This window comes from Nonomuraea roseola, from assembly GCF_039535395.1.
In the GTDB taxonomy this organism is placed as follows: Bacteria; Actinomycetota; Actinomycetes; order Streptosporangiales; family Streptosporangiaceae; genus Nonomuraea; species Nonomuraea roseola.
In genome coordinates this window covers 4,472,506-4,527,964 of record NZ_BAAAXC010000015.1, presented here as the reverse complement: position 1 = coordinate 4,527,964, position 55,459 = coordinate 4,472,506, and the positions used below count along the sequence as shown (strand labels likewise).

Annotated in this window: 53 protein-coding genes and 1 tRNA gene (1 of these 54 cut by a window edge); 27 read left to right on the top strand and 27 right to left on the bottom strand. The window is 70.3% G+C overall.

The window, feature by feature from the left end; all coding sequences use genetic code 11:
- Positions 1–78 precede the first annotated feature (78 nt).
- The 3 genes from ABFX55_RS44930 (at position 79) to ABFX55_RS44920 (ending at position 3,701) form a co-directional block, all read left to right on the top strand.
- Complete coding sequence (locus tag ABFX55_RS44930) at positions 79–942, top strand: DMT family transporter (protein WP_183656685.1); 864 nt, start codon at positions 79–81, stop codon at positions 940–942.
- Positions 943–1,022: 80 nt separating this feature from the next.
- Positions 1,023–3,212, top strand: a complete 2,190-nt coding sequence (gene secA2, locus ABFX55_RS44925) for an accessory Sec system translocase SecA2 (protein WP_346129852.1) — start codon at positions 1,023–1,025, stop codon at positions 3,210–3,212.
- Between the two features lie 138 nt (positions 3,213–3,350).
- Positions 3,351–3,701 (top strand): PRC-barrel domain containing protein, encoded by a 351-nt coding sequence (locus ABFX55_RS44920; RefSeq protein ID WP_183656679.1) that lies wholly within the window; start codon positions 3,351–3,353, stop codon positions 3,699–3,701.
- A gap of 118 nt (positions 3,702–3,819) precedes the next feature.
- On the opposite strand, the gene ABFX55_RS44915 is transcribed toward ABFX55_RS44920, so the two are convergent.
- Positions 3,820–4,371, bottom strand: a complete 552-nt coding sequence (locus ABFX55_RS44915; RefSeq protein ID WP_346129850.1) for a nucleotidyltransferase — start codon at positions 4,369–4,371, stop codon at positions 3,820–3,822.
- Positions 4,372–4,478: 107 nt separating this feature from the next.
- Between ABFX55_RS44915 and ABFX55_RS44910 the strand changes: the two genes are divergently transcribed.
- On the top strand, positions 4,479–4,940 hold the full coding sequence (locus ABFX55_RS44910; RefSeq protein WP_346129848.1) for a DUF1360 domain-containing protein: 462 nt from the start codon (positions 4,479–4,481) through the stop codon (positions 4,938–4,940).
- Positions 4,937–5,428, top strand: a complete 492-nt coding sequence (locus ABFX55_RS44905; protein ID WP_346129846.1) for a DUF6328 family protein — start codon at positions 4,937–4,939, stop codon at positions 5,426–5,428. Before ABFX55_RS44910 ends, ABFX55_RS44905 begins: the two co-directional genes overlap by 4 nt.
- On the opposite strand, the gene ABFX55_RS44900 is transcribed toward ABFX55_RS44905, so the two are convergent.
- On the bottom strand, positions 5,395–6,348 hold the full coding sequence (locus ABFX55_RS44900; RefSeq protein ID WP_346129844.1) for a TIGR03557 family F420-dependent LLM class oxidoreductase: 954 nt from the start codon (positions 6,346–6,348) through the stop codon (positions 5,395–5,397). The genes ABFX55_RS44905 and ABFX55_RS44900 overlap by 34 nt on opposite strands.
- A gap of 63 nt (positions 6,349–6,411) precedes the next feature.
- On the opposite strand from ABFX55_RS44900, the gene ABFX55_RS44895 reads away from it, so the two are divergent.
- From ABFX55_RS44895 to ABFX55_RS44885, 3 genes are all read left to right on the top strand, one after another.
- Entirely contained in the window at positions 6,412–6,561 is a 150-nt protein-coding gene (locus ABFX55_RS44895) for a GPGG-motif small membrane protein (protein WP_164903902.1), read from the top strand.
- Positions 6,562–6,663: 102 nt separating this feature from the next.
- A complete protein-coding gene (locus tag ABFX55_RS44890; RefSeq protein WP_346129842.1) occupies positions 6,664–7,167 on the top strand; it encodes an ANTAR domain-containing protein in 504 nt (167 codons plus the stop codon).
- Entirely contained in the window at positions 7,167–7,580 is a 414-nt protein-coding gene (locus tag ABFX55_RS44885) for a PP2C family protein-serine/threonine phosphatase (protein ID WP_346129840.1), read from the top strand. The genes ABFX55_RS44890 and ABFX55_RS44885 overlap by 1 nt, the downstream gene beginning before the upstream one ends.
- On the opposite strand, the gene ABFX55_RS44880 is transcribed toward ABFX55_RS44885, so the two are convergent.
- Genes ABFX55_RS44880 through ABFX55_RS44865 form a run of 4 tightly spaced genes read right to left on the bottom strand, consistent with a single transcriptional unit; the run spans position 7,558 to position 11,080 of the window.
- On the bottom strand, positions 7,558–9,111 hold the full coding sequence (locus ABFX55_RS44880; RefSeq protein ID WP_346129838.1) for a membrane dipeptidase: 1,554 nt from the start codon (positions 9,109–9,111) through the stop codon (positions 7,558–7,560). The two genes, ABFX55_RS44885 and ABFX55_RS44880, sit on opposite strands and share 23 nt — an antisense overlap.
- A 38-nt stretch (positions 9,112–9,149) precedes the next feature.
- Positions 9,150–9,890, bottom strand: a complete 741-nt coding sequence (locus tag ABFX55_RS44875; RefSeq protein ID WP_346129836.1) for a metallophosphoesterase family protein — start codon at positions 9,888–9,890, stop codon at positions 9,150–9,152.
- Positions 9,874–10,122 (bottom strand): BON domain-containing protein, encoded by a 249-nt coding sequence (locus tag ABFX55_RS44870; RefSeq protein ID WP_183656660.1) that lies wholly within the window; start codon positions 10,120–10,122, stop codon positions 9,874–9,876. The genes ABFX55_RS44875 and ABFX55_RS44870 overlap by 17 nt, the downstream gene beginning before the upstream one ends.
- A gap of 46 nt (positions 10,123–10,168) precedes the next feature.
- Entirely contained in the window at positions 10,169–11,080 is a 912-nt protein-coding gene (locus tag ABFX55_RS44865; RefSeq protein ID WP_346129834.1) for a DNA topoisomerase IB, read from the bottom strand.
- A gap of 54 nt (positions 11,081–11,134) precedes the next feature.
- On the opposite strand from ABFX55_RS44865, the gene ABFX55_RS44860 reads away from it, so the two are divergent.
- The 3 genes from ABFX55_RS44860 to ABFX55_RS44850 all read left to right on the top strand — a co-directional run bounded on the left by ABFX55_RS44860 (position 11,135) and on the right by ABFX55_RS44850 (position 14,286).
- Complete coding sequence (locus tag ABFX55_RS44860; RefSeq protein WP_183656655.1) at positions 11,135–11,392, top strand: hypothetical protein; 258 nt, start codon at positions 11,135–11,137, stop codon at positions 11,390–11,392.
- The gene (locus ABFX55_RS44855; RefSeq protein WP_346129832.1) at positions 11,392–12,390 is read left to right on the top strand and encodes an SDR family oxidoreductase; all 999 of its coding nucleotides are present in this window, start codon (positions 11,392–11,394) and stop codon (positions 12,388–12,390) included. The genes ABFX55_RS44860 and ABFX55_RS44855 overlap by 1 nt, the downstream gene beginning before the upstream one ends.
- 66 nt (positions 12,391–12,456) lie before the next feature.
- On the top strand, positions 12,457–14,286 hold the full coding sequence (locus ABFX55_RS44850) for a transketolase (protein ID WP_379479043.1): 1,830 nt from the start codon (positions 12,457–12,459) through the stop codon (positions 14,284–14,286).
- 38 nt (positions 14,287–14,324) lie between these two features.
- On the opposite strand, the gene ABFX55_RS44845 is transcribed toward ABFX55_RS44850, so the two are convergent.
- Positions 14,325–14,708: a ChaB family protein gene (locus tag ABFX55_RS44845; protein WP_346129828.1), complete on the bottom strand. Its 384-nt coding sequence runs from the start codon at positions 14,706–14,708 to the stop codon at positions 14,325–14,327.
- A 22-nt stretch (positions 14,709–14,730) separates the two neighbouring features.
- On the bottom strand, positions 14,731–14,979 hold the full coding sequence (locus ABFX55_RS44840) for a DUF6458 family protein (RefSeq protein WP_183656643.1): 249 nt from the start codon (positions 14,977–14,979) through the stop codon (positions 14,731–14,733).
- A 37-nt stretch (positions 14,980–15,016) separates the two neighbouring features.
- On the opposite strand from ABFX55_RS44840, the gene ABFX55_RS44835 reads away from it, so the two are divergent.
- From ABFX55_RS44835 to ABFX55_RS44815, 5 genes are all read left to right on the top strand, one after another.
- Positions 15,017–15,499: a shikimate kinase gene (locus ABFX55_RS44835; RefSeq protein WP_183656641.1), complete on the top strand. Its 483-nt coding sequence runs from the start codon at positions 15,017–15,019 to the stop codon at positions 15,497–15,499.
- A gap of 12 nt (positions 15,500–15,511) precedes the next feature.
- Complete coding sequence (locus ABFX55_RS44830; protein ID WP_346129826.1) at positions 15,512–16,075, top strand: GNAT family N-acetyltransferase; 564 nt, start codon at positions 15,512–15,514, stop codon at positions 16,073–16,075.
- Complete coding sequence (locus ABFX55_RS44825; protein ID WP_346129824.1) at positions 16,072–19,323, top strand: protein kinase domain-containing protein; 3,252 nt, start codon at positions 16,072–16,074, stop codon at positions 19,321–19,323. The genes ABFX55_RS44830 and ABFX55_RS44825 overlap by 4 nt, the downstream gene beginning before the upstream one ends.
- Before the next feature lie 20 nt (positions 19,324–19,343).
- Positions 19,344–20,435 carry a winged helix DNA-binding domain-containing protein gene (locus ABFX55_RS44820; protein WP_346129822.1) on the top strand — a complete coding sequence of 364 codons (1,092 nt, stop codon included), beginning with the start codon at positions 19,344–19,346 and terminating at the stop codon, positions 20,433–20,435.
- 61 nt (positions 20,436–20,496) lie between these two features.
- Positions 20,497–21,420 (top strand): LysR family transcriptional regulator, encoded by a 924-nt coding sequence (locus tag ABFX55_RS44815; RefSeq protein ID WP_346129821.1) that lies wholly within the window; start codon positions 20,497–20,499, stop codon positions 21,418–21,420.
- Here the strand turns inward: ABFX55_RS44815 and ABFX55_RS44810 are convergent.
- Genes ABFX55_RS44810 through ABFX55_RS44790 form a run of 5 tightly spaced genes read right to left on the bottom strand, consistent with a single transcriptional unit; the run spans position 21,397 to position 26,164 of the window.
- Positions 21,397–22,134: a serine hydrolase gene (locus ABFX55_RS44810; protein ID WP_346129819.1), complete on the bottom strand. Its 738-nt coding sequence runs from the start codon at positions 22,132–22,134 to the stop codon at positions 21,397–21,399. The two genes, ABFX55_RS44815 and ABFX55_RS44810, sit on opposite strands and share 24 nt — an antisense overlap.
- Positions 22,131–23,720, bottom strand: coding sequence for an N-acyl-D-amino-acid deacylase family protein (locus ABFX55_RS44805; protein WP_346129817.1), 1,590 nt, complete (start codon positions 23,718–23,720; stop codon positions 22,131–22,133). The genes ABFX55_RS44810 and ABFX55_RS44805 overlap by 4 nt, the downstream gene beginning before the upstream one ends.
- A complete protein-coding gene (locus ABFX55_RS44800) occupies positions 23,717–24,469 on the bottom strand; it encodes an amino acid ABC transporter ATP-binding protein (RefSeq protein WP_346131439.1) in 753 nt (250 codons plus the stop codon). Before ABFX55_RS44800 ends, ABFX55_RS44805 begins: the two co-directional genes overlap by 4 nt.
- Position 24,470: 1 nt before the next feature.
- Complete coding sequence (locus ABFX55_RS44795; RefSeq protein ID WP_346129816.1) at positions 24,471–25,301, bottom strand: amino acid ABC transporter permease; 831 nt, start codon at positions 25,299–25,301, stop codon at positions 24,471–24,473.
- The gene (locus ABFX55_RS44790; protein WP_346129815.1) at positions 25,298–26,164 is read right to left on the bottom strand and encodes an ABC transporter substrate-binding protein; all 867 of its coding nucleotides are present in this window, start codon (positions 26,162–26,164) and stop codon (positions 25,298–25,300) included. Before ABFX55_RS44790 ends, ABFX55_RS44795 begins: the two co-directional genes overlap by 4 nt.
- A gap of 120 nt (positions 26,165–26,284) precedes the next feature.
- Here ABFX55_RS44790 and lysA point away from each other — a divergent pair, with 120 nt between their 5' ends.
- Positions 26,285–27,520 (top strand): diaminopimelate decarboxylase, encoded by a 1,236-nt coding sequence (gene lysA / locus ABFX55_RS44785; protein ID WP_346129814.1) that lies wholly within the window; start codon positions 26,285–26,287, stop codon positions 27,518–27,520.
- Between the two features lie 94 nt (positions 27,521–27,614).
- Complete coding sequence (locus ABFX55_RS44780) at positions 27,615–28,148, top strand: ferritin-like domain-containing protein (protein WP_346129812.1); 534 nt, start codon at positions 27,615–27,617, stop codon at positions 28,146–28,148.
- Positions 28,149–28,200: 52 nt separating this feature from the next.
- Here ABFX55_RS44780 and mreB read toward each other — a convergent pair whose 3' ends face one another.
- The 7 genes from mreB to ABFX55_RS44745 form a co-directional block, all read right to left on the bottom strand.
- Entirely contained in the window at positions 28,201–29,184 is a 984-nt protein-coding gene (gene mreB, locus ABFX55_RS44775; protein ID WP_346129811.1) for a rod shape-determining protein, read from the bottom strand.
- A 237-nt stretch (positions 29,185–29,421) separates the two neighbouring features.
- Positions 29,422–32,679, bottom strand: a complete 3,258-nt coding sequence (locus tag ABFX55_RS44770) for a beta-N-acetylglucosaminidase domain-containing protein (protein WP_346129810.1) — start codon at positions 32,677–32,679, stop codon at positions 29,422–29,424.
- A 119-nt stretch (positions 32,680–32,798) separates the two neighbouring features.
- Positions 32,799–33,404: a hypothetical protein gene (locus ABFX55_RS44765; protein ID WP_346129809.1), complete on the bottom strand. Its 606-nt coding sequence runs from the start codon at positions 33,402–33,404 to the stop codon at positions 32,799–32,801.
- 51 nt (positions 33,405–33,455) lie between these two features.
- Positions 33,456–34,016: an ABC transporter permease gene (locus ABFX55_RS44760; protein ID WP_346129808.1), complete on the bottom strand. Its 561-nt coding sequence runs from the start codon at positions 34,014–34,016 to the stop codon at positions 33,456–33,458.
- 222 nt (positions 34,017–34,238) lie between these two features.
- Positions 34,239–34,991: an ABC transporter permease gene (locus tag ABFX55_RS44755; protein ID WP_346129806.1), complete on the bottom strand. Its 753-nt coding sequence runs from the start codon at positions 34,989–34,991 to the stop codon at positions 34,239–34,241.
- On the bottom strand, positions 34,988–35,740 hold the full coding sequence (locus tag ABFX55_RS44750) for an ABC transporter ATP-binding protein (RefSeq protein ID WP_346129805.1): 753 nt from the start codon (positions 35,738–35,740) through the stop codon (positions 34,988–34,990). The genes ABFX55_RS44755 and ABFX55_RS44750 overlap by 4 nt, the downstream gene beginning before the upstream one ends.
- Positions 35,737–36,789 carry an ABC transporter substrate-binding protein gene (locus tag ABFX55_RS44745; RefSeq protein WP_346129803.1) on the bottom strand — a complete coding sequence of 351 codons (1,053 nt, stop codon included), beginning with the start codon at positions 36,787–36,789 and terminating at the stop codon, positions 35,737–35,739. Before ABFX55_RS44745 ends, ABFX55_RS44750 begins: the two co-directional genes overlap by 4 nt.
- 206 nt (positions 36,790–36,995) lie before the next feature.
- Between ABFX55_RS44745 and ABFX55_RS44740 the strand changes: the two genes are divergently transcribed.
- Positions 36,996–38,189, top strand: coding sequence for a metal-dependent hydrolase family protein (locus ABFX55_RS44740; RefSeq protein ID WP_346129802.1), 1,194 nt, complete (start codon positions 36,996–36,998; stop codon positions 38,187–38,189).
- Here the strand turns inward: ABFX55_RS44740 and ABFX55_RS44735 are convergent.
- Positions 38,142–39,263 carry a helix-turn-helix domain-containing protein gene (locus ABFX55_RS44735; protein WP_346129800.1) on the bottom strand — a complete coding sequence of 374 codons (1,122 nt, stop codon included), beginning with the start codon at positions 39,261–39,263 and terminating at the stop codon, positions 38,142–38,144. The two genes, ABFX55_RS44740 and ABFX55_RS44735, sit on opposite strands and share 48 nt — an antisense overlap.
- 82 nt (positions 39,264–39,345) lie before the next feature.
- Here ABFX55_RS44735 and ABFX55_RS44730 point away from each other — a divergent pair, with 82 nt between their 5' ends.
- On the top strand, positions 39,346–40,257 hold the full coding sequence (locus tag ABFX55_RS44730) for an adenosine deaminase (RefSeq protein ID WP_346129799.1): 912 nt from the start codon (positions 39,346–39,348) through the stop codon (positions 40,255–40,257).
- Here the strand turns inward: ABFX55_RS44730 and ABFX55_RS44725 are convergent.
- Positions 40,254–41,072 carry a TetR/AcrR family transcriptional regulator gene (locus ABFX55_RS44725; RefSeq protein ID WP_346129797.1) on the bottom strand — a complete coding sequence of 273 codons (819 nt, stop codon included), beginning with the start codon at positions 41,070–41,072 and terminating at the stop codon, positions 40,254–40,256. The two genes, ABFX55_RS44730 and ABFX55_RS44725, sit on opposite strands and share 4 nt — an antisense overlap.
- Before the next feature lie 66 nt (positions 41,073–41,138).
- On the opposite strand from ABFX55_RS44725, the gene ABFX55_RS44720 reads away from it, so the two are divergent.
- Entirely contained in the window at positions 41,139–42,842 is a 1,704-nt protein-coding gene (locus tag ABFX55_RS44720; protein ID WP_346129796.1) for a right-handed parallel beta-helix repeat-containing protein, read from the top strand.
- Here the strand turns inward: ABFX55_RS44720 and ABFX55_RS44715 are convergent.
- Genes ABFX55_RS44715 through ABFX55_RS44700 form a run of 4 tightly spaced genes read right to left on the bottom strand, consistent with a single transcriptional unit; the run spans position 42,814 to position 48,287 of the window.
- A complete protein-coding gene (locus tag ABFX55_RS44715; protein WP_346129795.1) occupies positions 42,814–43,506 on the bottom strand; it encodes a hypothetical protein in 693 nt (230 codons plus the stop codon). The two genes, ABFX55_RS44720 and ABFX55_RS44715, sit on opposite strands and share 29 nt — an antisense overlap.
- Before the next feature lie 10 nt (positions 43,507–43,516).
- Positions 43,517–44,845 (bottom strand): hypothetical protein, encoded by a 1,329-nt coding sequence (locus ABFX55_RS44710; protein ID WP_346129794.1) that lies wholly within the window; start codon positions 44,843–44,845, stop codon positions 43,517–43,519.
- Positions 44,842–46,215 (bottom strand): GT4 family glycosyltransferase PelF, encoded by a 1,374-nt coding sequence (pelF, locus tag ABFX55_RS44705; RefSeq protein ID WP_346129792.1) that lies wholly within the window; start codon positions 46,213–46,215, stop codon positions 44,842–44,844. The genes ABFX55_RS44710 and pelF overlap by 4 nt, the downstream gene beginning before the upstream one ends.
- Complete coding sequence (locus ABFX55_RS44700) at positions 46,212–48,287, bottom strand: Agd3-related carbohydrate deacetylase (protein WP_346129790.1); 2,076 nt, start codon at positions 48,285–48,287, stop codon at positions 46,212–46,214. The genes pelF and ABFX55_RS44700 overlap by 4 nt, the downstream gene beginning before the upstream one ends.
- Positions 48,288–48,432: 145 nt before the next feature.
- Between ABFX55_RS44700 and ABFX55_RS44695 the strand changes: the two genes are divergently transcribed.
- Positions 48,433–49,239 carry an AfsR/SARP family transcriptional regulator gene (locus ABFX55_RS44695; RefSeq protein WP_346129788.1) on the top strand — a complete coding sequence of 269 codons (807 nt, stop codon included), beginning with the start codon at positions 48,433–48,435 and terminating at the stop codon, positions 49,237–49,239.
- A gap of 14 nt (positions 49,240–49,253) precedes the next feature.
- Here the strand turns inward: ABFX55_RS44695 and ABFX55_RS44690 are convergent.
- Positions 49,254–49,326, bottom strand: a tRNA-Met gene (locus ABFX55_RS44690).
- A 211-nt stretch (positions 49,327–49,537) separates the two neighbouring features.
- On the opposite strand from ABFX55_RS44690, the gene ABFX55_RS44685 reads away from it, so the two are divergent.
- The 5 genes in view from ABFX55_RS44685 to ABFX55_RS44665 are tightly spaced (at most 9 nt apart) and all read left to right on the top strand, a layout consistent with a single transcriptional unit that may run on beyond the window.
- Positions 49,538–50,752 carry an ROK family protein gene (locus ABFX55_RS44685; protein ID WP_346129786.1) on the top strand — a complete coding sequence of 405 codons (1,215 nt, stop codon included), beginning with the start codon at positions 49,538–49,540 and terminating at the stop codon, positions 50,750–50,752.
- A 9-nt stretch (positions 50,753–50,761) separates the two neighbouring features.
- Positions 50,762–52,048 (top strand): ABC transporter substrate-binding protein, encoded by a 1,287-nt coding sequence (locus ABFX55_RS44680; protein WP_346129784.1) that lies wholly within the window; start codon positions 50,762–50,764, stop codon positions 52,046–52,048.
- Positions 52,048–53,007, top strand: coding sequence for a carbohydrate ABC transporter permease (locus ABFX55_RS44675; protein WP_346129783.1), 960 nt, complete (start codon positions 52,048–52,050; stop codon positions 53,005–53,007). Before ABFX55_RS44680 ends, ABFX55_RS44675 begins: the two co-directional genes overlap by 1 nt.
- Entirely contained in the window at positions 53,004–53,831 is an 828-nt protein-coding gene (locus tag ABFX55_RS44670) for a carbohydrate ABC transporter permease (RefSeq protein WP_346129781.1), read from the top strand. Before ABFX55_RS44675 ends, ABFX55_RS44670 begins: the two co-directional genes overlap by 4 nt.
- A protein-coding gene (locus ABFX55_RS44665; protein WP_346129780.1) for a beta-galactosidase crosses the window boundary here: on the top strand, positions 53,828–55,459 show its 5' portion. Its footprint extends 951 nt past the window's final position; 1,632 of the gene's 2,583 nt are visible here — the first part of the coding sequence; the start codon lies at positions 53,828–53,830; its stop codon lies off the right edge, out of view. Before ABFX55_RS44670 ends, ABFX55_RS44665 begins: the two co-directional genes overlap by 4 nt.

The following is a 55,459-nucleotide window of genomic DNA, read 5'->3' as shown; positions in this document are numbered from 1 at the left end:
CGGATCCTGGGTGATCCGGGGGTGGTTGCCGCCCGCCTACGGGCCGAACGTCGACAACCACTCCTTCCGGAGAGATCAATGACGCAAGTTTCCGTACGGCGCGGCGTGCTGTACGTCTCGGTGGCCGCGGCCGCCTGGGGCACCGGTGGCGCGGCCGGGTCCCTGCTCTTCCAGTCCACGAGCCTCGGTCCGTTCGGGGTGTCGCTCTGGCGCTACCTGCTCGGCGCGCTCTTCCTGATCACCATCGTGCGCCGCAGGCCCGGCACCCACCGCAGGCTGCTGCTGGTGGGGGTGGGCATGGCGATCTACCAGACCGCCTATTTCGGCGCGATCGCCACCTCGGGGGTGGCCATCGCGACGGTGGTCACGATGGGCGCCACGCCCCTGTTCACGGCGGTGGGCGGCAGGCTCTTCCTCGGCGAGCGGCTCGACAGGGTCGGCACGGCCTGCGTCGGCGCCGCGCTGCTGGGGCTGGTCGTGCTCACGGCGGGCTCGAGCGGCGCCGGGCCCGAGGCCACCGCCACGCTCGCGGGGGTGGGCCTCGCGCTGCTGTCCGCGGCCGGGTACGCCGCCGTCACCCTGCACTCCAGGCGGCACCACGACGACCCCTACGGCACCGCCGTCGGCGGTTTTGCGATCGGCGCGCTGTGCCTGGCGCCCTTCGCCATGACCGAGGGCATCGTTCCGCAGGTGACGCTGCCGACCGTGGCCCTGCTGCTCTATCTGGGCGCGGTGCCTACCGCCCTGGCGTACGGGCTGTACTTCAGGAGCCTGTCCGCGCTCAAGGCAACCACCGTCTCGGTGATCTCCCTGGGAGAGGCGGTCGGCGCGGCGGCCCTGGGCGTGCTGCTGTTCGGTGAGCGTCTGACGGCTCTCACCGCGGCGGGCTGCCTCGTTCTGCTCGGCGCTGTTGTCGTGCTCACCGTGCACGAGCGCGGATGAGCTAGTGTCCGGTACGGCGGGCGCCGCCGTACCGGACACGTACGGGAACCGGTGCCGACAGAGCGCTCGTTGGAGGAGTCGTGGCGTCGTTTTCCGGGTTTTTCAGGAATCTTCTGGACCGGCCAGGAGGCCTGAACCTGACCCCTTACAAGAAGATCGTCGAGGCGGCCGGCAAGCTGTCCTTCCCCGACGAGCTGCCCGAGCCGAAGATGGACGACCTGGCGCACTTCTGCGCCGTCGTGCGCGAGGCCGCCGACAGGACACTGGGGCTCAGGCCGTACGACGTGCAGTTGCTCGGCACGCTGGCGCTCCTGCACGGGCACGTGGCCGAGATGGCCACCGGTGAGGGCAAGACGCTGTCGGGCGCGATGGCCGCGGCGGGCTACGCGCTGCAGGGCAAGCGCGTGCACGTGATCTCCGTCAACGACTACCTGGCGCAGCGCGACGCGGAGTGGATGGCGCCCTTCTACGAGGCGCTCGACGTCAGCGTCGGCTGGATCGGCCAGAACTCCACGCACGAGGAGCGGCGCGAGGCCTACGGCAAGGACGTCTGCTACGGGCCCGTCAGTGAGATCGGCTTCGACGTGCTGCGCGACAGGATGCGCACCGACGCGGGCGAGATCATCATGCCCCCGCCCGAGGTGGCGCTGGTCGACGAGGCCGACTCGGTGCTCGTGGACGAGGCGCGCGTGCCGCTGGTGCTGGCGGGCGCGGCCGACCCCGGCGACGCCGTGCCCGAGATGGCGGCGCTGGTGCGCACCCTCGTCAGGGGCTATCACTACGAGATCGACGAGCAGTCGCGCAACGTCTTCCTGACGCCGAAGGGCGCCGACAGCGTGGAGTCCATTCTCGACGTCGACCTCTACGACGAGAACGAGCCGGGCACGCTGATCGAGCTCAACCTGGCGCTGCACGCGCACGCGCTGCTCACGCGCGACGTCGACTACATCGTGCGCGACGGCAAGGTGCAGCTCATCAACCCCTCGCGCGGGCGGGTCGCGCTGCTGCAGCGCTGGCCCGACGGACTGCAGGCGGCGGTGGAGGCCAAGGAGACGCTCTCCCCCACGGAGAAGGGCGAGATCCTCGACCAGATCACCGTGCAGGGGCTGATCAAGCGCTACCCGCAGGTGTGCGGCATGACGGGCACCGCCGTCGCGGTCAGCGAGCAGCTCGGCGAGTTCTACGGGCTGAAGGTGGCGGTCATCCCGCCGAACAAGCCGTGCGTGCGGCTGGACGAGCCCGACCGCCTCTACCCGTCCGGGCCCGACAGGGACGCGGCGCTGGTCGAGGAGATCCAGGAGATGCACGCCACGGGGCGGCCGATCCTCATCGGCACCCTCGACGTGGCCGAGTCGGAGAACCTGGCCAAGCTGCTGCAGCGCCGCGGCATGGAGCCGGTCGTGCTCAACGCCAAGAACGACGCGGAGGAGGCCTCGATCATCGCCAGGGCGGGCTCGCTCGGCGCGATCACCGTCTCCACCCAGATGGCGGGCAGGGGCACCGACATCCGCCTCGGCGAGGGCGTGGCCGAGCTCGGCGGCCTCTACGTGATCGGCTCGGGCCGGCACGTCAGCAGCCGCCTGGACGACCAGCTGCGCGGGCGCGCGGGCCGCCAGGGCGACCCCGGAGGCTCGGTCTTCTTCGCGAGCATGCGCGACGACCTGATCACCCAGTACGTGCCCGACGAGCGCCCGCCCGCCGCCGACCCCGACGGCGTCGTACGGCACCGCCGCGGCGCCTACCTCATCGCCCACGCGCAGCGCGTCGCCGAGGGCGTCAACCTGGAGATCCACCGCAACACCTGGCGCTACACCCGCCTGCTCGAGCACCAGCGCGAGCTCATCCTGGAGTGGCGCGACAAGGTCCTGCACGGCGACTCGGCCGCGCAGGCGCTGGCCAAGGCCGACCCCGAGCGCTGGGAGTCCCTCGACGAGGACACCCGCGATGATCGCGCCAGGCAGATCGTCCTGCACGCCATCGACACGTGCTGGACCGAGCACCTGGCGTTCCTGAGCGACCTGCGCGAGGGCATCCACCTGCGCGCGCTCGGGCGCATGAGCCCGGTGGACGAGTTCCAGCGCGAGGCGGTGGCGGAGTACAAGACGCTGCTGGCCGAGGTGGAGCGGCGCTCGCTCGAGTCGTTCGAGGACCCCGCCCGCGACCTGAAGCGCCCTTCGGCGACATGGACGTACATGGTGCAGGAAAACCCGTTCGGCACCGAATGGGACCGCATCCTCAAGAGAGTCACCTCGGCGGTCCGGCACGGTTAAATGCCGGTTTACCTGGCCATTTCCCGAGACCGATAAGACGGCGGCGCTATTTCTCGCGTGCAAGCCGATTGATGGGGATTTGCCGGGGTAGTGGGGGCGGGCCCGAACAAGACGAAAGAAGAGAGGGAGAGAGCACCTATGGAGCTCTGGAACTATCGTCCTGACGTCTACGACCGCAACCAGAGTCTGGACCTCGTGGGTTACCACGTCCAGGCGACGGACGGCAAGATCGGGTCAATCGACGAGGCGACCTACGAGGTCGGCGAGAGCTACGTCATCATCGACACCGGACCGTGGATCTTCGGTAAGAAGGTCATGCTGCCCGGCTCGGTGATTACCCGCATCGACCCGCAGGAGCGCAACGTCTACGTCTCCAGGACGAAGGAAGAGATCAAGAACGCCCCTGAGTTCGACGAGGGCTCGTTCAAGGAGCCGGACTACCGGCAGCGGCTGGGCGACTACTACGGCCGCTTCCCCCAGACCTTCTGACACAGGAGGCAGAAGGGCCGCGCCCCGCAGGGGGCGCGGCCCTTTCTCATGGCTGGTCTCTTATGGCTGGTCTCTCACGGCCGGGTGTCTCATGGCTGGTGTCTCATGGCCGGGGCCGTCACGGCCACCTGTCGTCCATCACCGCCTCGACCGGCTTGTCGATGACCTCCAGGCGTTCCAGCAGCGTCAGGAACGTGAAGGCATAGGGAGAGTGCTCGGTGACCGCCGCCACCCTGTTCCAGTCGACCTGCTCACGCAGCGCGCGCACCTGCGGAAGCAGCGATCCGTAGTCGCAGGCGTGCTCCGACATCGGCAGCAGCCAGGAGATCACCAGGTCGGTGGCCTCCAGTACCGGCACGATCACCGCCGAGGCCTTCAGCGGCTCGGCCCTGGCCAGCAACTCTTCGGTGACCGGCCGGTCGGAGATCCTGAAGATGAGGTCCACCAGGCGGCCCTCGTCGAACGCCTTCACCAGCCAGTCCTCGGGCGGTTTCGCGGTGGTGAAACCGACCCTGATCAGCGCCTCCAGCGCGGCGGGCACGTCCTTCTCCATGATCACGAAATCCACGTCATGCAGGGAAGGGGCGGCTCCTCTCGCGTAGGCGGCGCAACCTCCCGCGAGCGCGAACCGCACGCCCGCGTCCTTGAGCCCGGAGCTGGCTCGCTTCAACGTCTCCAAGATGGAATCGGTGACCTCGTGGCTGTGGCTGCCCATGTGGCGACAGCTACCCGCACGATCGGCGACTAGACCTGCCCGGCAGGGGTAGCGAGCCCTGCATGACAGAGATCACCGAGGAGTACGGCCGCCCTGTGGGCGGCTACCTGCGGATCATGGCGGCGTACGGCGGAGCCGTCACGGCCGCGGTCGCGCTGGCTGCCCTCCTGGGCAAGAAGCCTCCCGAGCGAGTGGGCGTTCTCGATCTCTTCCTCATGGGCGTGAGCACCCACCGGCTGTCGCGCACGCTGGCCAAGGACAGCGTGACGAGCCCGCTGCGCGCCCCGTTCACCAGGTTCAAAGGGGTCAGCGGCCCCGCCGAGCTGAAGGAGGAGCCGCGCGGCGCGGTGGGCGAGCTGGTCGCCTGCCCCTTCTGCCTGGCCCAGTGGATCGCCACCGCCTACGCCGCAGGCCTGGTCTTCGCCCCGCGGATGACACGCCTGGCGGGCTCGACGATGACGGCCGTGGCCGTCTCAGACTGGTTGCAGTTCGGCTATGCCAAGCTCATGAAGGAGGCGGAGTGAGAGAGTCCGAAGGCGAGCCCGGCGAGAGCCACAAGGAACGGGTGGATCGCGAGCTGGCCGAGTTGCTGCAGGGACTGCGGGTGGCGGTCACCGGGGTGCAGGTGCTGTTCGCCTTCCTGCTCACGCTCCCCTTTCAGGCAGGCTTCCCCAGGGTCGACACGCTGGGCCGATGGCTGTTCTTCGTGTCGCTGATGGCCGCGGCGTTCGCCTCGGTCTGCTTCATCACACCCGCCGCCCAGCATCGCCTCTTCTTCCGCACGGGACTGAAGGAGAAGATGCTGCACAGGGCCAACGAGCTGGGCGTGGCGGGCGCGGTGTTCCTCCTGATCGCGATGACCAGCGCGGTCGCGCTGGTCACCGAGACCGTGATCAACAACTGGCCCGCCGCGCTGTTCGCCGGCGCCGTGGCGGTGAGCGGCGCGTGGTTCTGGATCGTCCAGCCGCTCGTGGACCTCTACCGCAACCGCGGCAACACCTCCTCGGAGTAGAACGAGAAGAACGCGTCCTGGTCGGGTCCGATCTGGCTGATGTAGACCTCGTCGAACCCGGCGTCGACGTACTTCCTGATGGCCTCGGCGTGGACCTCGGGGTCGGGCCCGCAGGGGCTCGACCCCGCCGCCTCCTCCTCGGTGACCATCTCGGCCAGCTGCTCGAAGTGCCTGGGCAGCGGCAGGAGCTGAGCGGCCTCCCCCTTGACGCCCTGCGTGGGCCACAGCCGGTGGACCGTCGCCCTGGCCTGCGCCTCGTCGGGGGCGTAGCAGACCTTCAGGCCGCCCGCCGCGGGCTTGCCCTCGCCGCCCGACTTGTGGAACAGCTCCACCATCTCGGCGGCGGGGCCGGTGGAGATGTAGCCGTCGGCGATGCGGCCTGCCAGCTCGACGGACTTGGCGCCGAACCCTGACATGTAGATCGGCGGCGGCTGGTCGGGCAGGGTGTAGAGCCTGGCCGTGTCGACGCGGTAGTGGGCGCCCCTGTGCGTGACGAGGTCGCCCTGCCACAGCTTGCGCATGACCTCGACGGCCTCTTCGAGCATCTCCAGGCGTTCCTCGGCCGGCGGCCACGCCGAACCGGTGATGTGTTCGTTGAGCGCCTCGCCTGTGCCGACGCCCAGGCGGAAGCGGCCCTCGGTCATGGCGGCGCTGGTGGCGGCGGCCTGGGCGATGACGGCCGGGTGGATGCGGACCAGCGGGCACGTGACGGCGGTGGTGACGGGCAGCCGGGTGGTGGCGGCGACGCCGCCGATGACCGACCACACGAACGGGCTGTGGCCCTGCTCGTCGAGCCACGGGTGGTAGTGGTCGGAAATCCACAGCGCCTCGAAGCCTGAGCGCTCGGCCAGCTGGGCCTGCCGTACGAGCTCGTTGGGGCTGTGTTCCTCCGATGCCAGGAAATAGCCGAATGTTGTCATGAATCGGCCCATTCCCGCGGGGTTGAATGTTAGACGGCTTTCCTCTGGGGCAGCTCAGTTCCCATGGCTACTTTGCTCTGGATCATCGCAGTAATCCTCGTCATCGCTGGGATCTACGTGATCCTGGCCCGTCGCGACATTCTCTGGGGAATCGTCCTCATCGTACTCGGATTCCTCGTCGGCCCCGGAGGCGTCAGTATTTTCAATGTATGACCACCTCGGGTGGACAGGGACGAGCGCCCTGTCCGCCTGAGGCTTTGCCCAAAATAAGGCATGGCCCTGCCTTTCTCCCCTCCAGTGGGGCACAAGGCACACGTGAGCCAGGACAGTGCGGCCACCAAGGCCATGATCAGGGACCAGCTCGCCGTCCTCCGCAGGCGGATGCGGCGTGAGGCCGCCATCGACGAGGCGGTCTGCAGGCTCGCGGCGCGGATGAACGTCCGCCCCGACGAGGCGGCCGACCACCTCAGGCGGCTCTCGCGCGACAGCGGCATCGGCCTGCTGGAGGTCGCCAGGGACGTCACCCTGCCGCCCCTGGCGCAGGCGGAGACGTGCGAGCCCGTCGTCCCCGCGTGGATGACGGGGGTGCTGGAGGCGTTGCACGCCTCCGCCGCCTACCTGGTGCCCATCGAGGACGCGGGAGGGCGGGTGGTGGACTTCCTGGTCGCCGCCACCAGCCGGCACACGAAAGACGTCACAGGCCGCGGAGCAGACCAGCTCCGCGGCCGTCGTCTCGTCGAGACCAGTCCTGGCGTGGTGAAGTCGGGCGTCCTCGACGACTACCTGTCCGCCAGCTGGCCACCTGGCTCAACGACCTGATGTACCACAACAACGAGGGCGTCACCGCGACGGGCACCGCGATCATCGGGCACTTCGACCCCGCCGGCAGGACCCTCACGTGGACGAGCGCGGGCCATCCCTCCCCCGTGCTCGTGCGCCAGGGCAAGGCGACGCTGCTCGACCACTCGCCCTGCGTGATGATGGGCGCCTTCGAGTCCATGAGCTACGAGCTGACGACCACCGTCCTCGAGTCCGGCGACGTGCTGGTGCTCTACACCGACGGCATCGTCGAGCGGCGCGGCCTCGACGTCCAGGCGGGGCTCGACGCCCTGGTCGGCGCGGCGGCCGACTGCCACACCGACGACCCTGAGGAGAGCATCGCGTGCGTGCTCGCCCGCCTGGACGGCGACATCTCCGACGACGTGTGCGTCATCGCGCTGCGGGTGCTGTAGCCCCCTCCCAGGTCCTGAGGTAGGCCTCCGCGCCCGAGGCGAGGTCGTCCACGATCGGCTGGCCCGCCAGCTGTCTCAGATCCTCGATCCAGTCGGGCACCAGGCCGTAGTGCGCCACCCCGTCGACGTTGTAGTCCCAGACCCGCTCGCCCATGCGCGGTCTGTCCAGCGAGACGGCGCCGTCGAAGGAGACGAAGGGGTAGGTCACGGCGCTTCCCGCCCGTGGCGCGGGCAGCGGGCCGAGCCCGTTGGCGTCCAGGCCGTAGCCGTAGCCGGGACGTCCGCTCTCCTGTCGCAGCGGCTGGGTGCGCCGCCACTCCTCGGCGAACTCCTCGGCCGCGTGGCCGTACTGGGTGACCATGCCGCCCAGGCGGTAGATGCGCGGCAGGAAGGCGGGGTCGGCCCAGCTGTGGGAGGAGATGACGCCCGGGTAGCCGGCGGCCTCGAGCAGGTCGAGCGTCTGGTCGGCGGCCTTGACGCTCATATGGTCGATCTCGATCATCATGCCGCGCCGCATCATGCCCTCGACCATGTGGCGGCCGAGCGAGGTCAGCCCCTTGGGGTTGCAGTGCGGGGCGGGCGGGTAGACCGGCAGGCCGACGCCCGGCGGCAGCCATCGGGCCAGCTCGGGCGGGAGAACCGCGGGCGAGATCGGGTTGTCGTGCTCGGGCCCCCTGCACCTCTCGACCCGCCAGAAGCCACCCGAGGACAGCAGGTTGCCCAGGTTGACGATCGCGCCCTGGGTGCCCGAGTCGAAGCGCACGCCGCACAGCGCGTTGTCGTACTTGTGGCAGACGAACATGCTGCGCACGCCGAGCGCGTGCATCTCGTCGAGCCCTCGGTCGATCTGCGCCCTGGTGCAGTGCGGGACGCCGAGCGTGGTGCGGCAGCCGAACGGCTCGGAGGTCTCGACGCCGAGCACGACGGCGAGCTTGCCCGCCGCGATGACCTCGCGCGCCTCCGCGGGGCTCTTAACCACCCGGAACCAGCCGAGCCCAGGGCCGCCTGACAGCGTGTCGATGTGGTTCTGGAGCTCGACCGTGCGCTGGGCCTCGCGCCTGATCGCCCACATCTCGTCGCAGGGGTTGCTCTTCAGCGGGTAGATCTCGCACAGCTGCCTGTTGGCCACCAGGTCGTTGACCATGACGCGCAGGCCGCCACGCCACGCGCGCTCGATCCACTCGTAGTAGGCCTGCTGGTGGGTGAGGGAGTCGTGGGCCGGCCAGTCCTTGAAGGTCGGCCAGCCGACGGGGTCGTGGGTGCCGACCGGCGAGCCCGTCCTGGTGAAGTTCTCGAACCAGGCGGCCTCGCCGTTCGGGTGGTGGTCGAGGCAGTCGAGCAGCGCGCGGGCGGCGCCTGCCGGGTCGAACGGCTTGCCGCACAGCAGCTTGCCGCCGAACGCCTCATACGACATCAGATGGCTGTGAGCGTCCACGAACCCGCGCACGGGTGCGGACGGTGCGGGCGCGGGCGCGGCCATCGCGACCGCGCCCAGCAGGGCGATGAGAGCCAGGACACGGCGGAGGGCCATGCACTGACATCAACACCGAGCCACCGCTCGGTCAAGACCTAACATGAGTCGGACTCACTCAGGCAGTAGATGCCGTAGGCCCTGCCCAGGACCGGCAGCGCCACGTTGCGCACCCTGATGCCACCCGGTGTCATGCCCTTCTCCGCGCCCTTGTGGGCGTGACCGTGGAGGATGAGATCGGCCCCGACCGTGTCGACGGCCTCGGCCAGCAGGTAGCTGCCGAGGAAGGGGTAGATCTCCAGCGGCTCGCCCTCCAGGGTCTCCTTGACCGGCGAGTAGTGCGAGAGCACGACCTTGTAGTCGGTGTCGAGCTCCTTCAGCGCGCGCTGCCAGCTGTCGGCGATGCCCCTGGTGTGGTGGACGAAGTTCTTGATCTCACGCTCGCCGAACTCGCTGGCGCACTTGCCCGCGAAGCCGCCGCCGAAGCCCTTGCCGCCCACCACGCCCAGCCGCGCGCCGCGGCAGGTGATGACGGCCGACTCGTCGTCGAGCACGATGATGCCGTTGTCGCGCAGTTCGCTCATGATCTCGTACTGCAGGTCGGAGTGGTAGTCATGGTTGCCGAGAACGGCCACGACGGGGATCGGCAGGTCGCGGAACTCCTGGCCGACCAGCCTGCCCTCCGCTATCGTCCCGTGCCTGGTGAGGTCGCCCGCCAGCAGCAGGACGTCGGCCCTGTCCTCGATTCCGGTCAGCCGGGCACGGTACTTGCCCTGCACGTCGTCGCCCAGGTGCACGTCACCCACGGCCGCGATACGGAGCTCAGTCAAGATGCTCATCCTCTCCGGGCTCTCGGACCTGCACGACCTGGAGCTCGTTGTGGACGTGCAGCTCGGGCGCGGCCTCCTGAGCGACCCTTTCCATCTGCCGCCTGTGTTCCTCGCCGGTGACCTGGCCGCGCAGGAACAGCTGATCCCCCCGCACGTCGACGCGGATGCCCAGCTCATGGGTCCTGTCGTCCTCGGCGAGCGCCCGCTGGACGCGCGCCGCGACGTACTGCGGAGCCTCCATCGCTTCCTCCTTCGTCAAATCGCTCGCATGCCCGCTGCCGAACCGGTCAAACGGCTCTGATCAGCTCGATGACCGCCTTCTCCGGGTCTCCCTGCCCGATCGTCCTGCCCTGCTCGAAGGCCTCGATCACCCGGGGATCCACGTAGGAGGCGCGGGCGACGGCGGGGGTGTTTCCCAGATACTCGGCCACCTCCCGCATCACCTCGCTGACGTTTGCCGTGCGGGCCAGGCCGACGGCGGCGAGCACGGTGCCGTGCCAGGTGCGGAAGTCCTTGGCCGTCGCCTCGCAGCCGAGCGTCTCGCGCACGTAGTCGTTGATGTCGGCGCTGCGCACGTCCACCCACCCGTTCTCGTCGCGGTAGCGCAGCAGCTCGCCGTCGTGCCTGAGCGCCTTCAGCGACCTGATCACCTTGCAGGCCGAGGCGTCGGAGACCCGCACCTCGCGGGGGATGTCGCCCTTGGCGGGATAGCAGAAGACGACACTGCCGTTCGCGCAGCTGACGTGGTCCATCCTGAGCGTGGCCAGGCCGTACGACTCGTACTCCTCGCCGCCCACCCTGAAGAACCCGACGTCCAGCAGGCGGGCGGCCGCCGCGAGCACCCGCTCTCTGGCCAGCCCCTTGCTCTCCAGCTGCTCCTGGACGACCTTCCTGAAGGCCGGCAGCCGCTCGGCCATCTCCAGCACCCTGTCGAACTTGATCCGGTCCTGCTGGGCGCGCCACTCGTCGTGATAGCGGTACTGCCGCCGCCCCGCGGAGTCGGTGCCCGCGGCCTGCAGGTGCCCGTCGGGCGAACGGCAGATCCATACGTCCTTCCAGGCCGGAGGGATCACCAGCTCCCTGATCCTGCGCAGCGTGGCCTGATCGCGCACGGGACGCCCGTCGGGATAGGAGTAGCTGAACCCCCGCCCCCTGCGCCTGCGTCTGATTCCAGGCTCGTTCTGGTCACTGGGGTGCACGTGGCCCGGCTACCCGGCACGTTATGCGGCAAACAGCACGGGCAGGGGACGAACATGCATGACGATGACTACCGTCCCGAAGAGCACTCCTCTTCCGGCAAGCCCATGGTTCCTTCGACTCCCCGTGATGTCGTCCACATCAGGGCGGGCTCCTTCATCCTGGTCTTCCTCTTCGCGATCGGCGCGATCAGCATCATCGCGGGGATCGGCTGGCTGGCCATCGTTGCGGGCGTGCTGGTCGTGGCCACCATCGTGGACATCGTGCTGGCCGTAAGGCGGCAGAAAGAGCGTGGCGCGGGAGAGGCGGGTTGATGCGCTCGTCTCGCGTGGTGGTGGTCACGGGGGCGAGCGGTGGTGTGGGCAGAGCGGTGGCGCGTGAGCTGGGCGCGCGCGGCGACTCCGTCGCGCTGATCGCCAGGGGCACGACCGGACTGGCCGCCGCCGCGGTCGACGTGGGCACCGCGGGCGGCGCTGGGGTGGTCTATCCCGCCGACGTCTCCTCCTACGAGGAGGTACGGCAGGCCGCCGAAGGCGTCGAGCGCGACCTCGGGCCGATCGACGTGTGGATGAACGTCGCCTTCTCCTCGGTGTTCGCGCCCTTCTCCGAGGTGACCCCCGAGGAGTTCGAGCGGACCACGGCGGTGACGTACCTCGGCTACGTGTGGGGCACCAAGGTGGCGCTCGACCTGATGCGCCCGCGCGGCAAGGGCGTCGTGATCCAGGCCGGGTCCGCCCTGGCCTACAGGGGGATCCCGCTGCAGTCGGCCTACTGCGGCGCAAAGCACGCGATCAAGGGGTTCACCGAGTCGGTGCGCACCGAGCTGATGGCCGAGGGCAGCGGGGTGCGGGTGTGCATGGTCCAGCTGCCTGCGCTGAACACGCCGCAGTTCGACTGGGTGCTGTCGCGGCTGCGGCGGCACCCGCAGCCGGTGGCGCCGATCTTCCAGCCGGAGGTCGCGGCGCGGGCCCTGGTCCACGCCGCTGACCATCCCGAGCGCAGGGAGTACTGGGTCGGCTCCTCCACGGCGCTCACCCTGCTCGGTCAGCGCTTCGCGCCGGGGCTCGTCGACCGCTACCTGGCGAGAACGGGCAAGTCCTCGCAGATCGCGACCGACAAGCCGCCGACGGGCGTGGCCAACCTCTGGGAACCGGCCGACGAGGAGCACGACTACGGGGCGCACGGGAGCTTCGACGACAGGTCGCACGCTCACAGCGCGCAGCTCTGGCTCTCCACGCACCGCGGGCCCGTCCTCCTCACACTCGGCGCCGCGGCGGCGGGCGCCCTGGCCGCTCGCGCGCTTCGTAGGTGACACTGGCGCGCCGCTGACATAGCGAGAGCCGGGCGGGGTAGGCGGCGGGAAACCTTAGGAGGACCGATGCCCGAGCGGGATGTTCAGTACTTGTGTGAGTTGGCCATGCAACTACGGGTGGACTCGGTGCGGAGCTCCGACGCCGCAGGCTCAGGCCATCCGACCTCGTCGATGTCGGCGGCCGACCTCATGGCCGTCCTGTTCGCCCACCACCTCAGATACGACTTCGACCACCCCGACAATCCCGCCAACGACCATCTGATCTTCTCCAAGGGGCACGCCTCTCCCCTGCTCTACGCGCTCTACAAGGCGGCCGGCGCCATCACCGACGAGGAGATGCTGACCTTCAGGAAGAGGGGCAGCCGGCTGGAGGGGCACCCGACGCCGCGCCTTCCCTGGGTGGACGTGGCCACGGGCTCCCTTGGCCAGGGGCTGCCCGTGGGCGTGGGCGTGGCCCTGGCGGGCCGGCGCCTCGACCGCCTGCCGTACCACGTGTGGGTGCTGTGCGGGGACAGCGAGCTGGCGGAGGGCTCGATGTGGGAGGCCGCCGAGCACGCGGGTCACGAGGGGCTCGCCAACATCACCGCGATCGTGGACGTCAACCGCCTCGGTCAGCGGGGACCCACCAGGCACGGGTGGGACACCGGCGCGTACGCGCGCAGGTTCGGCGCCTTCGGCTGGCACACGATCGAGGTGGACGGGCACGATCCCGGCCAGATCGACTTCGCTCTCGGCGACGCCAGGAACACCCGCAGGCGGCCGACCGTCATCCTGGCCCGCACCCGCAAGGGCGAGGGCGTCAACGACGTGGACAACCGCGAGGGCGCGCACGGCAAGCCGCTGAAGGACGCCGAGCACGCGATCGTGGAGCTGGGCGGCGAGAGAGGCGTCACCGTCAAGGTCAGCCCGCCCGAGGTCTCCCGCCCTCCGCACACCTTCACCAGCGGGCCGCTGGAGCTGCCCTCCTATCCCCTCGGGGAGAAGGCGGCCACACGCAGCGCGTACGGCGCGGCGCTGAAGGCGCTCGGCGCGGCCCGTGGCGACGTGGTGGCGCTCGACGGCGAGGTGGCCGACTCCACCAAGACGGAGGAGTTCGCCCACGCCTTCCCCGATCGCTTCTTCGAGTGCTACATCGCCGAGCAGGAGATGATCGCCACGGCCGTCGGCCTGCAGGTGCGCGGCTGGGTGCCGTACGCGGCGACGTTCGCCGCCTTCCTCACCAGGGCCTACGACTTCATCAGGATGGCCGCGATCAGCGGCGCCGACCTGCGGCTGGTCGGCTCGCACGCGGGGGTGTCGATCGGCGAGGACGGCCCCTCCCAGATGGGGCTCGAGGACATGGCGATGCTACGCGCGCTCCACGGCACCACCGTGCTGTATCCATGCGACGCCAACCAGACCGCCGCGCTGGTCGCCGAGATGGCCGACGTCTCAGGCATCTCCTACCTGCGGACCACGCGAGGCGAGACCCCTGTCATCTACGAGCCGGGCGAGAGGTTCACCGTCGGCGGGTCGAGGGTGCTGCGGCACGCCTCCGACGACAGGGCCACCATCGTCGCGGCGGGGATCACCGTGCACGAGGCGCTGGCCGCGGCCGACCTGCTGAAGCAGGAGGGCATCTCCGTCGGGGTGGTGGACATGTACTCCGTCAAGCCCGTCGACAGGGCGGTGCTGAACGAGGCGGCCACCACGACGGGCACCCTCATCACGGTGGAGGACCACCGGCCCGAGGGCGGGCTGGGGGACGCCGTGCTGGAGGCGGTTTCGGAGCTGGGCCCCCGCGTGGTCAAGCTCGCGGTGCGCGGGATGCCCGGCTCCGCCGCCCCTGGCGAGCAGCTGGCCGACGCCGGGATCGGAAGGGACGCGATCGTGGCCGCGGTCAGGCGGCTGCTCTGAAAGCCAGGGGGATCCCGATGGGGTGCGGGATCCCCCTTTCAGCGCGATTTGGCGCTCTCGCGCCTGTTGGCCTTCTTGATGGCTTCGACCAGCTCGGACTTGGTCATCCTGGAGCGCCCTCTGACGCCGAGCCTGGCGGCCACGCCGTACAGGTGTTCCTTGCTGGCGTTGGCGTCCACGCCTTCGTCGGTCCGTCCTGAGCGGTCGGTCGCGCCCTTGTCGGAGGGACCCTTGCGCGCCTTCGGCTCCCAGTGGTCGCCGACCTTCTCGAAGGAGTGCTTCAAGGCCGAGAAGGCGGTCCGGTGGGCCCGCTCACCTTCGCCGTAGGTCTCGACGGCCGAGTCGTGGGCCTTGATCCACGTCTCCTGCGCCTTCCTGGGGGACCTGGCGATGGTCGACGGCATCTCCTGGCGTGCTGGCATGACAGCCCCCTTCCCGCTGTTTCTAGATCGTCGGAGGATCGGTGTAGCGTCGCTCCTCGTAGACCGTTGTCCTGTCCCTCTCCGTCTCCACCGGAGCCACGATCTCCCGCGTCACCCTGACCCTGTAGAGACCGAACAGCATCAGAGCGATGCCGCCCAGCATGAGGATGACGCCCACGACGTTGATGTCCAGGCCGGCGACGTCCCAGTCGACAGCCCACGTGAGCACGGCGCCGAGCATGATGAGGAAAATGCTTCCGGCGATGGTCATGGAATACCTCCCTAAAGCCAAGGAAACTTCTATCCCCATGTCGAGAAACAAACCCGTCGTCGTCGTCGGGCTGATGGGCTCGGGCAAGACCACCGTGGCGCTGCTGCTCGCGCAGGCCCTCGGCGTGCCGATGAGCGACAGCGACCCCTATCTCAGGGAGCGGTACGGCAGGAGCGCCGCCGAGATCGCGAAGGAGGAGGGCGCCGGCGTCCTGCACGAGCGGGAGGCCGAGCACGTCCTGAGCGCCCTGGGCGAGAACCAGGTGATCACCGCGGCCGCCAGCACCGTCGAACGCCCGGAGGTGCGCGAGGCGCTCAAGCGGGCGTTCGTGATCTGGCTGGACGCGACGCCCGAGGTGCTGGCCCAGCGGATGAAGTCGAGCGACCACCGCCCCGACTTCGACCCCGCCCTGATGAAGGCGCGCCGCGACCCGTACTTCAGGCAGATAGCCGACCTGCGCGTGGACGTGACCTCGACGCTTCCCCAGGAAGCGGCCGACAAAGCGCTTGACGCCATGTGATACCCAAGACGCATGTTCGCCACCAAACCCACCCTCGTCGGAGAGCTGGTCACGCTCCGCCCCGTCGGCCCTGAGCATGTCGCAGGTCTGCTCGAAGGCGTGCGTGACCCCGAGCTCCAGCGGCTGACCGGCTCGCACGCCGGCGCGGACGAGCCGGCTGCCCTGGCCCAGTGGTACGCCACCCGCAAGGACCACGCCGACCGTCTCGACCTGGCCGTCTGCCACGGCGAGGACTACGTGGGCGAGGTCGTGCTGAACGAGCTCGACGCCGACAACCTCTCCTGCAACCTGCGGATCATGCTGACCAGGCCGGGCAGGGGCTTCGGCACCGAGGCGATCAGATTGGTGCTCGACCACGCCTTCGCCACCACCCCGCTGCACCGCGTCAGCCTGGGCGTCTACGCCTTCAACGAGCGGGCCCTCCACGTGTACAAGAAGGTGGGCTTCGTCCAGGAAGGCGTGCTGCGCGACGCCCTGCTGTGGGAGGGCGAGTGGCACGACGAAATCGTGATGTCGGTGCTGCGCGAGGAATGGGTCACAACCAAACCTGGGATTGGCGCATCTAAGCTGCCGTGACAACGCGTTTGCTCCCGGGGGATCCGGACCGGCTGGGTGGCTACTGGCTGGCCGGGCGGCTCGGCTCGTGCTTCGACGCCTACGACAGCGGCGGCAGACGTTATGTGATCAAGATGGCGCGCGGCAGGGCGCCGTCGGTCGCGCCGCACTGCGTGGCCAGGGTGGTCGAGTCGGGGCCCGGCTACGTGGTCAGCGAGTTCGTGCAGGGCCCGAGCCTGCGTGAGGCCGTGGCGCACGCCGGCCCCTACGCCGGCGACCGGCTGCACCGGCTGGCCGTGGCACTGGCCACGGCGCTGGTCGCCATCCACGACGCGGGGGCAGCCCATCGCCACCTGGGGCCCGACTCCCTGCTGCTCGGCCCTGAGGGCCCCAAGGTCACAGGGGTGGGCACGGCGCGGACGCAGGGCCCCGCTCCCGAGGTCTTCACCGACAGCGCGGCCGGCGCGCCCGCCGACGTCTTCTCCTGGGGCGCGACCGTCCTGTTCGCGGCGACGGGGCGCGACCCCTTCGCCGCGGAGAGCCTGGGCGAGCTCATGCACGCGGTGCTGACCGTCGACCCCGACGTCGGCGACCTGCCCGAACCGCTCAGGTCGATGGCCGCCAGAGCGCTGGCCAAGCGGCCCGAAGACCGGCCCACGGCGCGCGAGCTGCTGATCGGGCTGACCGGCAGCGCCGAGCCCGCGGTGGGCGCGCACCTGGCCGCCGAGATCAGGCCGCCCGAGGACCTGTCGGGCTCCCGCCCGCTCGGCGAGGTGGCCGAGCAGGTCTACCAGGAGCTGCCGCCCGAGCAGCAGAGCGCGCTGCCCGAGCTGCTGCTGCGCATGCGCGAGCCGGGCAGGCTCCCCCTGGCCGAGGTCGAGGACGAGCCCGTGGTCGCCGCGCTGACCGAGGCGGGCCTGCTCGTACGGCGGAGCATCGCCGTCCCTCCCTCCGACCGCCCCGAGGGCCGCCTGGTGGCGGTCGCCGACGACTCGATAGGCCCGGTCAGCCCCGCGCTGTTCCACGCGTGGCCGAGGCTGCGCTCCTGGTCGGAGGATGTCACTCCGTTCAGGAGGCGAAGGCTGGTGCGCAGGGCCATGGTCGCGGGCCTGGCCGCCTGCGTGGCCATGGTGCTGGCCGTCACGGCCGTGACGGTACGGCAGGGCGCCGAGCGCCGGCACGAGACGGCGGAAACGGTCGCGCGGACGGTGGCGGCGCGGGCCGAGAGCCTGCGCAGCGCCGACCCCAGGACCGCGATGAAGCTCAGCGTGGCGGCGTGGAGGCTCGCCCCCGTGCCCGAGGCGCGCAACGCCCTGCAGCGCTCACTCGGCCAGACCGACCTGGGCGCCTTCACCGACCCAGGGCAGAGCGGCGGGGCCGCCTACCGGCTGGCCGACGACGGGAAGAGCCTGCTCAAGCAGCGCTCCGACCAGGTGGAGGTATGGGACCTGTCCACTGAGCGGCGGACGGCCGAGCACCGGCTCCCCGTGCCCGCCGACGCCTGGACCTCCCTCACCGGCGACGGCAGGGTCTACGCCGCGGGTGACGAGGCCGCGGTGCGGGTGTGGAACCTGGAGTCGGGCGCCGAGATCGAGGGCGAGTGGCCTGGCGGCAAGCCCGCGCTCCACGCGAGGGGCGAGCTTCTGTCGGTCTCGAACGGCTTCCGCACCAGACTCTACCGAGCGGGCGGCGACGCGGGCGGTGGCGGCGGCCCCTTGCTCGACGTGACGGACAGGGCGATCGCCACCTCCCCCGACGGCCGCTGGGCGGCGGTGTCCTCGGTGACGGGCGAGGTCGTGGTGTGGGATCTCGACCGGCGCAGGCGCCTCTACGCCCGTACGACGCAGCCGTCCGTCAGCACGATGCGGATCGAGTACCCGCCCACCACGGCGTTCAGCCCCGACGGCAGCCTGCTGGTGATCGGTGGCGGCGAGGGAGGGCTGGTCCTCCACACCGCCACAGGCGAGCCCGCGGCCACCCTCAGCCTGGCCGAACGCAGGACCGGCGTCTGGGGCCCGCTGGTCTTCTCACCTGACGGCCGCTACCTGCTCGAGCCGCTCGAACCCGAGGAGGTCGACCCCGCGAGGCGCGCACGGAGCGGTCCTGTGACGGACGCGCCCTCCCAGCGGCCGCCCGAACAGCGGCAGCCGGACGAGCCCGAGCTCGGCCAGGACGTCCGCCTGTGGGAGGTCCGTGAGGGCCGGCTGCTCGGCACCTTTCCGGCCAGGAAGGCGACGGGAGACTTCGCCTTCTCCGCCGACGGAAGGGCCCTCCGCTACACCGCCGAGGGCGGCAGGGTGCTGTCGCTCGACGTCTCCGACGTGCTCACCGATGCTCCCCGGCAGGAGACCGTGGCGCTGAGCGCCACCACGCAGGCCGCGTACGCCCCCGCCCAGCGCCTGCTCTCGCCCGACGGCAGGATCGCCGCGATCGGGGCGGAGTCCTCGACCAGGCTCTACGACGTCGAGGCGCGCAGACCTCTCGGCGACCTGCCCGCTGCGGGCGAGCTGTCCTTCGACGCGCGCGGCAGACTGCTGGCCGTGGCAGGGAAGCCGGCCACCACCGTCTGGAACGTCGACACGCGCGAGAGAGTCGCCGAGGTGCCGACAGGCGAGGTTTTCGCCGTGGCGCTGTCGCCCGACGGCGAGTTGCTGGCGACCTCCGGCGACGGTGGGCTGAGGCTGTGGAGTGTCCCCGAGGGCAGGCAGGTCAAGGGCCCCCTCGACACGATCAGGACGCCGCTGGCCTTCACGCCCGACGGCAGGCGGCTGTTCGCCGGTGATGACGTGGTCGAGCCGGCGACCGGCACCGTCAAGGAGACGGGAGGCGGCAGCACCATCGCCACCGCCTTCAGCCCCGACAGCCGATGGGGCGCCTTCATCACCGACGCCGACTTCTTCTTCGTGTGGGAGCTGTCCACCTGGCCGAAGCGGCAGGTCATGAAGGCGTCCGGGTACGGCACCGGCATCAGGTTCTCCCCCGACGGCAAGCTGATCGCGATGACCGGCGAGTACACCTCGCTGTGGGACGCGGCCACGCTGCACGAGATCAGCAGGGTGCCGCTGGGGCAGGACGTCGCCGACGTCGCCTTCAGCGCCGACGGGACCCGCCTGATCGGGCTCCTGAAGGACGGCACCGTGCGCGAGAGCCCCGTCGACCCCTCCATGGCCGCGGAGGCGGTGTGCGCCAAGGCGGGAGGCGCGCTGGACGAAGAGGGCTGGAAGCGGCTTTTCCCTGAAACGCCCTATCCCGGCGGGATGTGTTCCTGAGCGGCTCTAGGGTTGCGCTCATGGATCCCGTCCTCAGCCGCCGCGCTCTCAACAGGGCCACCCTCGACAGGCAGCTCCTGATCACCAGGACCACCAGGCCGGTCATCGAGGTCGTCGAGCACGTGGCGGGGCTGCAGGCGCAGACCCCGCACTCCTGGTACACGGGCCTGTGGAACCGCATCGAGGACTTCCGCCCCGAGGACGCCGCCGAGCTGCTCGAGAGCAGGCAGATCGTCCGCATCGCGCTCCAGCGTTCGACCATCCACCTGGTGAGCGCCCGCGACTGCCTGGCCATGCGGCCGCTGGTGCAGGTCGTGACCGAGCGCATGACACGCTCCGCCTTCGGCAGGAAGCTGGAGGGCGTCGACCTCGACGAGCTGGCCGCGCTCGGGCGCTCGCTGCTGGAGCAGGGGCCGATGACGTTCGCCGCGCTGGGCAGGGCGCTGGGCGAGCGCTGGCCCGGCCACGACCAGCACGCGCTCGGGCAGGGCATGCGCTGGCTGGTGCCGCTGGTGCAGGTGCCGCCGCGAGGGGTGTGGGGCAGGAGCGGGCCGATCGCCCACACCAGCGCCGCGTCGTGGCTGGGGTTCGAGGCACCCGCGATGACGCCCGGCGAGCTGGTGCTGCGCTACCTGAGGGCCTTCGGCCCGGCCGGGGTGAAGGACGTGCAGACGTGGTCGGGGCTGACGCGCCTGTCGGAGGTGGTCTCGTCGCTCGACCTGGTGACCTACCGCGACCCCTCGGGGCGGGTGCTGTACGACCTTCCCGACGCCGAGCTGCCGCCGGAGGATCTGCCGGTGCCCGTGCGGTTCATGTACGACTTCGACAACCTCTTCCTCTCGCACGAGGACCGCTCCAGGGTGGTCGAGCACGTGGCCGTGCTCAGGCGGTTCGTCCCCTACAACGTGCAGCCGAGGACGATCCTGGTGGACGGGTTCCCCGCGGGCGACTGGACGACGGCTCGGGCGAAGGGGACGACGACGCTGACCATCCACCGGTGGGAGCCGTTCGACCCTGCCGAGGCGGTCGAGGAGGCCGGGCGGCTCCTGGCCTTCCTGGCGCCGGGGGACCATCACGACGTCGTGGTCTCGGAAGGCCCCTCCAAGACGTGAAGCCCGCTCACCGGCCGAGGTTCCCCATGGAAGGGCTGCTCAGGGTCACTACCCTGGTGGCGTGCTGAGTAGTAATCGCCTGCGGGTGCTCCTCGAAGTGTTCAGGACGGGGAGCATCGCGGGCGCGGCCAGGGTGCTGAGGCTCTCGCCTTCGGCGGTCTCCCACCAGCTGTCCCGTCTGGAACAGGAGGCGGGCGTCGGGCTGGTGGAGCGCAACGCCCAGAGCCTGCGCCTGACCGAGGCGGGTCGCCGCCTGGCGCTCAGGGCGCAGGAGGTCGTGGACATCATCGAGGCGGCGGAGAAGGACCTGCTCGCCCAGGCCAGGGTGGACGCGGGCGAGCTGCGCATCGGCTTCTTCGCCTCCGCGGGCTACCGGCTGCTGCCCCTGGCGCTGTCGCGCTTCGCCTCCAGGTATCCACAGGTGGCGCTCGACCTGGTGGAGGGCCAGCCGTACGAGCTGCTGCCCGATCTGGAGCGCGGCGCGCTCGACGTGCTGGTGGTCTTCGAGCACGCCCTCGACCCGTGGAAGTGCCCCGAGGGGGTGGAGGTGGTGCACCTGTTCGACGAGCCGCAGCTGCTGGTCGTGCCCGCAGGCCACCCCGCGGGCCTGCGGCCCAAGGTACGGCTGGCGGAGCTGGCCGACGAGCCGTGGATCACGACGTTCGGCGCCGACCACCCCGTGTCGATCCTGGAGCGGGCCAGCACGCTGGAGGGCTTCTCCCCGCAGATCCGCTGCCGCAGCGACCACTACGAGGTGACCATCGGGCTCGTGCGGGCCGGGCTCGGTGTGGCGCTGGTGCCGAGCCTCGGCCTGCACGGCGCCTCGGGGCTGCAGATCTGCCGCCTGGCGACGCCGAACCTGTTCCGCAGGATCGGCGTCGCGCGAAGGCCGACCAACCCCAATCCCGCCGCGATCTCGTTCCTGGCCTATCTGCGCACGGCCTCGGCCCAGCTCAGGAACTCACTGGAGCCCGCGCTCAGGTGAGGCGAGGGCCAGCCCCGCCTGCCGTACGGCGGTGGCCAGCTCGTGGTCGCTGCCGGGCGGCCCGCAGGCGAGCACCGCGTAGGCCACCCGTCCTGACATGATCCCGACGTCGGTCCTGACGCCGTCGTCCGTGCCGGTCTTGTTGGCCAGCCAGCCGCCCTCCGGGTCGTGCCTGACCAGAGCGGGCACGAGGCTGTGGTCGGTGTTCTGCCGCATCCAGCCGCGCATGAGCACCTGCCAGCCCTCCTCGCCGCTGACCAGGACGGCCAGCGAGACCAGCTCGGCCGCGGTGCCGATGGCGAAGGTCGGCGGGTGCTCGGGGCCCCTGGGCTCCCTGACGCGGTCGAGCAGCCTGGTCCTCGACAGGCCGAGCGCGGCGGCCGCGGCGTTGACGCGCTCCACGCCGACCCTGCGCAGCAGCGCGTTGGTCGCGGTGTTGTCGCTGATCGCGGCGGTGAGCAGGGCGAGGTCGCCGACGGTCCACGCCCTGTTCGAGAGCGAGGTCAGCAGCCCGGACCCTGCGCAGTAGTCGTCGTCGAGCAGCTCGACGGGCTCGTCCGCTCCCAGGATGCCGCCCTCGATGCTCATCGCCACCTCGGCCAGCAGCAGCAGCTTGCCGACGCTGGCCAGAGGGAGCTCGAGGTCCTCGTTGACGCCGTGGGCCTCCCCCGTGCGCAGGTCGCGTGTCGCCATGGCGAGCGTGATGGCGTTCACAGGGCGAGGATCCTTCCAGGTCGCCTGGCGGTGAGCGTGCCGTCCTCGACGGCCACCTCGCCCGCGACGACGACCGCGGCCAGGCCGGTGGGCGGCAGCAGCGGGTCGGTGTAGGTGGCGCCGTCGGCCACGGTGCGGGGGTCGAGGATCACCAGGTCGGCGTGGGCGCCGTCGCGCACCACTCCCCTGCCGTCGAGGCCGAAGCGCTCGGCCGCCATGCCGGTCATCTTGTGCACGGCCGTCTCCAGGGGGAACAGGGCCTGGTCGCGGGAGTAGCGTCCGAGGACCCTCGGGAAGGTGCCGGCCAGGCGGGGGTGAGGACGGCCGGGCTTGGGCACGCCGTCCGAGCCGATCATGGCGAACTCGCTGGCGAGGACGCGCAGGACGTCGTCCTCGCGCATCGAGTGACTGATGATCGTCACCTCGCCCTGCTCGGCGAGCAGCAGCTCGGCGGCGGCGTCGAAGGGGTCGCCGCCCAGCTCGGCGATCGTGCGGCCCTCCACCTCGGGGTGGCCGGTGGCGCCCGCCACCGAGATGCGGTCCCATCCGCCGTTGCCGACGGTGTTCTCCCAGCCGGGCACGCCCTCGGCGATGGCCCTGCGCATCCGCTCGCGCTCGGCCCTGTCGCGCAGCCTCTCGAGCAGCGCCTCGGTGCCGCCGTCGTTGGCCCACGGGGGGAACATCGCCGACAGGGAGGTGCTGCCCTCGGTGTAGGGGTAGACGTCGCAGGTGATGTCGAGGCCCTGCTCGCGCAGCGCGGCGATGCGCGGCAGGGTGCGCTCGGTCCTGCCCCAGCCGTGCCTGCCGGCGGTCTTGTGGTGGCTGACGTGGAGCGCGGCGCCGCTCGCCCTGGCGATCTCGACCGCCTCCTCCAGCGCCTCCTCGACGCGCGACATCTCGTCTCGCAGGTGCGTGACGTACGGCCTGCCGTACCGTGCGGCCACCCTGGCCAGCGCGACGACCTCGGCGGTGTCGCCGTAGGTGCCGGGGGTGTAGATGAGGCCGGTGGACAGGCCCGCCGCGCCCGCCGCCAGCGCCTCGTCGAGCAGGGCGCACATGGTCTCGAGCTCGCGGGCGGTGGCCGGGCGGTCCTCGTAGCCCATCACGCCCGCTCTGAGGGTGCCGTGCCCGACGAGCGAGGTGAGATGGTTCGATCGCGGGGCCTGCCGGTGCGCCTCCACGAACGCCCCGTAGTCCTGGAAGATCGGGATGTCGCCGCCGAAGCCCGCCCTGCTGGACCTGCGCAGGGCGGGAACGCGCTCGGGCAGGGCGGGAAAGAGGCTGGACCCGCAGTTGCCGCAGATCTCTGTGGTGACGCCCATCCGCACGGGGGCGGCGGCCAGTTGCCTGCCCCGCTTGCCGAGCAGGGTCACGGCGTCGGAGTGGGTGTGCACGTCGATGAAGCCGGGGGTCACCACGAGCCCTTCGGCGTCGATCACCCTGGCCGCGCCGCGCTCCTCGGCGACCGCGGGGTCGCGGGGGAACAGGACGACGCGACCGGCCGCGACGCCGACGTCGGCAAGGCGCAGGGGGGCGCCGGTCCCGTCGGCGACCAGTGCCCCGCGGATCAGCAACTCGAGGTTCACAGGACCTGCCCGAGGAAGGCGCGGGTGCGGTCGTGCTGAGGGTTGGACAGGACCTCGCGCGGCGGCCCCTCCTCCACGATCACACCGTCGTCGATGAACACCAGATGGTCACCCGCCTCCCTCGCGAAGCCCATCTCGTGGGTCACCACGATCATCGTCATCCCGCTGGCCGCCAGGTCGCGCATGACCTGCAGCACCTCCTGCACGAGTTCGGGGTCGAGCGCGCTGGTCGGCTCGTCGAACAGCATCACCTTGGGACTCATGGCCAGGCTGCGCGCGATCGCCACGCGCTGCTGCTGCCCGCCCGACAGCTGGCTGGGATAGTGCCCTGCCCTGTCGGCGAGCCCCACCCTGTCGAGCAGCGCGAGCGCCTGCCGTCTCGACTCCGGCCGGGCGACGCCCTTCACCGTGCGGGGGCCCTCCATGACGTTCTCAAGCGCGGTCATGTGCGGGAACAGGTGGAAGCGCTGGAAGACCATCCCGATCTCCTGGCGCTGCCCGCACAGCTCCTCAGGACGCAGGTGGTGCAGCTTTCCCGCCTTCTCGCTGAAGCCGATGAGCTCACCGTCCACCCAGACGCGTCCCGAGTCGATCGTCTCCAGGCGGTTCACGCAGCGCAGCAGCGTGGACTTGCCCGAACCCGAGGGGCCGACCACGCAGACGACGCCGCCCGACGGCACGTCGAGGCTGACGCCCCTCAGCACCTCGAGACGCCCGAAGCGCTTCCGCACTGATTCGATCTTCACCATGCTAGTGGCCACGGCTGAACCGCCTCTCCAGGAAGCGCTGGCCGACCGTGGCCACGCTGGTGAGCAGCAGGTACCAGGTGGAGGCGACCACCAGCAGCGCGATGACCTCGAAGTTGTCCAGGTAGATGCGCTGCGAGACGGTCAGCAGCTCGGCGCCCGAGATGACCGAGACCATCGAGGTGGTCTTCAGCATCGAGATGAACTGGTTGCCGGTGGGCGGGATGATCACACGCATCGCCTGCGGCAGCACGATCCTGCGCAGGATCTGCCGGTGCCTCATGCCCAGCGACTCGGCCGCCTCCCGCTGTCCCGGATCGACGGACCTGATGCCCGCCCGCACGATCTCGGCCATGTAGGCGCCCTCGTTGATGGTCAGACCGAGCAGCGCCGCGGTGAACGGCGTGATCAGCTCGTTGGCGGGCCACTGCAGGAACATCGGGCCGCCGAACGGGATGCCGATCCCGATCTCGGGGAAGACCAGGCCGATGTTGAACCAGAAGATGAGCTGGACCAGCAGCGGCGTGCCGCGGAAGAACCAGGTGTAGAGCCCGGCGGCGCCGCGCAGCACCGGGCTGTCCGACAGCTGCATGACCGCGGCCGTCACGCCGAGCGCGACCCCGATCACCATGGACAGCGCGGTGAGCGCGATCGTGATCCACAGGCCGCCGAGGATGCGGCCGTCGAGCAGGAAGCCGACGATCACGTCCCAGTGCAGGTTGGGGTTGACGATGATCGTGTAGGCCAGCCAGACCATGACGAGCGCCGCCACCGCCGCCGCGACCACCCGCCCCGGCCTGGACGGTTGCACCGCCTCGATCGGGAGCTCCATCATGCGCCGGTGTTGATCGTGACCTTGGCGACGGCGTTCGGCGTCGTGCCGTACTTCGCCAGGATCTTCCCGTACTCGCCGTTGTCGATGAGCTCCTGCAGCGCCATGGCGATGGCGTCGCGCAGGCCCGTCTGCCTCTTGTCCACGGCGATGCCCCAGGGGCCCGCGTCGTACTGCTCGGGCAGGACCTCGTACTTGCCGGTCTCCTTGGCGTACATGTGGGCCACGGGAGAGTCGACGATCGTGGCCACCGTGCGTCCCGAGTCGATGCTGAGCAGGCCCGTCGGAGCGTCCTCGCTCTGCATGATCTCCATCTTCTGGGCGCACTTGTCGTTCTGCCGCTTGCCGATCTCCAGGTTGGAGCTGCCCTTGGCCAGCACGACCTTCTTGCCGCACAGGTCGGCGAGGGTCTTGATCCCTTCGGGGTTGCCCTTGGCGACCATGATCGCGCCACCCGCGTTGAAGTAGTCGACGAAGTCGACGGCCTTGCGCCGCTGCTCCAGGTCGCTCAGCGCGGCCATGGCGATGTCCCACCTGCCGCCCTGCAGCCCCGGGATCAGGCCGTCGAAGGAGGCGTTGACGATGCGCGTCCTCAGTCCGAGTTTCGCGCCGATCGCGACGGCCAGGTCGGCGTCGACGCCGGTCATCTCCTGGGTGCCCGGCTTGTACATCTCCATCGGCGGATAGCCCTCCGAGGTGGCCATCCGCAGTTCGCCCGACTTCCTGACCGCCTCGGGCACGAGTTCCTTGGCGCTCTTGCCCGTCGAGGAGGGGGGTGTGGGCGCAGCCGTACCGGAGGTTGATCTCCCGCATCCCACGCTCAGTGCGCAGACCGCCGCCAGGGCGATGACCAGGTGTTTCCGCATGGGCCCATGGTGGTGAGCGGGCCGCGCGCCACCAAGGCCCGTGAAGGCATGCGGCTCTCAGCCACGAAATCTTCGAGGCTCGACCCTCTCAGGCATCGCGTCTGCCTACGCTCGCTCGTCATGAGCTTGGACATATGGCCCCAGACCACTGCGTGGACCGGAGGGGAGCTCCACCTCGGCGGCGTCGGCGCGGTCGAGCTGGCCGAGGTGTACGGCACGCCCGCCTACCTGCTCGACGAGGCCGATTTCAGGGCCCGCGCCCGGGCGTGGCTCGACGCGCTGCCCGACGGTGACGTCCACTACGGAGGCAAGGCCTTCCTCTGCCCCGAGGTGGTGCGCTGGCTGGACGAGCTCGGCCTGTCGCTCGACGTGTGCACGGGCGGCGAGATGGCCGTGGCAAGGGCGGGTGGCATGCCGCCCGAGCGGGTGGTCTTCCACGGCAACAACAAGTCGCCTGCCGAGCTGCGCCGCGCGGTGGAGTGGGGCATCGGCTGCGTGGTCGTCGACTCCTTCACCGAGATCGACAGGCTCGCGGCCGTCGCCGCCGAGCTGGGCGTCAGGCAGCGGGTGATGATCAGGGTCACGCCCGGCGTCGACCCCCGCACCCACGCCGCCATCGCCACCGGCGGCGAGGACTCCAAGTTCGGCTTCTCGCTGGCCGCGGGGCTGGCCGACCGCGCGGTGGCGAGGGTCGCCGCCGCGCCCTCGCTCGAGCTGTACGGCCTGCACTCCCACATCGGCTCGCAGATCGTCGAGCTGGAGGCCTTCGGCCTGGCCGCGGCCAGGATGGCGGAGTTCGCCGCCTCGACCGGGGTCACCAGGCTCGACCTGGGCGGCGGCCTCGGCGTCGCCTACACCCCTGGCGACCCCGCCCCGCCCACGCCCGCCGAGCTGCTGGCCGTCCTCAGGAAGGAGACTGAGGGGCTGCGCCTGGCGGTCGAGCCCGGCAGGTCCATCGCGGGGCCTTCCACGGTCGCGCTCTACGAGGTCGGCACCGTCAAGGGGCGCTACGTCAGCGTCGACGGCGGCATGAGCGACAACCCGCGACCCGGCATGTACGGCGCCGCCTACACCGCCGCCCTGGCCAACCGTCGCTCCGACGCGCCACTCAGCGAGGTGACCGTCGTGGGCAAGCACTGCGAGAGCGGCGACGTGCTGGTCAGGGACCTCCCGCTCCCCTCCGACCTGCGCCCTGGCGATCTGCTGGCCGTACCGGTGTCCGGCGCCTACCAGCGGTCGATGGCGGGCAACTACAACCACGTGCCACGGCCCCCCGTCGTGGCGGTCGCCGACGGCTCGGCCAGGGTGATCGTCCGCCGCGAGAGCGAGGAGGACCTGCTCAGGCTCTATCCGTAGGTCCCGAGCCGGACACGTGCCTGGAGAGGAAGTGCAGAGTCATCCTTTGCGGCGTCCGGTGCGTTACGGATCGGCTCCTGGGCATATGCGGGCCATGGCTGAGTTCCTGACCGATATCAAGACCATCCGCGAGCGCGCCAGGGCCGAGATCGGCAAGGGCCCGATCACCGACGCGTACGGCGCCGACCTGGAGCGTGTGATCCAGGTCTGCAACGAGGCGCTGGCGACGGAGATCGTCTGCGTGCTGCGCTACAAGCGCCACTACTACACCGCCAGCGGCATCATGGCCGAGTCGGTGGCGTCGGAGTTCCTGGAGCACTCGACGGAGGAGCAGGAGCACGCCGACAAGCTGGCCGCCAGGATCGTCCAGCTGGGTGGAGAGCCCGACTTCAACCCCGACACGCTGACCTCGCGCTCGCACTCGCAGTACGACGCCAGCCTCGGACTCTCCGAAATGATCAAAGAGGACCTGGTCGCCGAGCGCATCGCGGTCGCCGCCTACACCGAGATCGTCCAGTGGCTCGGCGACAAGGACGTGACGACGCGAAGGATCTTCGAGGAGCTGCTGGCGAAGGAGGAGGAGCACGCGGACGACATGAAGAGCCTGCTGGAGCGCATCCCCGGCTGACGACGCGGCCAGGGGCGGAGGCACGTGATCCGCCGCCCCTGGCTCCGGTGGCTCAGGCTTTGGGGGCTCGGGATGTGGCTGACCACATGCTCAGGCCGAGGGCCACCGAGTGCTCGGGCCTTTCCACCCGTGACACGGGGATGCCGAGCTCGGTGCCGAGCCGCGTGGGCAGGCCGCTCAGCAGCGCTCCCCCTCCCGCGAGGAACAGCCCCCGGCGCGCCACGTCAGTGGCGATCTCGGGCGAGCACGACTCGAGCACCCTGCGCACCGCGTCGATGATCGTCCTGACCGTCGGGTCGATCGCCTCATGGACGTGCACGGCCGAGATCGTGGCGTACCCCGTCCTGCCGGTGTCGGGATCGATCCCGCTCACCCGCAGGCCGCGGTGCCTCGGCGGCGCCCCCGCGCCGCCGATCTCCTTCTTCAGCGTCTCGGCGGTCCTGTCGTCGATCTCGAGGTCGTAGAGGCGGCGGACCGCGACCTTGATCGCCTGGTCCATCTCCTCGCCACCGGCCCGCCTGGAGACGCCTGCCACGACGGCGCCCAGCGAGACGGCCGCCACGTCCGTGGTGCCTCCGCCGATGTCCACGACCATGGCGGCGATGGGGTCGCCGGTGCCCAGACCCGCGCCGAAGGCGGCGGCCAGGGTGTTCTCCATGAAGGTGATCCTGCGGGCCTCGGCCTCGTAGGCCGCCTCCCACGCGACCTTCCGCTCGATGGGGGTGATCCCTCCGGGGACCGCGATGGTCATCCGCGGCCTGGCGAACGGATGCCCGTGCACTTTTCTCACGAAATATCGCAGCATGCGGCGCGCGATGTCGGGCTCGACGATCACCCCGTTCCTGACCGGCCGTACGGTCACCGACCCCGCAGGCGGCCGCCTCGCCTCAGACCCGTAGGCGACGATCCGTCCCGTCCTGGTGTCGAGCGCGACCACGGAGGGCTCGTTGACCATGATGCCGCGCCCTCGGACGTGGATCAGCGTGGTCGCGGTGCCGAGATCGATGGCCAGATCCCGGCCGAGGAAGGTGAGCATGGATTCAGTCCGTCGGACATTCCCCCTCTTCTCGCTCCCCATGGTGTAGTGCCTTGCCAGCAGGGCCTCGGCGCAACACCAACCCCCCGCCCCAAGTCGGCAAACCACCCCGCACCCACCCGAAACCTACGAGCTTCCTTCGCAGGCCCCGGCCCCTCCCCGGACGACTGGCCCCAGGCCATACCGGCCAGGGACGAACCGTCACGGAGGGGGGTCGAAGCATGTCCTGACGTTCGGTCAGGCGGCCCTGTGGACCTCCACCTCCCACAGCGAGTACCCGTAACGGGTGGCCCGCCGTACGCCCTGCATGCGGACGAACCTGGTGCTGTTGGGCGAGTCGATCCACACCTCGTCGACGCCGCCGTTACCTGCGCCCACCTCGGCGGCGGGCGTCCAGGTGACGCCGTCGGCCGACACCTCGATCCGGTAGGCCGAGCCGTAGGCGGCCTCCCAGCGCAGCACGACCTTGCCCACGTCCACGGGCTGGGCGAGCTCCACCTGGATCCACTCGCCGTCGGCCGCCCTGGACGACCATCTGGTGGCGGGGTTGCCGTCCACGGCCTTGGCCGCCTCGAAGACGGTGCCGCCCTCCACGCTGGAGGCGGTGGCGGGCCTGCCCTTGGCGAGGTTGTCCGCCGCCACCGGCCGGTGGACCTCCACCTGGAGCTCCTGCGTGACCGAGCCGAAGGTGAACGACAGCCTTTCGGTACGGCCCGCCGCGCCCGCCGGTGGGGTGATCTCGAAGGGGACGGCCACCTGGCCGCCCCGCGGCGCGGTGACCTCCTTCTGGGCGGGCGACACGGTCCAGCCCTCGGGCGCGGCCACCTTGAGCGTCTCGGTGACCGGCCTGGCCAACTGGGAGCTCACCACGACGGTGGCGGTGGCCTGCTGACCCGCCGACGCCACCAGCGTGCCGGGGGTGATCCTGAGCTCGGCGGCGGGCACGTCGGCGTAGCGCGGCACGATCTCGGCGATCTGCGGCTTGGCGCCGCCTGCCGTCCACGCCAGCCGTACGGCGTCGCCCGTCGTGTCGGTGACGTCCAGCTCGGTGTAGGGCCCCGTGAGAGAGCCCACTCCCTGCCACTGTCCGCCGGTCCTGACCTGTACCTCGGCGGCTCCCGTGCCGATGACGACGATCTTGTCGATCAGGCGCGGCCGTGACAGCGCGACCTGGAGGGCGTCGCCCTCGGCCGGAACGGCGGAGGGCGTGTAGACGGTGTCCAGGTTGCCGTCGACCGTGGCCTGAAGATCGCCCGCGGGGGTGCCGCTCGCGGTCAGCCTGGTCTCCGAGTCGTCCAGCGTGGCGACGGTGAACTCGCGCACGACGAGCCAGTTGTCCTGCGCGCCCGCCGAGCGGTAACGGACGTGGCGGGCGAGCGTGCCGGCGGGGGCCTTGAACCGGACCTCGGCGGTGGTGCCGCTGGTCAGCCTCGTCCAGGACTGACCGTCGAGGGAGTGCTCCAGCACACCGGAGCGGATGTAGTCGTCGGGGCTCGAGGACTTGCCCATCAGCAGCGCGATGTCGCCGATGGACTTCACCGCGCCCAGGTCGAGCGTGACCGCGTCACCCGTGCGCGGAGAGGAGGGGCTCCAGTAGAAGGTGTCGAGGTCGCCGTCGGCCATCAGCTCGGGCCCGTGCCCGGAGTAGACGCCGAGCGTGCTGGAGGCGGTGGCGCGACCCGAGCCGACCCCGAGCCACGCGTCGTACGTCTTGAGCGCGTCGATGACGAACCTGTCGAGGACGCCGTCGCCGATCTTGGGGTAGGTGGTGGAGTGGGGTTGCCGCACGTCCCTGATGGCCTTGGCGTCGGCGACCAGCCGGGTGATCTCGCCGCGGATGGCCAGCGCGCCCGCCCCGTCGTCCGCGCGGACCTTCTCGAGCAGGTCCAGCGACCTGACCAGCGCCTTCGTCCACAACCTGGTCGCGTCGAGCCACGACTCGGCCTCCTCGACGAAGGCCCTGTCACGCACGCCGCTCTCGATCAGCTCCGGCGCCTTGGCGTACCTCTCGGCGAGCTCGCGCAGCCCCTCGCCCTTCGCGATCGCCTCGGCCAGGACCGGTGACTGCTCGCGGTGCAGCGTGCCGTCCAGGGTGTTGAGGTCGGCGAAGTCGCGCAGCGCCCGCACGGTCGCCTCGTCGCCGCCCGCCCGCTCCGACAGCGCCCTCAGCCACGACTGCTCGGCGTCGTAGGCGTGGTCGTTCCAGCCGAACTCGCCGAAGGAGTAGAGCGAGATCTTGCTGACGGCCGCCTGGTTCATCGGGTTGGAGATGATGCCGACGAGGCTCTCGGACAGGCCGTTCTCCCGCCCGGTGTAGGGGGCGATCAGGAGCCTGCCCGGGGCGTAGTCGTTGACCGGATAGTTGTCCCAGACCAGGATCTTGTGGCCGAAGACCGCCTTGGCCTCGGCGGCGTCCCTCTTGAGGATCGCCGTCGGCACCACGCCCTTTCCGGTCCAGTGGACGATCACCTCGGGGCCGAGGTTGTCCCTGAACGCCTTCTTGTACGGCGTCTCCGTGGCGTTGTAATACTCGGTCGGCACGGTCTGCAGCGGCGAGACGTCACCCTTGCCGCGCACCCATTCCTGCACGGTGTTGAGCAGGTCGGTCTGCGCCCACCCCGGGCCCTTCGCCGCGTACCTCGCCCTGTCGCCCTCGCAGTTCCACCTGTTGGGGTCGATGTCGTCGAGCGCGACGTTGAACGACCTGCCGCCGAGAGCGTAGATCGCCTCGAACTTGGCCAGCAGCTTGTTCACGTCGTCGGCCGAGGTGTAGCAGATCGACAGGCCGGGCGAGATCGCGAACGTGAAGTCCACCCTGTTCGCCCTGGCGCGGCCGATCAGCTCGCCGAGCTGCGCCAGCTTGTCCTGCGGGTACGGATCCCGCCACCTGTCCCTGTGGAAGGGGTCGTCCTTGGGCGCGTACTGGTAGGTGTTCATCCGGTGCGCGCCCAGGTAGTCCAGGTGGTCGAGCCTGTCCTGGTGCGACCACGGCGTGCCGTAGAAGCCCTCGATCGAGCCCCTGTAGGCCATGGAGGGCCAGTCGCGCACGACCACGCCGGGGATCCTGTCGTTGCCCTGGCGCTGCCGGATCAGCTGGGCGAAGGTGAGCGCGGCGTAGTACGTGCCGTCGGCGTCGACGCCGTCGAGGGCGACGTGCTTGCCGCCCACGCCCTCGCCCGCGGCCAGGACGTAGCCCTCGGCGGGAAGCCCCTGGGACCCCTCCACGCCCAGCTTGTCGGCGCCGCCGCCCAGCCAGAGGGTGACGGGGGTCCTGGGGTCCTCGCCGTCGGTCGTCTTGACGCGCTTCACCCCTGCGGCTCGGAGCGCCTGCCGTACGACGGCCTCGGCCTGAGGGTCGCTACGGGTGGTACGGACCAGTCCGACGACCGGGCTGAGAGGGAAACCGTCGTCGCGGGGGGTGACCTGCTGGGGAGTCGGATAGATCTCGACGGCGTCGGCGTGCGCCGGGACCGGGGCGAACAGAGAAGAGGCCATGAGGGCAGTCGCAAGGATGATCAAAGCGGGACGTTTGGGGGGCACTCGTCCTCCTATGCTCAATCCACCCTTAAAGGGTGCAGGATTGCTCATATGAGATCACCCGGCTGCCCGTCCGGTCAATACTGGTACGGACCGGTTGACGCTCTCCTGACGGACGCTCCCCGAGCCGGCCGAGGGCGCGACCGCCCCCACAGGATCGACACGGCGACGCATACCGTGACGCCGCCCGCCACCCCCAGCTGGGTCGCCGGCGAGAAGGTCGGCGGCTCGTCCAGCCTCGGGCGCAACCAGCCCAGCGGGTCCTCCACCACCCGGACGTGCCGGCCGCGCGCCAGCTCCTCGCCGCACCCTGTCGTCTCGGTCAGCGTGTACGGCACCTCCGTGCCGTCGAGCCGCGCCACCCGGCACTCCCAGTCGGCGCCCCCGTCGTTCTCCCTGTGCTCCACCGCCACCACCACGACGTCGGCGCGCACGCCGTACGCCCCCATCGCCCCCTCGTACGCCGCGGACCCGGCGAACAGCAGGAGGGCGAAGGCGCCGAACATCGCCAGCACGCCGAGACCGTGCCGGTCGTGCGGCATCGACGTCACGATCCACGCCATGAAGCAGAGCAGCGTTCCCACGACGATGCCCGGCCAGAACAGCCAGGGGTTCAACGCCGCCCAGGCGCACACGATGACCGCGAGCGGGATGCCCACGGCCCACGCCCAGTCTCTCCTCACCTGCGCCTCCCTGCCTCGACTGCGATGCGCAGACCCTATACGTGGGCTCTCTCAGCGCGACGCGTGCAGGGGGTCGTCGGAGAAGCGGGCCAGGACGAGGGACTCGACGACGCCCACCACGGCGTACGCCAGGATCGACACCCCCGTGACGACCACGATGTCCGCCCACACCTCGTCGTAGCGGAACCCGCCGATCGCCCGGAGGATCTCCGCGCCGATGCCCTCCCCCGTCGCCAGCCATTCGGCGATGAGGGCGCCGATGATCGAGGCGGGCACGGAGATCCGCGCCGAGGCGAAGACGGCCGGCATGGCCGTGGGGATGGCGACCTTGCGCAGGACCGTCATGCGGCCGCCGCCGTACGCCATGACCAGGTCGGTGGCCTGGGGGGAGGCCGAGCGCAGGCCGAAGGCGATGTTCACCAGGGCGGGGAAGAAGACCACGATGCCGCCGATGACGGCGACGCCGACCAGGTCGCGGCCGAACACCAGGGTGATCAGCGGGGTCATGACGACCAGCGGCACCGAGCGCAGGAGCATGGCGACCGGCATGAACGTCTGCTCGACGGGCCTGAACAGCACGAACGTGACGGCGACCACGAGGGCGGCGATCATGCCGGTGGTGAAGCCGACCGCGGCGTCCCTGATGGTGATGCCGAGGGCGCCGGAGACCGCGTCGAAGCCCTCTGGGGTGGACAGGTAGGACCAGACCTGGGGCGGCCGCTTGCCGACCAGCGGGCTGATGCCGAAGACCTCGAGGAAGAGCCACCAGCCGGCGACGACGATGACGACCGAGGGGGACGAGGGGGCCGACGACCCGCACGATGGTGCGTCCGATCACGAGGCGGCCCTCCCGTACGCCCAGGGGGTGACCGCGCGGGAGGCCAGCGCGACGACCGCGTAGCCCAGGCCGGCGATCAGCCCTGCCGTCAGCGCGAGGCCCCACGTGCGCGGCACCTGGAACTGCTGCTGGGAGATCATGAGGGAGACGCCCAGACCCTGGTCGTTGCTGCCGAGGTACTCCCCGATGATGGCGCCGAGCAGCGCCGAGGGCGCCGAGATCTTCAGCCCCGCGAACGTGCTCGGCAGGGCGGCGATGACCTGGACGAAGCGCAGCTTGGCCAGACGGCCTCCGCCGTACACGGAGACGAGGTCGAGGCTTGTGCGGTCGGCCGAACGCAGGCCCAGCAGGGCGCCGATCAGAGTGGTGAAGAAGACCGAGATCGCGGCGAGGAAGACCACGGTGGCGTCGCCGCCGAAGACGACCAGGACGATGGGGCCGATGGCCAGCAGCGGGATGCAGTAGCTGATCACCGCGAGCTGGGTGGCGACGGCCTCGAGCTGCGGCACGAGCAGCACGAGGACGGCGACGGCGAGCGCGAGCCCGTTGCCCCAGAGGAAGCCCTGCACCGCCGCCCCGAGGGTGGCGCCGATGTTGGGCCCGTAGAAGGCCCAGCCGTCGGCGGCGATGCTCCGCAGCACCGCCCACGGGGTGGGCACGGCTCCACTTCCTGAGAAGACGGTCGCCGCTGCCAGCCACCACAGCGCGATCAGCGCGACGACGCCGGCCAGTCCGTGGACCCTCCTCATGAGGCGTGTCCGAACAGCAGGTCGCTGAGGTGGTCGTGGAGCGCGTGAAACTCGGGCGTGCGCATCATGTCGGGCGTGCGCGGCCTGGGCAGGTCGATCGGGACCATCTCGATGACCCTGCCCGGCCTGGGGCTCATGACGGCGACCACGTCGGACAGGAAGATCGCCTCGCCGATGCCGTGGGTGACCATCAGCGTCGTGGCGGGCTTCTCCGTCCAGATGCGCAGCAGTTCGAGGTTGAGCCGCTGCCTGGTCATGTCGTCGAGGGCGCCGAACGGCTCGTCGAGCAGCAGCACGCTGGGCTTGACGACCAGCGCGCGGGCGATGGAGACGCGCTGGCGCATGCCGCCCGACAGCTCGGAGGGCCTGGCCTTCTCGAAGCCTTCGAGGCCGACCAGCTTGATCAGGTCCTCGATCACACCTGGCTCGGGCTTGAGCCCGGCCACCTCGAGGGGCAGGCGGATGTTGGCGGCGACGCTGCGCCACGGCAGCAGCGCGGAGTCCTGGAAGGCGATGCCCAGGTGGTGGCTCCTGCGCAGCTGCGAGGGGGTCTCGCCGTTGACCGTGATCTCACCGGCGGTCGGCTCCTCGAGCCCCGCCAGGATGCGCAGGACGGTCGACTTGCCGCAGCCGGAGGGCCCCAGCAGCGAGAGGAAGGCGCCCTTGGGCGTCTCCAGGTCCACCTCGCTGATCGCGGTCAGGCCCTTGCCGAAGGTCTTGCTCAGGCCCTTGATGCTGAGGCCGCTCATGCCGGCTTCAGCGAAGGGTCGGCCTTGTAGACCTCGTTCAGGATCGACATGTCGAAGAGCTGCTCGGGCGTGATGTTCAGGCCGGCCTGGGCGAGCGAGGCGATGTTCTGCCCGATCAGGTTCTCCGTGATCGTGAACAGGCCGTTGGCCTTGGAGTCGGGGGTGACGATGAGCTCGTTCTGCATCTTGGCCTCCTCGGTCTGCTCCTTGACGTCGAGGTTCTGGTCCTTGCCGTAGACGGTGGCGGCGAGCTCGGCGGACTTGGCGGGATCGGCGACGGCGTCCTTCCAGCCCTTGATCTCGGCGGTGAGGAAGGCCTTGAGCTTGTCGCGCTCGTTGTCGATGGTGTCCTGCGTGACGGTGAAGGTCTCGGCGACCAGCGGCAGGCCGTGGTCGGCGAACAGCAGGTAGGCGGGGTCGTGGCCCTGCATCCTCAGGCGGACGGGGCCGCTGGTCACGAAGCCGATGTAGCCGTCGAGCTGGCCCGAGGTCAGCATCGAGGGGTCGGACTGGAACGGCACCCTCGTCACCTGCGCCGGGTCGAGCCCGTTGGCCTTGAGCAGGGCGTTCCAGACCAGCTCGTTGGAGTCCTGGACGCCGATCCGCTTGCCGACCAGGTCCTTGGGCTCCTTGATGGCGTTCTTGGAGAGGGAGACGACCGCGAAGGGGTTCTTCTGGAAGGTGGCGCCGACGATCTTCAGCGGCGCCCCCTGCAGGATCGCGGGGGCGGTGATGGTGGGCGCGGACAGGCCGATCCAGCACCTGCCGGTGGCCAGGCCCGACTCGACCGAGGTTCCCGAGCCGCCGCCGGACAGCAGCTCCACCTTGTCGAAGCCGGCGGCCTTGTAGTAGCCCTTGCTGTCGGCGAAGTACTCACCCGCGAACTCGACGTTCTTCTTCCACGACAGCTGGAGTTTCACCGAGCCGAAACCGTTGGCGGCATCGCCGCCGCCGGTGCCGGGGGTCTCGCCACCGCAGGCGGCCAGTCCGACCGCCAGACCCGCCAGGCCGGTCGTCCGCAGGAACGCGCGACGGTCGAAGGTAGCCATAATTCTCCTAGCGCCTGAAAGAACGTGCAGGTCAGGAAGGTATGCATCGATTATTACCATCGTGTGACAAGGTTTCGGCGATCGAGCCCGGCGCGCCATGGAGGGCGCATATCCCCTGCACCGCGCTGGAGGTCTCTACAGCGCCACCGCGCCAGGTCCGGAGCTTTCTCCAGGTGGCCGAGCCGTCAGGTAACGTCGATCGCGAAATGAGACTTGACGGAATTCCCCTTTGGGACGGTACCCAATACCGCGGCCCTGTCGACCTCACCTGGGAGCCCGACAGGATCGACGGCGTCAGGCCCGCCGCCCAGCGCCACGACGACCTGTGCGTGATTCCAGGCCTGGTCGACACGCACGTCCACCTCGTCGGCTACGCCGGTCATGGGGCGATGCCCGACTTCGCGACCTGGCCGCTGGTCACGACGCGCGACGAGCAGGTCCTGCACGGTGTGGCCCACGCCCAGCGGGCCATGCGCCACGGCGTGACGACGCTGCGCGACCTGGCGGGCGACGAGGCGCAGGTGGCGCTGCGCAGGGCGTTCGACGCCGGTGTGCTGCAGGGCCCTCGCATCCAGGTGCACGGCGTCGTGGGGATGACCGCGGGGCACAACGACCTGTTCGTGCCGCCTGCCGTACCTCAGAGGAAGCCGACGGCCGACGGGCCCGACGAGTGCCGCAAGCTGGTGCGCACGTGGGCGCGGGCGGGCATGGACGGGATCAAGCTCACCACCAGCGGCGGCGTGCTGTCGATCGGCGACAAGAACGGCTGGCGCAACTACACGCGCGACGAGATCAGGGCCGTCGTCGACGAGGCCCACGCGCTCGGCATGCTGGTGGCCTCGCACGCCCACTCCGAGGAGGGCATCAGGATCGCGGTGGAGGAGGGCGTCGACTCCATCGAGCACGGCACGCTGCTCAGCCACGACCTGGCCGAGACCCTCGCCGCCCGCGGCACCCCCGTGGCGCCCACGCTGCTGATCAACGAGGCGATCGCCGACGGCAGGGTGCCGGTGACGCCCGAGGCCATGGAGAAGGCGGCCGAGCTGGTGGCCAGGCGCAACGTGCTGCTGCGCGAGGCCGCGCGGATGGGCGTGCGGTTCGTGCTCGGCACCGACGCCAACGGCCATCACGTGCGGTTCGGCGACCAGTTGGCCGAGGTCGTCCACATGACCGAGATCCTGGGCATGGACGCGGAGTCGGCGCTGCGCGCGGCGACCTCCGACGCCGCCGACGCGATCGGCGCGCCGGTCGGCAGGATCGCCCAGGGGCTGGGCGCCGACCTGGTCGTGCTGCGCGGCCGTCCGTGGGAGCGGATCGAGGACCTGGCGACGGAGAACATCGTCGCCGTGGTCTCACGCGGCAGGCTCGTCGCGGGGGCTCTTCCCCGATCTGAGGGCTAGATAGAGGTCGGTGCGGTCGCGCATCGAGGCCATCCGCCTGCCGGTCAGCTCCTCGATGCGCTGCATGCGGTAGCGCAACGTGTTCACGTGCACGAACAGCTCGTCCGCCGCGCGCTGCCACGAGCCGCAGGTCTCCAGGAAGATGTCGAGCGTGCGCAGGAGCTCCGAGCCGTGCCGCGCGTCGTACTCCTCCACGGGCCTGAGCAGGTGGTCCCTGAACGACCTGCGCACCGCCTCGGGCAGCGCGGCCAGCAGCAGGTCGAAGGAGTCGACGTCGGCCGCCGACATGATCGACACGGGGCCCGGGCCGCTCCTGGCCGCCGCCATCCCGCGCCGCGCCGTCTCCAGCGCCGCGCCGAGCTGTGACACGCTCGCGGCCGGTTCGCTGATGCCCACGGCGATCTCCATGCCCGTCAGGCCGCGCAGCTCGTCGGCCAGGGTCCTGCGCGAGACCTTGCCGTTGACCAGGACCACCGCCTCCTCCGGCGTCCCGCCGACGACCAGATGGCGGCCCTTCCTCGCCAGTGCGGCGTGCAGGACGGCCGGCAGGTCGCTCCCCCTGCCGCCCACCACCAGCACCGTCGTCGGCAGCCCTGGATCGGCCCCGAGCAGCCGCAGGTGCGCCGAGACCTCGCCCGGCGCGAGCTGCTGGGTGTCGAGCAGGTCGATGAGCGCCTGTGCCCTGACCCGCTCGGCCCTGCGCTGCTCGGCGGCGAACGCCTCGGCGGTGACGGCCTCGGTGATGGCGCCGAACGACTGCTCGGGCGCGGCGAGCACGAGCGGGACCCTGCGCCTGGCGCAGGCTTCGACCAGCGCCTCGGGCAGCTCGCCGAGCACGACCAGGCCGACCACGAGCCCCGCCACGTCGGCCGCCCACAGCGCGTCGGCGAACAGCGCGCAGTCGCCGGGCTCGCGGTACCAGACGCCGCTGGTCAGCACGAGATCGCCTGGGCGCAGGTAGCGACGGGGATCGGGCAGGTCCGTCGTGTAGGCCCTCAGCACCTGCCGGTCCATCGCGCCGGTCACGGGCGTGAGCCTCATGTCGGCGCGCGCGAGCAGGTCGGCCACTCTCATGGCTGTTTCCCCAGGTCGTGTGGCGAGAGTTCGGAGGTTTGCACGATACCCGCCCTGCCGTCCCTCGGGTTTACTCGATCCCATGCGGCCGAAAGCTGAACTCCACCTGCACATCGAAGGCACCCTCGAGCCGGAGCTCGTCGTCGAGCTCGCCAGGCGCAACAGGGTCGAGCTGCCCACCTTCGACGTGGAGGCCATCAGGGCCCGCTACGACTTCGTGAACCTGCAGTCCTTCCTCGACATCTACTACGAGAACATGGCCGTCCTGCGGACCGAGCAGGACTTCTACGACCTGGCCACCGCCTACCTGAAGCGCTCGGGCGTGCAGCACGCGGAGATCTTCTTCGACCCGCAGGCGCACCTGATCAGGGGCGTGCCGCTCGAGGTGGTCTTCGGCGGGCTGAACGCGGCGCTGAAGGACAGCGACATCCCGGCCGCGCTGATCATGTGCTTCCTGCGCGACAGGGGGCCGGAGGAGGCTGAGGAGGTGCTCAGGGCGGCGCTGCCGTACAGGGAGCAGTTCATCGGGGTCGGGCTCGACTCGGCGGAGGTGGGCCACCCGCCCTCGCTGTACCGCAGGGTCTTCGACATCGCCGCGGGCGAGGGGCTGCACAGGGTGGCGCACGCGGGCGAGGAGGGCGGGCCCGACTACGTGTGGGAGGCGCTCGACATCCTGCGCGTGGAGCGGGTCGACCACGGGATCAGGGCGATGGAGGACCCGTCGCTGGTGGCGAGGTTGCGCGAGGAGCGGATCCCGCTCACGGTCTGCCCCCTGTCGAACGTCCGGCTGCGCGCGGTGCCCTCGCTGCGCGACCACATCCTGCCGGCCATGCTGGACGAGGGCCTGCTCGTCACCGTGAACTCCGACGACCCCGCCTACTTCGGCGGGTACGTCGAGGACAACTACCGGGCGCTGCGTGAGGAGCTCGGGATGAGCGAGGCCCAGCTCGACCAGCTGGCCCGCAACTCCTTCGAGGCGGCCTTCGCCTTCTAGCCCTTGCGCATGCGGTAGGCGCGCTGCTGGCAGGCGCGGGAGCAGTAGTCTCGCGGCCTGCCCTTACCCGTCTCGTCGAGAGCCTTCCCGCATACCGCGCATCGAATTTCGTCACGTATTTCATCACGAATGAGTGCCTCGATGCCGTCGAGCACCCGCTGCAGGCCGAACTCGAACGGGTCGAGAGGGGCGTCGTACCCGCCCTCCTCGTAGATGCGGCTCAGCGTCGGATACCTGTCCATGTGCTGGAAGAGCGAGTCGCGCGCACCCCACCACTCCTCGTCGCTCACGCCCGTGCGCCGCTCGGTGCGCGTCCGCTGAGCCATCTGCCTGGCGGCGCTCTCGACGAAGCCGCCGACGAGGGTCACCACGGCCACCACCTGCGCGTGCGGCAGCCCCGTCCTCGACACGACCTCCAGCGCCCACTCGAAGCCCGCCATCGCGTTCGGCCCCGGCACCCGCCTGGAGTGCGCGGCCTCGACCAGCCACGGATGGCGACGGTGGAGCGCCAGATCGGCGCGCGCCCACCCCTCCAGCTCCGCCCGCCAGCCGTCGCGGGGCCGCGCGCCCTTGCCTGCCGTCTCGCCCATCACCTCGTCGCACATGAGGTCGACCAGCTCGGCCTTGCCCGGCACGTGACGATACAGCGACATGGTGGTGAAGCCGAGCCGCTCGGCGACCCTCCGCATGGAGACGGCGGCCAGGCCCTCGGCGTCGGCCAGCTCGATCGCGGCGCGCACGATCCGCTCCAGGCTGAGGCCGCTCCTGGACCTCGCGCCCCACAGCAACTCGGTACTGCGCTCAGGATTACTCAATTTGACCTCCCACCCTGTCTATGCTGTATACCAGATGTGTACACCATACACGCGAGAGGACTCCCCATGCTTTTCGTTGATCCGGCAGGCGACGACTCAGGTCCCGGCACGCAGGAGCGGCCGTTCGCGACACTGGAGCGGGCCCGCGCGGCGGCCGAGCCCGGCACCGTGGTGAGCCTCAGGGCCGGCGTCCACCGGCTCACCGAGCCGCTCAGGCTCTCGGCCGCCGACTCCGGCGTCGTCTACCAGGCCCACGGCTACGGCACCGCCGAGCAGGAGAGCGTCGTGATCAGCGGAGGACGGCCGGTCACCGGCTGGCGCAGGGACGACGACGGCGTCCACAGGGCCGAGGTCCCCGGCCTCGCCACCCGCCAGCTCTACGTCTCGGGGCGGCGCGCCCCCCGCGCGGCCATCACCCTCGATCACCGCCTGACCAGGACCGAGATCGGCTACGTCACCGACGACCCCGCTCCAGGCTCGTGGCAGGGCGAGGTGGAGTTCGTCTACAGGGGCGCCTACCCCTGGTCCGAGGCGCGCTGCCCGGTGGCGCTGATCTCGGGCGACGACCGCTCGGCCACCGTCACCATGGCGCAGCCGGCCTTCGGCTGGGCGGCGCGGCTCTACCACTCGATCATCTCCTGGGACGGCCCTGGCGCCGGGGAGTCGAACGGCGCCGACGCCCCGACCTCCGCGGAGAACAGCCCCGCCTTCCTGACGGAGGGCTCCTTCGCACTGGCCGGCGGGGTCCTGCACTACCTGCCGCTGCCGGGCGAGGACCTCGGCGACGTGGTGGCGCCGGTGCTGGAGACGCTGCTGCACGCCGTGGACGTGCACGACGTCTCCTTCCTCGGCATCACCTTCGCCGACGCGACCTGGCTGCGGCCCAGCGCCCCCGAGGGTTTCCTGCACTACCACGGCAACGGCTACTACGACGGCGGCCTGCTCCAGACGGTCACCTTCGCCGAAGGACAGGGACAGGTCACCGTCCCAGGCGACCCCGCGACCATGCCCGGAAACGTGATCTTCGAGGGCGCCTCCCGGGTCACGCTGGAGGGCTGCAGGTTCACCCGCATGGGCGGGGTGGCGCTGGAGTTCCGCGGCGAAGGCGCGGACAACGTGGTGCGCGACAGCGTGGTCGACGACGTGTCGGGCGGCGGCGTGGTCATCGGCTCGGGCGCGCTGCGCCACCGGATCGAGAACACCCACGTCCACCACATCGGGCGCGACTACCACGGCTCACCGGCCATCCTGCTGTCCGGCACCCGCGACACCGTCCTGTCGCACAACGAGGTCAACGACGTGCCGCACGCGGGCATCGTGGTCTACGAGGGGCGCGGCGCCCAGGTGCTCGACAACCTGGTGCACGACACGATGCAGGTGCTGGCTGACGGCGGCGGCATCTACGTCTCGGGCAGCCAGGGCGTCTCGCGGGACACCGGTGCGCTGATCCGAGGCAACGTCGTCCGCGACACGATCACTCCCTACAACTTCGGCCTCTACACCGACTACGGGGCCGCGTGGGTCACCGTGCAGGGCAACGTCGTCCATCGGGCCGACGCACCCGTGGTGCTGAACGTGTCGCCGCCGCTGGAGCACGTCACCTTCACAGGCAACTTCTGGGACGCCGACCCCGGCCAGGCCCCTGAGGGCGTGACGCTCTCCGGCAACACGACCCTTGCCCAGCAGGCGTTCGACGACGACGCCGGGGTGGCCGCCATCGTGGCGGGCGCGGGCATCCGCCCTACGCCCTCGACAGCACGCGGTCGCTGACGAAGCAGAGCATGCCGTACTCCGCCGCCCTGCGGTGGGCGAAGTCGGCCAGCTCGGCGGTGTCGGCGTAGTCGAGCGCGTAGAGGTCCAGGTCGTACTCCAGGAGGTGCTCGGCCACCGTGGCGTGCACCTCCAGCACGTCGTCGGGCCACGGCGCGTAGGTCTCTGTGTCGACCCAGCGGGCCGAGAACGACTCGAACAGCACGCCGTCCACCAGCTCGGCCACCCTGGGCAGCAGCGCGAAGCCCCTGTTGGCCAGCAGGTAGTCGGGCCCCGCCTCCTCTCTGATCGCGGCGATGAGGGCGAGCAGGTGGGGCAGGTCCTCCGGGAAGGTCTGCTCGAGGTTGAGCGTGTCGAGGAAGAGCCCGGTGAAGCCGGTGGCGATCGCCGCCTTGGCCTGCTCCACCACGTGGGCGACCCAGCCGGGATCGCCCACGTGCACGAACGCGCCGCCCCAGTCGGGATTGCGCTCGGCCCGCTGCCATGGCGCGGGCGGGCCGACGTCCTCCGACAGCGACAGGTAGCCGAGCGTGTGCACGCCCTGGCCCTTGAGAACGGCCAGCTGATCGGGGGTGTAGAAGTCGGCCTGCAGGACGACCTTCTCGTAGGCGGCGAGGCGGTCGAGCCGTCCGTCGCCGTAGTAGAAACAGATCGGGGATCTCACGCGCGCTCCTTCAGCGGTAGTGCCACACGTCCTTGAGGCTGCCGGACATCAGGGCCAGCAGCAGCGACAGCAACAGCAGGCAGGCGGCGAGGAACAGCAGCACGTCGGCCAGCGGGCCCTCCGGCAGCAGCGGCCCCGCGCCCTGGTGCGCCAGCAGCGCCGCGCCCTGCGCCAGGCAGAGCTCGGCCAGCCTGCCCTGGTTGGCCAGCAGGAAGGCCACGAAGTAGGCGCCGCCGAGCACCACGTGGGCGGCGGCCATCACCACGCCCTGCAGGCTCACCTCGGTCATCGCCAGCACGGCGACGGTGAGGCAGGTCAGCGCGGCGAGGCAGCAGAGCAGGCCGCGCAGCAGCAGCCTGTGCCCCTGGGCGGTGAACTCCGCCGGGTAGCACACCTGCCTGATCACGCCCCGCACCGCCGACTCGAAGCGGTGCGCCCGCCATTCGAGCGCGCCCATCCCGAGTACCAGGCCCGCGCCCGCGACCGCCAGGTCGGGCCTGGAGACGACGTAGGCCGCCTCCGCCAGCAGCAGGAAGCCGGCTGTCAGCGCGCTGTAGACCAGCGCGAGCGCCAGGTCCGCGGTGAACTGTCCCCTGACCGGCCGCTCCGGCCTGCCGTGCCTGGTCAGCAGGACGGCCGCGCACGCCACCGCGCCGATGGACAGCACGCCCAGCGCCACGGCGACGAGCGCGACGACCGGCTCGCCCACGACCACGTAGCCGGCTCCCGCCACGGTGGCGGGCAGCATCAGCATCGCGAGCAGCCCCTCGCGCCGGTGGAACAGCAGGATCCCCGAGCACACCTGGAAGGTCAGCTGCGCGACGGCCAGCACGACCATCGACATCGGCCCCCACAGCAGCGCCGTGCCGCCCGCCACGATCACCCCGAGGACCAGCCCCCTGCGCAGCGTCATGGCCGCGGAGGCCGGCGCGCCGAGCCCGGTCAGCCCGTAGGCCAGCCGCGACAGCACCGAGCCGAGCACCCACCCGATCCCCGTCGTCACGACGAGGCCGGGCATCAGCGACTCGACTCCGACCAGCGCCGTCACGGCGGGCAGCAGCGCGGCGGGCATGGCGTAGAGCGGCCCGTGGACGAGCGAGCGCCAGGTGGTGTCGCGGCCGGCCTCGGCGGGCGGCGGAGGCTCGGCTCTGACGAGCCGCGCGTAGACGGTCTCGGCGAGGGAGAAGACGTCGGCATGGCCGTAGCGCTCGCGCGCCAGCTTGTCGTTGAGCCCCTCCGACTCCAGCGCCGCGGCCACCTGCAGCGGCTCGACCGCCCTGGCCAGCCTCGGCCGCAGCTGCTCGACCAGCTCGTCGATCGGCTCGATGATGATCTTCACGGCACGACTTCCCTGTAGACGTGGCGGTAGTCGGCGAGCGACTGCCGCAGCGTGAACCTCTCCATGACGCGCGACCTGGCCAGCGTGCCGAGCCTGCGCCTGAGCGGAGGGTCGGTCAGCAGCCGCAGCGCGGCCTCGGCGACCGCCCGGTGATCGCGCGGCGCGACGACGTAGCCCGCTCCCGCCACCGCCTCGGAGACGCCGCCGACGTTCGTGCACACCACCGGCCTGCCGCAGGCCATCGCCTCGACCACGGTGTAGGGGAAGCCCTCCGAGATGCTGGTCAGCGCCACGACGTGCCCGGCGTGGTAGGCCTCGAGCGGCGAGGCGACCCTGCCCTCGAAGATCGCCGCGCCCTCCAGACCCAGCTCGCCGACCAGCGCCTCGCAGCTCGCCTGGTACGACTCGTTACCGTCGGGCACACCTCCGAAGATCCGTAATCTCGCGTCGGGCAGCTTGTCCCTGACGACCGCGAATGCGCGGATCAGCGTGTGGATGTCCTTGAGCGGGTCGATCCTGCCCATGAACACCAGCGTCGGCGCCTCGGGCTCCCCCTCCGCCACGGGGAAGTCGTCGGGGTCCACGCCGTTGTACATCACCCTGATCCGCTCGTCGTCGGCGCCGCCCCTCAGCTGCCAGCGCTTGTTGTAGGAGGAGTGCGGGGCGATCCTGTCGGCGATGGCGTACGACGCGCCCGCCAGCCGCCTGAAGAAGCTCAGCAGCAGCACGCGTACGGCGTGCGAGGCCGGCTCCGTGAGGTACTGCAGGTAGCGCTCGCGCAGGTAGACGCCGTGCTCGGACAGGACGATCGGCGTGCCGTACCGCCATTTGGCCGCCATGGCGACCAGCATGCTCAGCCCGTTCATCGCCACGTGCGTCAGGTCGGAGCGGACGGGCGGCTCGGTGAGCGGGCGCAGCATGTGGCCGAGCAGATGGGCCGCGGTGATGGCGTCGGCCAGGTTGATGCCGTCCATGCGGTGGCCGTACCAGCTGTCCATGAGAAGCGTGAGCCCCCGCGCCCCGGTCAGCGCGCCGAGCAGGTCCTCGCACCGCGACAGGTCCTCGAGCGCGGCCAGGAAGGCGGCGCTGCCCTGCCCCATCACCGCGGGCGTGAGGATGAGCCGCAGGAACTCCGCGTAGGAGGGCGGGACGGGAGCGCTCCTCCTGCCCTGCTGCCGCCACAGCGGGAGCGCGGTCACGGTCGCGAGGTTGCCGGGCCGCTCCCACAGCGAGCGCTCGGTCCCGTCGACGGTCAGCGTGACGACGTCCCAGCTGTAGTCGGACATGCCGCGGATGAGCTGGTCCATCCACACGCTCACGCCGCCCATGGCGAAGGGGTAGGTCCCCTCCGAGACGAGCGTCACCCTCACGGACGCACGCTCGCGGGGAGCGTCACCGGCGTGCCGGCGCCGAGCGTGACCCTGGCGATCCTGTCGGTGCCGTACGGCGTGCCGCCCGTCCCCGCGTGCGTGACGAACACGCTTCCCGCCGTCGGGGAGGTGAGGGTGACCGTGCCCGCCTGCCGGTCGAGGACGGCGTCGACACCTGGCAGCGCCGCGAAGTGGGCGTCGCGGGCCTCGACGTGGGCGGCCAGCTCGGTCCAGGTCGGCGTGAGCACCGGCACCTTGTACAGGCCCTTGTACTTGTTCATCACGGCGTTGACCCAGTCGAAGACGAGGTTCGGCATGCCGCGCAGGTTGCCCTGGTGGAAGGTGTGCGCGTAGACCGAGCCCGACATGACGTGCTGCAGGCCGACCTCGCTCTCGTGGTGGAGGATCTGCGCGTAGGTCTGGTCGGCCGGCCAGTAGGGGAACCTGCCGCGCGGCCCGTAGTAGGAGTTGTAGAACAGCGTCTGCTCGGCCCTGGTCGTCACGTGGTAGGCGACGTTGGTGGGCCAGTCGGGCACCACGAGCAGCTCGGGCTGGAGCGGATGGCGGGTGCCGCAGTTGAAGCAGGAGGGCCGGTGGCTGCCGAAGGACATGTTGCCGTGCAGGTACTTCACCCCCGCCGCCTTCGCCGCCTGGAGCAGGTCGGGGTTGGAGGCGGCCAGGCCGTGGTCGGTGGGCGGGTCGATGTCGTTGGCGGGGTCGGGGTGATAGACGCCGAGCCCTGAGTACTCCCCCGTCTTCAGCACGGTCCTGTCGACGCTCAGCCCGAGCTGCTGCGCCCTGGCGAGGTTGTCGGCGATCTCGTTGTAGCTGGTCTGGTAGTCGGTGAAGTTCATCTTCGGGTGGGTGAAGGTGTGGTTGATCCAGGTGAACGCGCCGGCTCTGCAGCGGGAGTAGCTGGTCAGCGGGTCGGGGCTGAGCAGCGTGAGCACGCAGGTCTTGGGCGCGCCCGGGTTGGCCCCTTCGCCGTTGTAGGCCAGGGCCAGCCTGAAGTTCGCGGCGAGCGGGTTGTTCGCCCTGAAGCTCTGCTGCTGGTTGTAGGTGGCCTCGGCGTCGTTCCTGCTGATCCTGAAGCCCGGCGTGCTGTCGATCGTGCCGTCGGTCCTGAGATGGTCGGTGTGGGAGAACCAGTCGTCGACGTCCACGTTGAGGTAGTGGCGCCGCTCTCCCAGCATCACGCCCCTGGTCGCCCAGCGCAGCAGGCCGGGGGTGAGCAGGTCGGCCTGCGGGAGGTACTGGTTGGAGGTGAAGGTCAGCGCCATCCGCTCACGTCCGTCCGGCGAGGTGCTCCTGACGCCCAGTACGTCGCTGCCCAAGGTGAGGATCGGCTCCGCCTGACAGCCCTGCTGCACGACGCTGCGGTAGAGGTAGGACTGGCTGATCGGGACGGTTCCCTTCAGCTGGTCGAAGACGGCGGCGCCCGCAGGAGTGAGAGTGGCGTTGACCGGCGTGGCGCCGATGCCGCCCTCACTGCCTGGACGCAGGCAGTAGTCCTCGGGGAAGGCGCCGTAGGCGGTGTAGAGCGACACCTGCCGCACGCCGTGGTCGCGCTCGTAGGCCCACAGCGCGTTCCACTCCTCGGGGTCGAGCCCGCTGACGTAGCCGTCGCCGCCCGGGTGGAGCAGCGAGCCGTTGGTGAGCAGGATCGCGTTGTACGCGCCCGTGCCGTCCTGCCTGACCAGCGGCGGCAGGCTCTGCGACCTGCTCTCCACCACGTCGTACGGCATGCCGGCCCGATCGAGCGCCGCCTTCCAGGTGGCCAGGCCGAAGTCGGCGCCGTCCACCGCGATCACCAGCGCCCTGAGCGCGACCCTGCCAGAGGCGGTCGCGCGGGCGCTCGGCTCCTGCTCGACCTCGACCGCTCGCAGGTTCGCCTTGGGAAGTGGCTTGGCCTTCTCCGGCCTGGGACGCGCCACGTCCGACCGTTCGGGACCCGCGTGGGCGTGGGTCTCTTCGCGGGTCTCCCCCTGCGGCGGCTTCTGCGCGGCGATCGAAGGGGCGGGCAGCGCGGCGACGACGCCGATCGCGACCGGCACAAACCAGGCTTTTTTCACGATATTCCCCCTCTTGGTGGGTTTAAAGCCCGCGAGGCCGGTGACTTCTCGCTTGAGTGTGGGTTCAGAGGATTTCTCTTGGGTTTCTCCTCCATTTCTCGATCCGCGCTTCTATCCTCCGTTCGTGGAAAAGCTCTTGAGTGCCATGGAATTCAGAATTCTGGGCGCGCTCGACGTGATAAAGGATGATCGCCCTCTAACGGTCAGATCCGGCAAGCAGCAGGCGCTGCTGGCCCTCCTGCTGTGCCAGGCGGGCAAGGTCGTCCGCAGCGACGCGCTGGTCGACGCGCTGTGGGGCGACGAGGCGGGCGAGCAGGGCGTCAAACGCCTGCGCCTGCACCTTCACCGGCTTCGACGCACGCTCGGCTCCGCGGAGGCCATCGTCCACCGCGCCCAGGGTTACGCCCTCGACATCCCCACCGGCTCGCTCGACGCCCATCGCTTCGAAAGCCTCGCCCACCAGGGCAGACAGGCGCTGGCCTCGGGCCTGGTCGAAAGGGCGAGCGACCTGCTCCACACCGCCCTGGCCCTGTGGCGCGGCCCCGCGCTCTCCGGCCTGGAAGGGCCCCCGTTGCTGAACCAGGAGGCCACCAGGCTGAACGAGGAGCGGCTGTCGGCGCTGGGCGACTGCATGGACGCCGACCTGCGCCTACGCCGCCACACCGACCTCATCGGACGGCTGTCGGTCCTCGTGGAGGAGCATCCGCTCCAGGAGCGCTTCCGCGGCCAGCTCATGCTCGCCCTCTACCGCGCCGGCCGCCAGGCCGAGGCTTTGGAGGTCTACCGCGCGGGCAGGCACATCCTCAGCACCGACCTCGGCCTCGAACCCGGCGCCGAGCTACGCCGGCTGGAGCTTGCCATTCTCACCAGTGACGCCTCGCTGGCGGCCTGCACGCCCACCATGAGAACGGTCCACACGAGGCGGCGGCGCACCCGCTGCCCCCGTTGCTGACTTTCGTCGCGTCGTAGCGGGTGCGGGAATCGAACCCGCCTTGTGCGGCTTATGAAACCGCCGAGCACACCAGCACCCTCACCCGCCATGACGGCTCGCACGCGACGCCCTAACGTCGCGTGCGAGCCTTGTGGCACATTCGGCTGCGGTACATGAGGAAAGCATCCCGAATTACCCCATTAACCCGCAACTGCATTTAAAAATCGGACATAACGGACAAAGTCGGACAGCTATTTACAACTCTTAGACGAAGTCCTATCGTCACCTCATCGCTCCTCCGAAAGTGAGACAACTCACAGTGCTCAGACGAACGACGCGAGACATCAGACGCGCCAACCGGATCGACGTGCTGCGCCGCGTCTACGCCTTCGGCCAGGCCTCCAGGCAGGACATCGCCAGGCACTGCGAGCTGAGCTTCGCCACCATCGCCAACGTCGTGAACGACCTTCTCGGCTGCGGCGCCCTGGTGGAGGCGGACTTCCAGGACTCAGGCGGCGGCAGGCCACGAGCCGTGCTGACCCCCAACACCGCGCGCGGCCTGCTGGTGGGGGTCGACATCGCGGAGACCTACGTCCACGTCGACCTGTTCGACCTCGCGCTGAAGGCGAAGCACACCAGCGAGCACCCGATCGGGCCCGAGACCAACCAGCCGCAGGAGGTCGCCGACCACGTCGCGCAGGCGCTCGACACTCTGCTCGCCGAGTGCGGCGCCTCCAGGACCGACGTGCTGGGCGTCGGGGTGAGCGTCCCTGGCCAGGTGGATCCGGACAAGGGTGTGTCGGTGTTCGCGCCCGGCTGGGACTGGCACGACGTGCCGTTCCTGTCCGTCCTGCGCCGGCGCATCGACCTGCCCGTCTACCTGGACAACCCCCTCATGGCCAGCACCGTGGCCGAGCTGTGGCTGGGCGCGGGCCGCGAGGTGGACAACCTGGTCTGCATCACCGTCGGCACCGGCGTCGGCGCGGGCATCGCGATCAACGGCTCGCTCTACAGGGGCACCAACAACGCCGCGGGCGAGTGGGGCCACAGCGTCGTCGTCTTCGACGGCCGCTCCTGCAGGTGCGGCAGCCGAGGGTGCGTGGAGGCCTACGTCGGCGCTCCCGGCGTCATGCGCACGCTCATGGAGGTCGACAGGTCGAGCCCGCTCTACCACGACGGCGACCAGACCGCCTGCATCGAGGCGCTCGGCGCCGTCCACGGCGACCCCGCCGCGACGGAGACCATCAAACGCACCGCGGGACACCTGGGCGCGGGCGTCGCCAACCTGATCAACATTCTCAACCCCGAGGCCGTGGTCGTCGGCAGCTGGGCGGGCCTGGCCCTGGGCCCCCGGCTGCTCCCCGAACTGCGCGAGGTGGTCGCGGCGCACGCCCTCGCCAGGTCCAACAGCGCGGTCCAGCTGCGCCTGTGCGACATCCCCGGAAATCCGGTCAGTCTCGGCGCCGCGATCTTCGCCCTCGAGGGCTTCCTCGACGAGGCGCTCACCCGACCGGCAAGCCGTACGAAACGCTGAGAGGCCCGCATGAAAATCCCCCCGAAAGCCGCCGCGGCGGCGCTGGCCACCGGCCTTCTCCTCACCGCCTGCTCCTCCTCCGACCCGCAGACCGGCCCTGACGGCCAGGAGCGGATCCAGCTCACCATGAGCATCTGGGGCAGCAAGGAGGACGCCGCGACCTACACCGAGCGTCTGGCCCTGGCCCAGAAGAAGTTCCCGAACATCACCGTGAAGCTGGAGCACACGCCGGGCTCGGGTGACTACGACCAGAAGATCCAGACCTCGCTGGCGGGCCGCAAGGGCCCGGACATCATGCAGTTCGCGGAGAACGTCCACGTCTTCTCCAGCAAGAACCAGCTCGCCCCGCTCGACGACTACCTCGCCAAGGCCAAGGTCGATCTCTCACAGCGCTTCGGCGACCGGGTCAGCGCCGCCTACCAGCGTGAAGGCAAGACCTACGCGATGCCCGACCGCAGCGGCGCGATGGTCCTCTACTACAACAAGAAGGCCTTCGACGAGGCGAAGCTGGACTACCCGGACGCGAGCTGGACGTGGACCGACTTCCGCTCCGCCGCGCAGAAACTGACCGTCCGCGAGGGCGACAAGGTCACCAGGTACGGCTTCGCCGCAGGCGACTGGTGGCCGTGGTGGCTGACCTTCATGAAGCAGAACGGCGGCGAGGTCATCGACGCCTCCGGCAAGCCGGTGGTCAACTCGCCCGCCAACGTCGAGGCGCTGACGTTCTACAACGACCTCGTCCACGTCGACAAGGTCGCCCCCTCCCCCACCGACTACGCCAACCTGGGCAAGGACATCGGCCCCGACCCGCTGTTCGCGCAGGGCAGGGCGGCCATGCAGCTGACCGGCTTCTGGAACATCGGCGCGCTGAAGGCCGTGCCCGACATCCAGTGGGACATCGCGCCGATCTGGCAGGGCAAGCAGCGGGCCACGGTGGCCTTCGGCAGCGGCCTGTCGATCAACAACAACAGCGAGCACAAGGACGCCGCCTTCCAGATCGTCGACTTCCTCACCAGCGAGGAGGGCCAGCGGCCGATCGTGGAGAACAACCAGGACGCTCCCGCCAACCTCGCGCTGCTCGACAGCGACGCGTTCATGAAGTCGAGCGACGCGAACATGGGCGCCTTCAAGGAGTCCACGGCGATGGTCTACACGCCGCCGATCGGGCCGCACTGGAACGAGATGCAGAAGGTGTTCACCGACGCGCTCGGCCCCTTCTTCCAGAACAAGGCCGACGCCAGGACGACCCTCGACAGAGTGCAGAAGGAACTGCAGACGCTGCTGGGCACCGGCTGATGACCGCCACACTCGAACGGGCCCCCGCCACGGTGAGGAAGGCAGGGGCCCGCACCCCCCGCAACCGCGAGGCGCTCTGGTTCTACCTGCTGGCCTCGCCGTGGATCGTCGGCTTCCTGGTGCTGACGCTCGGCCCGATGCTCGTGTCCGCCTACCTCAGCCTCACCGACTGGGACCTGTTCAGCTCGCCCGAGTGGCTGGGCCTGGACAACTACGTGAAGCTGTTCACCGCCGACCCCGTGTTCTGGAAGGTGCTCGGCAACACCGCCTTCTACGCCTTCCTGTCGGTGCCGCTGTGCATGGTCGCCTCGCTCGGCGTGGCATACCTGCTCAACAAGCCGCTGCGCGGGATGCGGATCTTCAGGACCGCCGTCTACCTGCCGACGCTGGTTCCCCTGGTGGCCACGTCGATCCTGTTCGTCTGGATGTTCGCGCCCGACACCGGCCTGATCAACAGCTTCCTCGCCCTGTTCGGCGTCGACGGCCCCGCCTGGCTCCTGGACGCGGCGTGGGTCAAGCCCGCGCTGATCCTGGTGTCGGTGTGGCACATCGGCACCTCCGTCATGCTGCTGCTGGCAGGGATGCAGGGCGTTCCCAGGCACCTGTACGAGGCGGCCGCGCTCGACGGGGCCGGCCAGTGGCACCAGTTCAGGCACGTCACGCTGCCGATGCTGACCCCGGTGATCTTCTTCAACCTGGTGATGGGCATCATCGGCGCCTTCCAGGTCTTCGCCCAGATCTACATCATGACCGGCAACGGCAGGACCAAGGGCGGGCCTGACAACGCGAGCATGATGATCGTCCCCTACCTGTTCGACCACGCCTTCCGCTACAACCACATGGGCTACGCCTCGGCCATCGCGTGGGTGCTGTTCGTCATCCTGCTCGCCCTCACACTCGTGGTCATCCGCTCCTCGAGCCTGTGGGTCTTCTACGAGAACGAGGTGCGCCGCAAGTGAGAGCGCTCCACTACGCCACCCTCACCGTCCTGGCGGCCGTGTTCACCGCGCCGCTGCTGTTCATGGTCTCGATGTCGCTGTCGAGCGACGCCACCTCGGCACGCGCGGAGTTCTCGCTCTGGCCCACCGAGTGGGAGTTCGGCAACTTCGTCACCGCCTTCACCTCGGACCTGCCGATGGGCAGCTTCCTGCTCAACTCCCTGATCCTCACCGGGTTCGCGGTGCTCGGGCAGGTCTTCGTCAGCGCGATGGTCGCCTACGCCTTCGCCAGGCTGCGCGCCCCCGGCAAGAACGCGCTGTTCGTGGTACTGCTCTCGACGCTGATGCTGCCCGCCGAGATCACGCTGATCCCCCAGTTCACGCTCTTCTCCGAGCTCGGCTGGGTGGACACGCTGCTGCCGCTGATCGTTCCCAACCTCTTCGGCGGCGCCTACAACATCTTCCTGATGCGGCAGTTCGTCTCGCGCATCCCACGCTCGCTGGACGAGGCCGCGGCTCTCGACGGGCTCGGCTACTTCCGGATCTTCACCAGGATCGTGCTGCCGATGATGAAGCCCGCGCTGATCGCGGTCGGGATCTTCACCTTCTCCTGGAACTGGGGCTGGTTCATGGGCCCGCTCATCTACCTGAGCTCGCAGGAGAAGATGCCGCTGGCCCTGGGCGTGCAGGTCATGTACGCCACGGGAGGCGCAGGCCAGGTGCCGCCGTGGAACCTCGTCATGGTGGGCTCCCTCGTCCTGACCCTGCCCATGATCGTCGTCTATTTCTTCGGCCAGAAGTACATGCACGAGCTCAGCGTCACCGCGGGCTCCGACCAGAAATGAGCTCTCCCCTGAACGTCCGCGTTGCCGACGGCTGCCTCCTCATCGACGACGAGCCCAGGCTCCTGCTGTGCGCGTCGCTGTTCTACTTCAGGATCGCCCGCGGGCAGTGGCGCGAGCGGCTGCGGGCCGTCCGCGAGTCCGGCTACACCTGCGTCGACGTCTACTTCCCGTGGAACCACCACGAGCTCGCGCCGGGGGTCTGGGACTTCGACGGCGAGCGGGACGTCGCGGCCTTCCTTGCCGCGGCCCACGAGGAGGGGCTGCTCGTGCTGGCCAGGCCCGGGCCGTACATCTGCTCGGAGTGGGACGGCGGCGCGCTGCCCGCGTGGCTGCCGCTCACCGAGGGGCTGCGGCTGCGCGACAACGAGCCGCTCTTCCTCGACCGGGTGCGCGACTGGTTCGACCGGATCATGCCCATTCTGCGTGACGCCGAGGCCGTCGTCGCCGTGCAGTTGGAGAACGAGCTCGACTTCTTCGACTGCGCCGACGTGCCGGGATACATCGGCGCCCTGCGGGACATGGCGCTGGACCACGGCATCACGGTTCCGCTCATCGCTTGCGCGGGACAGGGCGACCTGGCCAGGGCCTCGGGCGAGACGCGAGGCGTGCTGCCCGCCGCCAACTTCTATCCCTCCGACGACTCCCTCGCCGTCGAGTCGGTCGCCGACGTCTACGGCGAGTGGCTGCGCGCGCGTGGGCTGCCCCTGCTGGTGACCGAGACCAACAGGGCGCACGTCACGCTGCGGCGGCTGCTGTCCACGGGGGTCCGCCTGCTCGGCCCCTACCTGCAGGTCTCGGGCAACGACTTCGGCTTCACCACCGGCGTCACCAACTGGGGCGACCCGCTGGCTCTGCTCACCAGCGACTACGACTTCGGCGGCTACCTGTCGCCCTCCGGGGTCAGGCGGCAGGAGTTCGGCGAGGGCAGGTTGCTGGCAGGGCTGGTCACGGCGCTGGGTCCCGCGCTGGCCGCCGCCGTCCCCGCCGACGCCGGCGAGCTCAAGGTCCGCGCCGACTTCCCGCTGCCCGACGGCGGCCCCCGCGCGCTGGCACTGGCGGGCGGCGGGCTCCTGCTCGCCCTGGCCAACCCCGGCGGGACGGCAGGCACCGCGACGATCGGCGACTCGACCGAGGTGCGCGTCCCGGCGGGGAGCTGCCCCTTCGTCCTGCTCGACGTCCCGCTGCACGGCACGCTGATCAGGCGGGCCACGGCCGAGCTCGTGCACGCCGCCCCCGGCCTCCTCGTCTTCACCGGCGACTCCCCCTGCGAGGTGGTGCTCGCTCCCGGCGAGGGCGACGTCGTCCTGGAGTACCAGGGAAGGGGCACCAGCGAGACCAGGGTCGGCGAGCTGCGCGTGCTCTTCCTCTCTCGCGCCGACGCCGCCGCCTTGAAGGGGATCTCGCCCGAAGGGTCGCCGGTCTTCGACGACGTCGAGCCCACCGTCGAGGCGCCCGGCGCGCCCGCGCTCCGCCGTACGGCCTTCGAGCCGGTGGGGCCCGCGACCGCGCTCGGCGCCGCGCCCGTCCGCCCCGAGAGACTCGGCGCCTATCGCGGCTACACCTGGTACGCCGCCGAGTCCGAGCCCGCGGACTCCTTCCTGCTGCACAGCGCGTCGGACGTGCTCTCC

Excerpts from the sequence above, each read along its gene's own strand:
- ABFX55_RS44930 (WP_183656685.1), top strand. The coding sequence starts at position 79 with ATGACGCAAGTTTCCGTACGGCGCGGCGTGCTGTACGTCTCGGTGGCC.
- ABFX55_RS44920 (WP_183656679.1), top strand. The coding sequence starts at position 3,351 with ATGGAGCTCTGGAACTATCGTCCTGACGTCTACGACCGCAACCAGAGT.
- ABFX55_RS44910 (WP_346129848.1), top strand. The coding sequence starts at position 4,479 with ATGACAGAGATCACCGAGGAGTACGGCCGCCCTGTGGGCGGCTACCTG.
- ABFX55_RS44900 (WP_346129844.1), bottom strand. The coding sequence starts at position 6,348 with ATGACAACATTCGGCTATTTCCTGGCATCGGAGGAACACAGCCCCAAC.
- ABFX55_RS44895 (WP_164903902.1), top strand. The coding sequence starts at position 6,412 with ATGGCTACTTTGCTCTGGATCATCGCAGTAATCCTCGTCATCGCTGGG.
- ABFX55_RS44885 (WP_346129840.1), top strand. The coding sequence starts at position 7,167 with ATGTACCACAACAACGAGGGCGTCACCGCGACGGGCACCGCGATCATC.
- ABFX55_RS44880 (WP_346129838.1), bottom strand. The coding sequence starts at position 9,111 with ATGGCCCTCCGCCGTGTCCTGGCTCTCATCGCCCTGCTGGGCGCGGTC.
- ABFX55_RS44875 (WP_346129836.1), bottom strand. The coding sequence starts at position 9,890 with ATGAGCATCTTGACTGAGCTCCGTATCGCGGCCGTGGGTGACGTGCAC.
- ABFX55_RS44870 (WP_183656660.1), bottom strand. The coding sequence starts at position 10,122 with ATGGAGGCTCCGCAGTACGTCGCGGCGCGCGTCCAGCGGGCGCTCGCC.
- ABFX55_RS44860 (WP_183656655.1), top strand. The coding sequence starts at position 11,135 with ATGCATGACGATGACTACCGTCCCGAAGAGCACTCCTCTTCCGGCAAG.
- ABFX55_RS44855 (WP_346129832.1), top strand. The coding sequence starts at position 11,392 with ATGCGCTCGTCTCGCGTGGTGGTGGTCACGGGGGCGAGCGGTGGTGTG.
- ABFX55_RS44850 (WP_379479043.1), top strand. The coding sequence starts at position 12,457 with ATGCCCGAGCGGGATGTTCAGTACTTGTGTGAGTTGGCCATGCAACTA.
- ABFX55_RS44845 (WP_346129828.1), bottom strand. The coding sequence starts at position 14,708 with ATGCCAGCACGCCAGGAGATGCCGTCGACCATCGCCAGGTCCCCCAGG.
- ABFX55_RS44840 (WP_183656643.1), bottom strand. The coding sequence starts at position 14,979 with ATGACCATCGCCGGAAGCATTTTCCTCATCATGCTCGGCGCCGTGCTC.
- ABFX55_RS44835 (WP_183656641.1), top strand. The coding sequence starts at position 15,017 with ATGTCGAGAAACAAACCCGTCGTCGTCGTCGGGCTGATGGGCTCGGGC.
- ABFX55_RS44830 (WP_346129826.1), top strand. The coding sequence starts at position 15,512 with ATGTTCGCCACCAAACCCACCCTCGTCGGAGAGCTGGTCACGCTCCGC.
- ABFX55_RS44820 (WP_346129822.1), top strand. The coding sequence starts at position 19,344 with ATGGATCCCGTCCTCAGCCGCCGCGCTCTCAACAGGGCCACCCTCGAC.
- ABFX55_RS44800 (WP_346131439.1), bottom strand. The coding sequence starts at position 24,469 with ATGGTGAAGATCGAATCAGTGCGGAAGCGCTTCGGGCGTCTCGAGGTG.
- ABFX55_RS44795 (WP_346129816.1), bottom strand. The coding sequence starts at position 25,301 with ATGATGGAGCTCCCGATCGAGGCGGTGCAACCGTCCAGGCCGGGGCGG.
- ABFX55_RS44790 (WP_346129815.1), bottom strand. The coding sequence starts at position 26,164 with ATGCGGAAACACCTGGTCATCGCCCTGGCGGCGGTCTGCGCACTGAGC.
- lysA (WP_346129814.1), top strand. The coding sequence starts at position 26,285 with ATGAGCTTGGACATATGGCCCCAGACCACTGCGTGGACCGGAGGGGAG.
- ABFX55_RS44780 (WP_346129812.1), top strand. The coding sequence starts at position 27,615 with ATGGCTGAGTTCCTGACCGATATCAAGACCATCCGCGAGCGCGCCAGG.
- mreB (WP_346129811.1), bottom strand. The coding sequence starts at position 29,184 with ATGCTCACCTTCCTCGGCCGGGATCTGGCCATCGATCTCGGCACCGCG.
- ABFX55_RS44770 (WP_346129810.1), bottom strand. The coding sequence starts at position 32,679 with ATGGCCTCTTCTCTGTTCGCCCCGGTCCCGGCGCACGCCGACGCCGTC.
- ABFX55_RS44760 (WP_346129808.1), bottom strand. The coding sequence starts at position 34,016 with ATGATCGCCGCCCTCGTGGTCGCCGTCACGTTCGTGCTGTTCAGGCCC.
- ABFX55_RS44755 (WP_346129806.1), bottom strand. The coding sequence starts at position 34,991 with ATGAGGAGGGTCCACGGACTGGCCGGCGTCGTCGCGCTGATCGCGCTG.
- ABFX55_RS44750 (WP_346129805.1), bottom strand. The coding sequence starts at position 35,740 with ATGAGCGGCCTCAGCATCAAGGGCCTGAGCAAGACCTTCGGCAAGGGC.
- ABFX55_RS44745 (WP_346129803.1), bottom strand. The coding sequence starts at position 36,789 with ATGGCTACCTTCGACCGTCGCGCGTTCCTGCGGACGACCGGCCTGGCG.
- ABFX55_RS44740 (WP_346129802.1), top strand. The coding sequence starts at position 36,996 with ATGAGACTTGACGGAATTCCCCTTTGGGACGGTACCCAATACCGCGGC.
- ABFX55_RS44735 (WP_346129800.1), bottom strand. The coding sequence starts at position 39,263 with ATGAGAGTGGCCGACCTGCTCGCGCGCGCCGACATGAGGCTCACGCCC.
- ABFX55_RS44730 (WP_346129799.1), top strand. The coding sequence starts at position 39,346 with ATGCGGCCGAAAGCTGAACTCCACCTGCACATCGAAGGCACCCTCGAG.
- ABFX55_RS44720 (WP_346129796.1), top strand. The coding sequence starts at position 41,139 with ATGCTTTTCGTTGATCCGGCAGGCGACGACTCAGGTCCCGGCACGCAG.
- ABFX55_RS44695 (WP_346129788.1), top strand. The coding sequence starts at position 48,433 with ATGGAATTCAGAATTCTGGGCGCGCTCGACGTGATAAAGGATGATCGC.
- ABFX55_RS44680 (WP_346129784.1), top strand. The coding sequence starts at position 50,762 with ATGAAAATCCCCCCGAAAGCCGCCGCGGCGGCGCTGGCCACCGGCCTT.
- ABFX55_RS44675 (WP_346129783.1), top strand. The coding sequence starts at position 52,048 with ATGACCGCCACACTCGAACGGGCCCCCGCCACGGTGAGGAAGGCAGGG.